Consider the following 55779-nt stretch of genomic DNA (forward strand, 5'->3'; position numbering starts at 1 on the left):
GGCGCCTGCCGCGACGGCCGCGACCGCGCGCACCATGAACGGCAGCGTGAACACGACGTGGCCGACGACGATGAACCACAGGCTCATCCGGAACGCGGTGAAGCCGCCGTACACGACCAGCAGCGCGAGCGCCGACGCGAGGCCCGGCAGCGCGACCGGCAGCACGAGCGCCTCCTCGATCGCACGCGCGACGCGGCTCTTGCTGCGCGCGAGCGCATAGCCGGCCGGCACGCCGACCGCGAGCACGATCGCGAGCGTCGCGAACGCGACGTATAGAGACAGCGCGACCGAGCCGTGATACTGCTGCCACACCTGTTCGAGCCAGCGCAGCGTGAGGCCGCTCGACAGTCCGCGGAAATAGTTGACGGTCAGCCCCGCGAGCACCGACATCACGACGGGCACGATCAGGAACGCGCACAGCAGCAGCGTGACACCCCATTGCAGCGCGGCGATCGCACGCGCGCCCGTGACGCGCGGCGCGCGCCGCGCAACACCGTTCGCCTGCGCGGAAGCGGAAGCGGGCGTCGGCGCCGGCGACGGCGCGGAAGAGCCGGAAAGCGATTGCATGCAGGAATCCTCAGGCCGCGGCGGCGGCGGTATGGCCGGTGAAGCGGCGCGCGAGCGCGAGCACGGCCCAGGTGACGATGCCGAGCACGATCGACAGGCCGGCCGCCGTCGCGATGTTCGCGTTCAGCGTGAACTCGGTATAGATCGTCATCGGCAGCACGTTCAGGTCGGTGGCCAGCGTGAACGCGGTACCGAATGCGCCCATCGCGGTCGCGAAGCAGATCGCGCCGGCCGCGATCAGGCCCGGCGCGAGCGCGGGCAGCACGATGTCGACGAAGATGCGCCACGGCGATGCGCCGAGCGAGCGCGCGGCTTCCTCGAGCGATGCATCGAGCTTCGACGCGGCCGCGATCACGGTGACGATCACGCGCGGAATCGAGAAGTACAGGTAGCCGACGAACAGGCCCGCGACCGAATACGCAAACACCCACTTGTCGCCCGTGAGCTTCGCGGACAGCATGCCGATCAGCCCCTGGCGCCCGGCGAGCATGATCACCATGAAGCCGACGACGACGCCCGGGAACGCGAGCGGGAACGTGAGCAGCGCGAGCAGCACGCGCTTGCCGGCGAATTCGCGGCGCGCGAGCAGCAGGCCGGAGATCGTCGACAGCGCGAGCGTCGCGAGCGTGACGCCCGCGGACAGCGCGACGGTCTCGCCGAGGCTCTTCATGTAGCGTGCATTGCCGAGCAGCGCCGCGTACTGCGAGAAAAACGCGCCGTCGGCGGACACCTGCACGAGCGCCGCCATCGGCAGCAGCCAGAACGCGGCGAACATCGCGAGTGCCGGCGCGACGAGCGCGACGCGCCAGCGCAGCGGGAAAGTCAGATCGAGCATCGGTTGCGTCCTGCTGCTTACTGCATCACCTGCAGGTACTGCTGGCCGAACGCCTGCTGACCGGCCGCCATCTTGCCGAAGTCGACCGGTTTCGCACGTGCGTACTCGCTCGCCGGCAGGAACTTCGCGGCGACATCGGCGCCGAGCGCCTGCGCGCGCACCGGGCGCAGGTACGCGTCGGCCCACAGCTTCTGGCCTTCGTCCGACAGCACGAAGTCGAGCACCTTCCTGCCGTTCGCGTCGTGCGGCGCGCCCTTCACGAGGCTCATCACATACGGCACCGCGATCGTGCCTTCCTTCGGAATCACGAACTCGACGTTCGCGTTGTCCTTGTATTTCGCGCGATACGCGTCGAAGTCGTAGTCGAGCAGGATCGGAATCTCGCCGGACAGCACGCGCGCATACGCGGTCTGCTTCGGCACGATCGGCGCGTTCGCCTTCAGCTTGCGGAACCAGTCGAGCGCCGGCTTGAAGTTGTCGACGCTGCCGCCGAGCGCCTGGTTGACGGCCACCGCACCCGCGTAGCCGACGAATGCGCTGGACGGATCGAGATAACCGACCATGCCCTTGTATTCGGGCTTCAGCAGATCGGCCCACGAGCGCGGCACCGGCTTGCCGTCGAGCGCGTCCTTGTTCACGAAGAAGCCGAGCGTGCCCGAGTGGATCGCGAACCAGTAGCCTTGCGGATCCTTCAGGTTCGCGGGAATGTCGTTCCAGTGTGCGGGCTTGTACGGCGCGATCACGCCTTTGTCCTTCGCCTGGAATGCCGACGACACGCCGAGGTAGACGACGTCGGCGACCGGGCTCTTCTGTTCGGCGATCAGCTGCGCGATCGACTGGCCCGAGTTCTTGTTGTCGAACGGCACGCGAATGCCGGTCTTCTGCTTGATCGCCGCGATCTGCGCGGCCCAGTCGGCCCATTCGGGCGGGCAGTTGTAGCAGATCGCCGTTTCGTCGGCGTGGGCGGCGGGTGCGCCGGCGAAAAGCGCGGCGCAGGCGAGCGGCGCGGCGAGCGCGCGCAGCAGCGAGGTCAGGCGAAAGGACACGGTGGGTCTCCGGGCGAGTGTGTGGCGCTGGGGTGGTGTGGTGGTCGGCGTGCGCGGTGGCACGCCGGTGCGTTCAGGCCTTGCGCAATTGCAGGTCGGTGGCAGGCGGCGCGACCGTCGCGCCGTCGCGTACCGCGTGCGGCAGGATCAGCGACGTGCGTTCGATCGTCGCGCCGCCGATGCATTCGACGAGACGCCGCCATGCGTGGCGGCCGATGTCGCGGTTCGGCGTCGCGACGCTCGCGAGCGGCGGCGCGAGCAGTTCGCCGATCGCGATCCCGTCGAAGCCGAGCACCGACAGATCGTCCGGGATCGAGAAGCCCGCGCGGCGCAGGCCGCGCATTACGACCATCGCGAGCAGGTCGTTGCTGCAGAAGAGGGCGGTCGGACGCGTGGCGCGCGAGGTCAGATGCGCGAGCACCGCGTCGGGCAGCTCGGGCGCGTTGAAGTCGACTTCGACCGGCGGCAGCGTGGCGACGCCGCTTTCCTCGAGTGCCTGCGCATAACCGAGATGGCGCTGGCGCGCGCGATCCGACGCGGCGAGCGAACCGGCCAGCATCAGCACGCGGCGGTGACCGCGCGCGGTCAGCAGCCGCACGCCGTCATAGGCGGCGCTGCGGTTGTCGACCGACACCGACGGGCGGCGCTGCGTGTCGTTGTGCATCAGCACGTAATGCGGGCCGTCGCGATCGAGCATGTCGAGCAGCGGGTGCGTGTCCGCGTCGGCGACGGTGAGGATCAGCCCTTCGACGCGCTGCTCGCGCAGCGTCTCGATTGCGTGACGCTCGCGCGCCGCGTCGTACTCGGTCGTCATCAGGATCAGCTTGAAGCCGGCCGCCGTCGCGAGCTCGTCGATGCCTTGCAGGCAATCGGCGAACACCGGGTTCGACAGCGTCGGCACGACGACGCCGACGAGCCGCGTGCGTTCGCCGCGCAGTTGCCGGCCGAGCGGGCTCGGGCGGAACTGCAGCGTGTCGATCGCGGTGCGGATTGTCTGCAGCGTGGCGGGGCTGACGGTATGCGGTGCGTTGATCGCGCGCGAGACGGTGGCGATCGAGAAGCCCGCGAGGGCAGCAACGTCCTTGATGGTCGAGGTCATGAAGTAGCGCGATGTAAACGTTTTCGGCAGGGGGATTATCGAAAACGTTTGTGACTTCGCGATGACGTACGCGACGCTTGTTTCGCAACAGGCGCGATACAAACGTCAGACAGTTTGTGACCGTCGGACAAGGCGGACTCGATTGTATCGGCGGATGTTGCGGCGCGGGACGAAATCGCGGGCAGTGTCGCATCGGCGCTGATTACACTGGACGAATGCGTGCGATGCGATGGTGCGTCGAGCGGCGATGGCGCGCGCACGTACGACGCGTCCCAACGCATGTCGCCCGAATAAGGGAACGTATGCGCAAGCAATGGTAGAATCGCGTCCGCCCTCTTGCCGGGGTGATGAAATTGGTAAACATAGCGGACTTAAACGATTGAGTGCCCGGCCGGAAACGGTCGGTGCAGAACCCTTCAAATTCGGCGAAACCCCTGATGCGCGCATCGAGGCAACGCCGAGCCAAGCCTCGCGGCACCCGCGAGGAAGGTGTAGAGACTAGACGGGGGGCGCCTAAGGCGCACGGGCAGCGGTTACGCCCGCACGCGACGGCGAAGGCATAGTCCAGCGCACGAACGGCATCGCGCTCGCGACGCCGGCTTCGAAAGAAGCAGTGTGACGAAAATCCGCCGCCTTAACAGGCTTGCCGGTTCAAGTCCGGTCCCCGGCACCACGATCGCTTCCACGCGATTCCATGAAGGCCCGAAAACCCGCGAGAGATCGAACGCTCGCGGGTTTTTTGTTTTTGCGGCATCGCGTCGGATGCGATGACCATGCAACTGACACAAGCGCGCGCGACCGCCAGCCGCGACGGGCATAACATTCCGCCGTCCCGCGCCTATCATGGCAAATATGCTCACCGCGATCGAGCGGGTTGGTCATCGACGGCCGGCGCGGCATTGCATAGATTTCCAAGGTTGGCGTGCTTACCCGCGCGCCAGCCCGCGCGCAGGCCGGCAACCGGCCGCGCGCGCCTATCAGCGTGAGACACAATCGAGCGTGGAGACGACACGATGAGCCTGTCAGAGCCATTGCGTCTGCATGTGCCGGAGCCCACCGGGCGCCCGGGCTGCAAGACGGATTTTTCCTATCTGCATCTATCGCCGGCCGGTGCGGTCCGCCGCCCGCCGATCGACGTTGCCCCGGCGGACACCGCCAATCTCGCCCGCAGCCTCGTGCGCGTGCTCGACGACCACGGCAACGCCCTCGGCCCGTGGGTGCCGGACCTCGACGATGCGCGCCTGATCGCCGGGCTGCGCGCGATGCTCAAGACCCGCATTTTCGACGCGCGCATGATGATCGCGCAGCGCCAGAAGAAAATCTCGTTCTACATGGTGAGCCTCGGCGAGGAGGCGATCGGCACCGCGCACGCGATGGCGCTGCGCGACGGCGACATGTGCTTTCCCACCTACCGGCAGCAGAGCATCCTGATCGCGCGCGACGTGCCGCTCGAGCGGATGATCTGCCAACTGATGTCGAACGAAGGCGACCCGCTGAAAGGGCGCCAGCTCCCCGTGATGTACTCGGATCGCGACGCGGGCTTTTTCTCGATTTCCGGCAATCTCGCGACGCAGTTCATCCAGGCGGTCGGCTGGGGGATGGCGTCGGCGATCAAGGGCGACACGAAGATCGCGTCCGCGTGGATCGGCGACGGCGCGACGGCCGAAGCCGACTTCCACACCGCGCTCACGTTCGCGCACGTGTACCGCGCGCCGGTCGTGCTGAACGTCGTCAACAACCAGTGGGCGATCTCGACGTTCCAGGCGATCGCGGGCGGCGAAGGCACGACGTTCGCGGGGCGCGGCGTCGGCTGCGGGATCGCGTCGCTGCGCGTCGACGGCAACGACTTCCTCGCGATCTACGCGGCGTCGAGCTGGGCGGCCGAACGCGCGCGCCGCAATCTCGGCCCGACGCTGATCGAGTGGGTGACCTACCGCGCTGGTGCGCATTCGACATCGGACGATCCGACCAAGTACCGGCCGAGCGACGACTGGTCCCATTTCCCGCTCGGCGATCCGATCGCCCGCTTCAAGCGCCACCTGATCGTCAAGGGCATCTGGTCGGACAGCGCGCACGACGCGCTGACGGCCGAGCTCGAGGCCGAGGTGATCGCCGCGCAGAAGGAAGCGGAGCAATACGGGTCGCTGGCCGACGACCGGATTCCGTCGCCGGCCTCGATGTTCGACGACGTATACAAGGAGCTGCCCGCGCATCTGCGCCGTCAGCGCCAGGAACTGGGAGCATGACCATGGCGCAACTCGAGACAGGCACGGCGACGCAGCCGATGACGATGATCCAGGCGCTGCGCTCCGCGATGGACGTGATGCTCGGGCGCGACGGCGACGTGGTCGTGTTCGGGCAGGACGTCGGTTATTTCGGCGGCGTGTTCCGCTGTACCGAAGGACTGCAGAACAAATACGGCAAGTCGCGCGTGTTCGATGCGCCGATCTCGGAAGGCGGGATCGTCGGCGTGGCGGTGGGGATGGGCGCATACGGGCTGCGCCCGGTGTGCGAGATCCAGTTCGCCGACTATTTCTACCCGGCATCCGACCAGATCGTGTCGGAAGGCGCGCGGCTGCGCTATCGCTCGGCCGGCCAGTTCACCGCGCCGATGACGATCCGGATGCCGTGCGGCGGCGGCATCTACGGCGGCCAGACGCACAGCCAGAGCCCGGAGGCGATGTTCACGCAGGTGTGCGGGCTGCGCACAGTGATGCCGTCGAATCCGTACGACGCGAAAGGGCTGCTGATCGCGTCGATCGAGAACGACGACCCGGTGATCTTCCTCGAGCCGAAACGGCTGTACAACGGGCCGTTCGACGGCCATCACGAACGGCCCGTCACGTCGTGGCTCAAGCATCCGGCGAGCGCCGTGCCCGAGGGCTACTACACGGTGCCGCTCGATACGGCCGCCGTGGTGCGGCCCGGCAACGACGTGACGGTGCTGACGTACGGCACGACGGTGCACGTGTCGCTCGCCGCGGCCGAGGAGACGGGCATCGACGCGGAGGTGATCGACCTGCGCACGCTGTGGCCGCTCGACCTCGACACGGTCGTCGCGTCGGTGCGCAAGACCGGGCGCTGCGTCGTGGTGCACGAGGCGACGCGCACCTGCGGCTACGGCGCGGAACTGGTGTCGCTGGTTCAGGAACATTGCTTCTACCACCTCGAGGCGCCGGTCGAGCGCACGACGGGCTGGGACACGCCGTATCCGCATGCGCAGGAATGGGCGTACTTTCCGGGCCCGGCCCGGGTCGGCGAAGCGTTGCGACGCGTGATGGAGGCGTGAAATGGGGATTCATGTCATCAAGATGCCGGACATCGGCGAAGGGATCGCCGAGGTCGAGCTGGTGGCCTGGCATGTGGAAGTCGGACAGACGATCGCGGAAGACCAGCCGCTCGCCGACGTGATGACCGACAAGGCGGCGGTCGAGATTCCGTCGCCGGTGTCGGGCAAGGTGCTGGAACTCGGCGGCCGGATCGGCGAGATGATGGCGGTCGGCAGCGAGCTGATTCGCCTCGAGGTCGAAGGCGACGGCAACCTGAAGCAGGGTGCGCCGGTGCGGGATGCGAAGGCGAAGGCGGAAGCGGCGCCGGTTCAAACGACAGCGGCAGCGGCGGCAAGGTCGGTGCCCGTGGCCGACGTGCCGGTGGCCGACGTGCCGGCGGCAGCGCCTGCGGCCACTGCGGTGCCGGGTCGTGCGGCGAATCGCGCCCCCGCGGAGCCGCGTCGTGCGGAACGTGCCGAACCTGCTGCGCAGCCGCGCGCGGCGCTCGCGCCGGGCGAACGGCCGCTCGCGTCGCCGGCCGTGCGTCAGCGCGCATGGGACATGGGCATCGAGTTGCGCTATGTGCGCGGCACGGGTGAAGCAGGGCGGATCCTGCACACGGACCTCGATGCGTATGCGAAGACTGGCAGCGGCACGGCGCGCGCGTCGCAAGCGCACGGCTACGAAGAACGCAACGACGAAACCGAAGTGCCGGTGATCGGCCTGCGGCGTGCGATCGCGCGCAAGATGCAGGAAGCGAAGCGCCGCATTCCGCACTTCAGCTACGTCGAGGAAATCGACGTCACCGAGCTCGAATCGTTGCGCGCGGACCTGAACCGCCGCTACGGCGATACGCGCGGCCGGCTCACGCCGCTGCCGCTGCTGATCCGCGCGATGGTGATCGCGCTGCGCGACTTCCCGCAGATCAACGCGCGCTTCGACGACGAAGCGGGCGTCGTCACGCGCTACGGCGCGGTGCACATGGGTGTCGCGACGCAGACGGATGCGGGCCTCACGGTGCCCGTGCTGCGTCATGCGGAAGCGCGTGACGTGTGGTCGATCTCCGCCGAAATCGCGCGGCTCGCCGATGCGGTGCGCGCGAACCGCGCGCAGCGCGACGAGTTGAGCGGCTCGACGATCACGATCTCGAGCCTCGGCGCGCTCGGCGGCATCGTGTCGACGCCGGTCATCAATCATCCCGAAGTCGGCATCGTCGGCGTGAACCGGATCGTCGAGCGGCCGATGATCCGCGACGGCGCGGTCGTCGCGCGCAAGATGATGAACCTGTCGTCGTCGTTCGACCATCGCGTCGTCGACGGCGCGGACGCGGCCGAATTCATCCAGGCCGTGCGCGGGGTGCTCGAACGCCCGGCACTGCTGTTCGTGGAGTGAGGCCGATGAAAAACGAACACACCACGCTGCTCGTGATCGGCGGCGGCCCGGGGGGCTACGTCGCCGCGATCCGCGCCGGCCAGCTCGGCATTCCGACCGTGCTGGTCGAGCGCGACCGGCTCGGCGGCACCTGCCTGAACATCGGCTGCATTCCGTCGAAGGCGCTGATCCACGTGGCCGACGCATTCGAACAGGCCTGCGGCCAGGCCGGCGAAGGGGCGCTCGGGATCCGCGTGCGCACGCCCGAGATCGATATCGCGCAAAGCGTCGCGTGGAAGGACGGCATCGTCGACCGGCTGACGCGCGGCGTCGACGCGCTGCTCAAGAAGAACGGCGTGCGCGTGCTGCACGGCGACGCGCACGTGATCGACGGCAAGACTGTCGACGTCGTCGCCGGCGGCCACACGGCGCGGATCGGTTGCGAGCACCTGTTGCTCGCGACCGGTTCCGAACCGGTCGAACTGCCGTCGATGCCGTTCGGCGGGCATGTCGTGTCGTCCACCGAGGCGCTGTCGCCCACGACGTTGCCGAAGCGGCTGGTCGTCGTCGGGGCCGGGTATATCGGGCTCGAACTCGGGATCGTCTATCGCAAGCTCGGGGTCGACGTGAGCGTCGTCGAAGCGGCGGAGCGCGTATTGCCTGCGTACGATGCCGAACTCGCGAGGCCGGTTGCCGATTCGCTCGCGCGGCTCGGTGTCGGGCTGTGGCTCGGCCACAAGGTGCTCGGGCTCGCGGAGCACGGCGCGGTGCGCGTGCAGGCGGCCGACGGCGCCGAACGGACGCTGCCGGCCGATCGCGTGCTGGTCGCGGTCGGCCGCCGGCCGCGCGTCGACGGCTTCGGGCTCGAGGCGCTGCCGCTCGATCGTAACGGCCGGGCGCTGTGGATCGACGACGAATGCCGGACGTCAATGCGCAACGTGTGGGCGATCGGCGACGTCGCCGGCGAGCCGATGCTCGCGCATCGCGCGATGGCGCAGGGTGAGGTGGTCGCCGAGCTGATCGCCGGCCGGCGCCGCAAGTTCATGCCGGCATCGATCCCGGCCGTGTGCTTCACCGATCCCGAGATCGTGACGGCCGGCTGGTCGCCGGACGACGCCCGCGCGACCGGCGTCGATTGTCTGAGCGCGTCGTTTCCGTTCGCGGCGAACGGGCGCGCGATGACGCTGCAGGCAACCGAAGGTTTCGTTCGCGTCGTCGCGCGGCGCGACAACCACCTGATCGTCGGCTGGCAGGCCGTCGGGCGCGGGGTGTCGGAGCTGGCTGCGGCGTTCTCGCAGTCGCTGGAGATGGGCGCGCGGCTGGAAGACATCGGCGGCACGATCCATGCGCATCCAACGCTGGGCGAAGCGCTGCAGGAGGCGGCATTGCGTGCGCTGGGGCATGCGTTGCATGTTTGACGCGTCGTTCTGAAACGGAGGCGCCGGTGCGCAATGTGCGCATCGGCGGCTTTCAGGTTACTGCGCCGGTGTCTGCACCGAAGCCGATCCGAAACGGCTGCGCCCGCGCGGGGTTCGACGCGTCGCGCCTTCACTTCACGATAAAACGCGAAGACTTGATGCATGGAGTGGCCCGAAGCCGGCAGCATGACGCGGCCGATTCGAGATATGCAGCGAGCGCGGTCTGTAATTTCTAGAGATGCGGGAAGGTTGCCGGCGCAGGGTTGACCGACCATCATGTCGATAGCCGGAAACCGGGCCGCTCCCGGCCCGCCAACGCAGGCTCCACACGGAAGAACCGGACATGAAACTGCTGCTCGTCGGCGCGACCGGGCTCGTCGGGCGCCACGTCCTCGAAGTCGCGCTTGCCGATGCGCGGGTCGATCAGGTGGTCGTCCTCGCGCGCCGGCCGTTGTCGCCGCATCCGAAGATGCGCGCGCTGGAGGTCGATTTCGATCATCTGCCCGACGAGGCCGACTGGTGGCAGGCCGATGCCGTGATCTGCACGCTCGGCACCACGATGCGGGCCGCCGGCTCGCAGGCCGCATTCCGGCGCGTCGATCACGACTATCCGCTCGCGGTCGCGCGGCTCGCGCACCGGCACGGCACGCCGGCCTACGTGCTGAACTCGGCACTTGGCGCGGATTCCGCGTCGCGCATCTTCTACAACCGCGTCAAGGGCGAGGTCGAACACGCGCTGGCCGGCGTCGGGTTCGCGTCGCTCACTTATGTGCGGCCGGGCCTGATCGGCGGCAGCCGCGACGAGTTCAGGCTCGGCGAGCGGCTGCTGGCGTTCGCGTTGAACGTCGCCCGCCCCGTGTTGCCTGCGAAGTGGCGCGTGAATCCCGCGTCGCGGATTGCGCGCGCGCTGGTCGACGCCGCGATCGATGCGCGGCCGGGTGTGCAGGTCGTCGCATCGGATCGGCTCGTCTGAACCCGAACGGGCGGTGAGCCGCGGGCACCGCCGCGCGGCACGCGTCGGCTATTTGCCCGCGAAACCGTCGAGCCCGCCGAACTGTTCGGCGAGCGCTGCGGTGAATGCATCCAGCGCTTCGCTGCCGTCGCGGTTCCTCGGTGTCGCGAGCTGGAATTCGACCGGCAAGCTCGATGACGCCGGCGACGAAATCCTGACGCTTCAGACCGGGTAGGGCGTGCGCGAGCCGAATGCGTGATGTGCGCATCGGCCGACGCCCGACACATCGCGCGTTCTCAAAACTGCTTCGCCATGCAAACAGGCCTCGCGCGCAAGCGCGAAGCCTTTCATTCTTCAAACTCAAAACTTACGAAAAACCGGTCGGACACGTCCCGATCGTTCGAACAATTTCGAAAATAGACGGATATCGGGTAATCACCGATATCTCGCAAGTTGTATATACAAGATCATCCGCTGGCAATGTCGGCACACGTCGTGCCGCTTGCGCGCCAGCGTGCAAACCGTGCGTGCGTGGCGCATGCCGGCGATCCACGGCGCCCCGCACCCGAAGAGCCGAAAGGGCGGCTCGCAGATTCCTGTCTTTTCAAACCATTTGCGGTCCTGAGTATTGTGGAGATTTCCCCGTGTCAACGAATCCCAGTGGAAAAGCCGGCGGCCTGATCGAGGTTCGCTCGATCGACTTCATTCCCGACACCGAGCGCCACGGCGGGCTGCTGAGCCAGTTCACGCTGTGGCTGTCGGCCAACATGCAGATCACGGCCATCGTCACGGGTGCGCTCGCCGTCGTGCTCGGCGGCGACGTGTTCTGGTCGCTGGTCGCGCTGCTGCTCGGCCAGCTCGTCGGCGGCGCCGTGATGGCGCTGCACGGCGCGCAAGGGCCGCAGCTCGGGCTGCCGCAGATGATCTCGAGCCGCGTGCAGTTCGGCGTGTACGGCGCGATGATCCCGATCGTGCTCGTATGCCTGATGTATATCGGCTTTTCCGCCAGCGGCTCGGTGCTGGCCGGGCAGGCCGTCGCGCAGCTGCTGCATGTCGACGACGCGGCCGGCATCCTGCTGTTCGCGGCCGTGATCGTCGTGCTGACCGTGTTCGGTTATCGCGCGATCCACTTCGTCGGACGGATCGCGAGCGTGGTCGGCATCGTCGCGTTCGTCTACATGTTCTCGCAGCTGTTCGCGAACCACGACGTCGGCGCGCTGCTCGCGAACAGGCATTTCTCGCTCGCGAGCTTCCTGCTGTCGATGTCGCTGTCGGCGTCGTGGCAGATCGCGTTCGGCCCGTACGTCGCCGACTATTCGCGCTACCTGCCGCGCTCGACGTCGTCGGTCGCGACGTTTCTCGCGGTCGGCCTGGGCTCGGTGATCGGCGCGCAGGCGGCGATGGTGTTCGGCGTGTTCGCGGCCGCGCTGGCCGGCAGCCAGTTCGCGCACCATGAAGTGGCGTATATCGTCGGCCTCGGCTCGACGGGCGCCGTGGCCGCACTGCTGTACTTCAGCATCGCGTTCGGCAAGGTGACGGTGACGGCGCTCAACGCGTACGGCAGCTTCATGTCGATGGCGACGATCGTCAGCGGCTTTCGCGGCAAGGGTGCCGTGTCGTCGAAGAGCCGCCTCGTGTACATCTTCGGGATGATCTGCGTGTCGACGCTGATCGCGCTCGCGGGCCGCCATTCGTTCCTGAAGGAATTCACCGCGTTCATCCTGTTCCTGCTCGCGTTCTTCACGCCGTGGAGCGCGATCAACCTGGTCGACTACTACTGCTTCACGCGCTCGCGCTACGACGTGCCGGCGCTGTCCGATCCGGATGGCCGCTACGGCCGCTGGAACGCGATGGCGATCACGATCTACGTGGTCGGCATCCTCGTGCAGTTGCCGTTCATGTCGACGCACATCTACACGGGGCCGCTCGTCGACGCGCTCGGCGGCACCGACATCTCGTGGATCCTCGGCCTGATCGTGCCGGCCGTGCTGTATTACATCGGCGCGCGCGCGTCGCAACGCAGCATCCCCGAACGCCTGATCCTGCCGCTCGAACGCGGCGAAGTTCACCACTGACGACACGTCTCGCGCATCGGGCCGGCCGGCAACTGGCCTGAGCGTCGCGTCGAGCCGGGCGCTCCCTGCGCCGGGCTCTCCTGCACATTCCCTTTCCGGCGATGCCGGTGCGGCGCTACCGCCGCGCCCGGCATCGTTTCATTCTCGTTCAATAAAATAGTATGACTAAGCAAATGAAATGCCGCGGGAACGCTTCCCCGGTACGGCCGCCGCATGCCGTTCTTCGGATGACGGTCGCAGCCGTGTGTCTTGGCGGCTCGGGAACCGCGTTCGCGCAGGACGGCGTCACGCTGTACGGCGTGATCGACGAATTCGCGCAGTACGTGAATACCGGCAACGGCTATACGGCGGCGATCGGCTCCGGCGGCCAGTGGGGCAGCCGGTTCGGGCTGAAGGGCGGTGAGGATATCGGCGGCGGGCAGAAAATCGAGTTCGCGCTGGAAAACGGCTTCAACCCGAACGACGGCTCGCTGGCGAGTTCGGGCAGCATGTTCAACCGTCAGGCGTGGGTCGGCATCGCGGGGCAGTGGGGCAAGGTGCGCGCGGGCCGGCAGAATTCGCCGCTGTTCAACGACCAGGGCGGGCAGGATGCGTTCGGCGGCGTCACGCAGGCATCGGGCATGGACAACCTGACCGTGTTCGCGTTCCGCACGAGCAATACGCTGTCGTACCAGAGCCCGGAGATCGCCGGCTTCCAGGGCGGGCTGTATTTCGGGTTCGGCGATGCGGGCGGCGCGCGCTCGGCAGGCTCCAGCCAGCAGTTCGACCTGACCTACGAACACGGGCCGTTCGCGGCGTTCGTCGCGGGCCAGTGGCTGAAGAACGCGACGGCGACCACGACCGATCGCACGATCATGGCCGGCGCGTCGTATGCGATCGGCAAGGCGACGGTCTACGGTGGTTTCTCCGCGGTGAAGTGGGCCGACCTCGGAATCGATTCGCGCGTGTACGGGCTGTCGGTCAAGTACCAGTTCAACCCGGCCAACTATGTCGCGCTCGGTTACGCGTATCTGCACGACCAGTCGTCGCAGGGCAACGACGCGGACCAGCTCGGGCTGATGTACGAGTACGACCTGTCGAAGCGCACGAGCTTCTACGGCGCACTGTCATACCTGCGCAACCGGAACCAGGCTGGCTACACGCTCGCGGGCGCGGCGAACCCCGGCCTGCCGCTCGCGTATCCGGGCGCGAACGCGCGAGGCGTGCAGCTCGGCATCGTGCATCGCTTCTGACGTTGTCGATGCGCCGGGCCGTGTACGCCCGGCGCTTTCCCCGGGCGCGTTCGCGCCGCTACTTCCCCAGCCGCTCCGCGAGCGAATAGCGCTGCATGCAGCGCTCCATCGCGTCGAGAAACGCGTGCTCGGCCGCGTTCATCTTGCGGTCGCGATGCCACAGCAGGAACACGTCGACATCGACGAGCCCGTCGTCGGGCGGCAGCCGCCACAGCCGCTGCTGCGCGATATCGTCGCGCACGATGTGCTCGGGCAGGCAGCCGATCCCGTAGCCCGCGAAGATCAGCCGCCGCACTTCCTCGAGGCTCGGCGACGACGCGACGATGCGCCCCGTGAAACCCTTCTGGTCGCGAAACACGGTGAGCGGCGACAGGCTGTCGCCGATCTGGTCGCTCGTGAACGACACGAAATTCTCCGCGAGCAGATCGTCCATCCGCAGTTGCGTCTGCCCGAACAGCCGGTGATGGCGGCCGCAATAGATCGCATAACGCTGGCGCAGGAAGCAGCGCATCTCCAGCTTGTCGTGCGGCGTGCGGCACAGGCCGAGCCCGGCCGTGGCCGTCTTCTGCAGCAGCGACGAAAGAATGTCCGACGAGCGCATCACTTCGATCTGCAGGTCGATGCGCGGATACGCGCGATGGAAGTCCGCGAGGAATTCGTCGTAGACGGGCGATTCGATGCGGCTCACCGTCAGCAGCCGGATCGAACCGGTCAGGTCGGCCGTGCTGTCGTCGATTTCCGTTTCGAGGCGCGAGATGCCGCCGTAAATGTCGCTCGCGATCCGGTACACGGCTTCGCCGGCCGGCGTCGGCGCGAAGTGCGCGCCGCGCCGCTCGATCAGCCGGCGCTCGAGCGTGTCCTCGAGCCGCCGCAATGCCTGGCTCACGGCCGGCTGCGTCACATGCAGGCGCGCGGCCGCGCGGCTCACGCTGCGCTCCTGCATGATCACCAGGTAGGTGCGCAGCAGGTTCCAGTCGAGACGGTCGTTCAGGAACGGGGCGAGGTCGGGGCGCATCGGGTCTCCGGGCGAGGCGTCGGGGTGAACATTAGTTAAATTTATACGGCGAATAATAACTCGAAATTTGACTAATGATTTGCGGTCGCCGATAAAGGAGGGGTGCCGCAGCGTGCGGCGCGAGGCCGCGACAGACGGCCGTCACCACGATATTGCGTGTCGCCCGCAACGCGGCGCGCATCAGGAGCCCGCATGACCCAGTCCCTTCCTTCCGCCCGCCAGCCGGGACGCGCCGCGACGGCCGCGTTCATCGGCACGATGATCGAGTGGTACGACTTCTACATCTACGCGACCGCCGCCGCGCTCGTGTTCGGCGAACTCTATTTCCCGTCGCACGACCCGTTCGTCAGCACGATGGCGTCGTTCGCGACGTTCGCGGTCGGCTTCTTCGCGCGGCCGCTCGGCGGTGTCATCTTCGGCCATCTCGGCGACCGTATCGGCCGCAAGAAGGCGCTGATGACGACGCTGATGATGATGGGCGTGGCGACCGTCTGCGTCGGCTTGCTGCCCGACTATTCGAAGGTCGGCATGCTCGCGCCGGTGCTGCTCGTCGTGCTGCGCGTCGTGCAGGGGATCGCGGTCGGCGGCGAATGGGGCGGCGCGGTGCTGATGGCGGGCGAGCATGCGCCGCAGGGGCGCCGCACGTTCTTCGCGTCGTTCGCGCAGCTCGGCAGCCCGGCCGGGCTGATCCTGTCGCTGATCGCGTTCCGCGCGGTCACGTCGATGGACAAGGCCGACTTCCTCGCATGGGGCTGGCGCCTGCCGTTTCTCGCGAGCGCGGTGCTGCTCGTGGTCGGCATCCTGATCCGGCTCGGCGTGAACGAGTCGCCGGAATTCGCACGCGTGAAGGAAGCGAACCGCACGGTGAAGCTGCCGGTCGCCGAAGTGTTCCGTTCCGCGTCGGGGCTCGTGGCCCTGTGCATCGGCGCGAACACGATCGGGATCGCGGGCGTCTATTTCACGAACACGTTCATGATCGCGTACACGACGCAGTACGTCGGCGTATCGCGCTCGCTGATCCTCGACAGCCTGTTCGCGGTCGCGATCATCCAGTTCGTCGCGCAGCCGATCGCCGCATGGATCGCCGAGCGGATCGGCGGCGCGCGCTTTCTGAAGCTCGCGGCGCTGCTCGCGATGCTGTCGCCGTATCCGATGTTCATGCTCGTGCAGGGCGGCACGTCCGCGTCGCTCGTCGCGGGCATCGCGCTCGCGGTCGTATGCATGGCCGGTTTCTATTCGGTGATCGCGGGCTTCGTGAGCGACGTGTTTCCCGCGCATGTGCGCTATTCGGCGATCTCGCTCGCTTATCAAATCTGCGGCGCGATCGCGGGCGGCCTGACGCCGCTCGTCGGCACATGGCTCGCGCATCGCTTCACGGGTCAGTGGTGGCCGCTCGCGGTGTTCTACTCATGTCTCGCCGGCATCTCGCTGCTCTGCATCGTCGCGCTCGATGCGCGCCGGGCCGCGCAGCCGGCCGCCGCCGAAGCGCTCGGCTCGCATTGAACCTGCAAGAACGAATTCATCCGGAGTGCAAATGAAAGACCTGTTGGAAATCGACGGCGCACGTCTGTGGCAGAGCCTGGCCGACATGGCGTGCGTCGGCGCGACGCCGCGCGGCGGCGTGCGGCGCCTCGCGCTCACCGACGACGACCGCCGCGGGCGCGACCTGTTCGCGCAATGGTGCCGCGACGCGGGGATGACGGTGAGCGTCGACGCAGCCGGCAACCTGTTTGCACGGCGCGACGGCACCGATGCGCAGGCCGCGCCGGTGCTGATCGGCAGCCATCTCGATACGCAGCCCGAAGGCGGCCGATTCGACGGCGTGTACGGCGTGCTTGCCGCGCTCGAACTCGCGCGCACGCTGAACGATGCCGGCATCGCGACCGACAAGCCGCTGGAAATCGTGTCGTGGACCAACGAGGAAGGCGCGCGCTTCGCGCCGGCGATGCTCGGGTCGGCCGTGTTCACGGGCGCGTTGCCGCTCGCCGACGCACTGGCGAAGCAGGACGCCGACGGCGTCACGCTCGGCGCGGCACTCGACGCATGCGGCTATCGCGGTACGCGCGCGACGGGTGGCGCCGTCGATGCGTATTTCGAAGCGCATATCGAGCAGGGGCCCGTGCTCGAGGCGAACGGCACGACGATCGGCATCGTCACGGGCGGGCAGGCGATCCGCTGGCTCGACGTGACGGTAACGGGCATCGCCGCGCACGCGGGCACGACGCCGATGCCGTATCGCAAGGACGCATATTTCGCGAGCGCGCAGATCGCGCTCGAACTCGAACGGATCGTCGCCGGCTACGCGCCGCGCGGGCTCGCGACGATCGGGCAGGTCGGCATCCGCAACGCGTCGCGCAACACCATTGCCGGCGACGTGACGTTCACGGTCGACCTGCGCCATCACGACGATGCCGAAGTCGATGCGATGGAGCGCGACCTGCGCGATGCGTGCGCGCGCGTCGCCGCCGCGCGCGGCGTGCAGGTCGCGATCGATACCTGCTGGCGCAGCCCGGCGACGCCGTTCGATCGCGACTGCGTCGAGCTGGTCGCGCAGGCGGCGGCCGCGTTCGGCTACACGAACGAGCGGATCGTCAGCGGCGCCGGCCACGACGCGATCCTGCTCGCGCGCCGCTTCCCGACCGCGATGGTGTTCATCCCGTGCGTCGACGGCCTGTCGCACAACGAAGCCGAGGATGCATTGCCCGACGACGTGACGCGCGGCACAAACGTGCTGCTCCATGCGGTGCTGGCGCGCGCCGGCGTCGCGGCGCGCGTCGAAGCGGCGACCACCACGCACGATGCATGACGCGGCGAACCGACGAGGACGAACGATGAAAACCTATTTCCATCCCGAACAACTGCTGCACCATCCGCGCAGCTACCTGTCGCGCGGGCAGATGCGCGAACCGCAGGAAGTGCCCGAGCGCGCGGCGCGGCTCGTCACGGCCGTGCGGTCGCTTGACTTCGACGTGCGCGAGCCGGCCGACCGCGGCACCGCGCCGATCGCGGCCGTGCACGACATGAACTACCTGCGCTTTCTCGAGGACGCGCACCGCGACTGGAAGCAGATGCCCGACGACTGGGGCGACGAAGTGATGTCGAACGTGTTCGTGCGCGATCCGAACCCGCTGCGCGGCATACTCGCGAAAGCCGCGCGCTACCTCGCCGACGGCAGCTGCCCGGTCGGCGCGAACACGTGGCGCGCCGCGTACTGGTCCGCACAGGGGGCGCTCGCAGCCGCGGCCGACGTCAACGACGGCGTGCGCGAGGCCTACGCGCTGTGCCGGCCGCCCGGCCATCATGCGCGTCGCGACGCGGCCGGCGGCTTCTGCTACCTGAACAATGCGGCGATTGCCGCACAATCGCTGCTCGGCCGCCATCGCCGGGTCGCGATCCTCGACACCGACATGCATCACGGGCAGGGCGTGCAGGAGATCTTCTACGGCCGCGACGACGTGCTGTACGTATCGATTCATGGCGATCCGACCAACTTCTATCCGGTCGTCGCCGGCTACGAGGAAGAGACGGGCGCGGGGGCGGGCGACGGCTTCAACCTCAACCTGCCGATGCCGCACGGCGCGCCGGAGTCGGTGTTCTTCGAGCGGCTCGACGATGCGCTGCGCGCGCTCGCGCGGTTCCAGCCCGATGCGCTCGTGCTCGCGCTCGGCTTCGACATCTACAAGGACGATCCGCAATCGCAGGTCGCCGTCACGACCGACGGTTTCGGGCGGCTCGGCGGCACGATCGGCGCGCTCGGCCTGCCGACGGTGATCGTGCAGGAGGGCGGTTATCACCTCGACAGCCTCGACGCGAACGCGCGTGCGTTCTTCGGCGGGTTCGCCGGCGCGCGCTGACGCAGCCGCGCCGGATTGCGTGCGCCGCCGGCGCGAGTCGGGTCGCGATTACGAATTCGCGGTGGCCGGTGCGTGGCGACGCTGCGCCATCTGCAGCATGACGAGCGCGAGTCCGGCCGCAGCGATCAGCCCGCCGACGAGCGGCACGGCCGCATAGCCGAAGCCGGCCGAGATTGCCGCGCCGCCGGCTGCCGCGCCGACCGCGTTGCCGAGGTTGAACGCGCCGATGTTGACGGCCGACGCGAGGCCAGGTGCCTCGTGAGCCGCACGCATCACGCGCATCTGCAGCGGCGGCACGACCGCGAACGTCGCGATACCCCACACGAGCAGCGTGACGGCGGCGCCGGCATGCGTGCTCGCGAGCAGCGGGAACGCGGCCATCGTCGCGATCAGCAGCAGCAGGAAACCGACCAGCGTGCCGTCGAGCGAGCGGTCGGCCAGGCGGCCGCCCGCGATGTTGCCGATCGAGAAGCCGACGCCGATCAGCACGAGCATCGCGGTCACGAAGCCGGGCGTCGCGCCGGTCAGGTGTTCGAGCGTCGGCGCGACATACGTGTAGAGCGTGAACATCGCACCGGCGCCGAGCACCGTCGTCCCGAGCGCACCGAGCACGACCGGGCGCGTCAGCACCGACAGTTCGGCGCGCAGGTCGGGCATCTTGCCGGCTTCGCCCTTCGGCAGCGCGGCGAACAGGCCGGCGATCGCGATCAGGCCGAGGCCCGCGGTCGCCGCGAACGACATGCGCCAGCCGATGATCTGGCCGAGCCAGGTCGCGGCCGGCACGCCGCCGACGTTCGCGATCGTGAGACCCATGAACATCGTCGCGACCGCGCTGGCCTGCTTGTCGCGCGGCACGAGGCTGGCCGCGACCACCGAGCCGAGCCCGAAGAACGCGCCGTGGTTGAGGCTCGTCACGAGGCGGGCGAGCAGCAGCGTCGTGTAGCCCGGCGCGACGGCCGACAGCAGGTTGCCGATCGTGAAGATCGACATCAGCGCGATCAGTGCCGAGCGGCGCGACCAGCGCGCGAGCAGCAGCGTCATCAGCGGGGCGCCGACCATCACGCCGATCGCATAGGCGCTGATCAGCATGCCGGCCTGCGGGATCGACACGTGCACGCCGTCCGCGATCACGGGCAGCAGGCCCATCGGCGAGAACTCGGTCGTGCCGATGCCGAACGCGCCGGCGGCGAGCGCCAGCAGCGGCAGCGCGGCGCTGCCGCCCGGGCGGGAAGGAGAGGAAGTCGTGGTGTTCACGCGGTGGGCTCCTGTAATCGAGGGACAACGGCACGGAGCCGTTGACGACAGCGCGAAGTGTGCCTGCATTACTTTTGCGGAAAAAGCCGCATGCGGACGAAATTATCTTGATTCCATGTCAACAATGCGGAGCGCGTCCCGCGTGTGCGCGAGGCCCGCGGGCGGCGATCCGGCGGGGCGTGCGAACGGAGGAGTCTGTTTTCGAAAGATTGTCGTAACGAGAAGGGCGCGGCATCCGGTTGGGGGATCGTGATCCGGCGGTGGTTCGCGGCGGATCGACGCTCGTTCCGCGCGGCGATCCGGGAGCCGGCCGGCGACTGCGCAGCAGCGTGTGCCCGGGGAGATCGAACGGGGCGTTCATGCGTTGGCTACAACCCGGCGCGGGCATCGCGTCGCGGCCCCAAAACCCTTTGCCGGCACGGCGCACAGGCAAAAAAGCCCCGGTCACAGGGGGCCGTGACCGGGGCGGAAACGCATCCTCTCTTTGGCACGAGGGGTGGATGCGCGCGAAGTATATTTCGGCACATGACAATTCGAAATGGCGTTAAACGGCCGTTTTTGGTGTCAATTTAAAAATACGGGCACAGGGATGTCCGTCGTCATCGCTTAAAAAGATTTTTCGCGGGCGCGATGCCGCTGTTTAGCGCGTTGCAACGGCTGAACGTCGATTTGACGGAGGGTGGAATCCGTTTGCTGGCCGGCGGCGCGAATCGCACCGCTCGAGCGCTTGCCGCGCCTGACCGGTATCCGGTACCGGGTCAATCCGGTGCGCCGGCCGCCTCGCGCACGGCCGCGAGAAACCGTGCGACGACGGGCGACGGTACCGCCGCCGCGCCGTCGAACACGAACTCGATATCGAAGCGGCTCGCTAGCTCGTCGAGCGCGACGAGCCGAACCGTGCGCGGGCAGGTCGGCGACGCGCTTTCCGGCACGAACGCACAGCCCATTCCGGCCGCGACGAGGCCGATCAGCGTCGGGATGTCGCTGCCGACCTGCGCGATGCGTGGCGTGAAGCCGGCCTGCCGGCACTGCGCCATCAGGAACCGGTGGTGCGCGGCGGAGCGCTGTGCGTCGAACCAGACGAACGGCTCGTTCGCGACGTCGGCCAGCGTGCGCGGCGCGTTGAAGCGTCCGCCGGGCGGCGCGGGCATCGCGAGCACGAAACGGTCGCTCAGCAGCCGCACGCCGGACAGGTGCGGCGCCTCGTCGCGACGCCACGCCATGATCCCGCCATCGAGCTGGCCGCGCACCAGCGCGCTCGCCTGTTCGGCCGACAGCATCGGCGCGATCGACAGCTTCACGTCCGGGCACGCGTCGCGAAACGCCTTGAGCACGTTCGCGACGACGGGCAGCGGCAGGCAGTTCGGCAGCGCGCCGAGCCGCAGTTCGCCGAGCTGGCCGGCCGCACTGCGCAGCGCGCGTTCGCGGCTGTCCTGCAGCGTCGCGAGCAGGCCGGTCGCATCCCGCAGGAAGCTCGCGCCGGCCGCGGTGAGCGTGACGCCGGTGGTGCGGCGGATCAGCAGCGGCGTGCCGATCGCGTCCTCGAGTTCGCGGATCTGCCGCGACAGCGCGGGCTGGACGATGCCGGCCGCGCGGGCGCCGGCCATCACGCTGCCGGCTTGCGCGACGGCCACGAAGTAACGCAGGTGACGCAGTTCGATCTGGCGCATGCGAAGCCCGTTCCGGTTCGTTGATATGCCTGTGAAGCATAGCAAATGCCATTCGATGGTATTGGAAAGCATGGCGCGCGTGCCGTACGATGACCGTCGTTGCCGCACTCGTTCGCGAGTCGCGTGCGTTCCCTCCGTTCCGATCGTGTCCCGCCCCATGCCGCTTCATATCCCGACCCCTTATATCCGCTCGCAAATCGCATCCCGCCGGCTCGGCAGGACCATCCGGCTGAAGCTCGATGCGCTGCAGCCGTCGGGCTCGTTCAAGCTGCGTGGCATCGGCGCCGTCTGCGAAGCGCGGCACGCGGCCGGCGCGCGGCGGTTCGTGTCGTCGTCGGGCGGCAACGCGGGTATCGCGGTCGCGTATTGCGGGCGCGAACTCGGCGTGCCGGTGCTGGTCGTCGTGCCGGAAAGCGCGTCGGCCCGCGCGCGCGAGCTGATTCGCGTCGAGGGGGCGGAGCTGGTCGTGCACGGTGCGAGCTGGGCCGAGGCGAACGCGTTCGCGCAGTCGGCGCTCGGCGAGCACGACGCGTTCGTGCATCCGTTCGACGACCGCGTGCTGTGGCAGGGCCACGCGACGATGATCGACGAGATGGCGGCCGTCGGCCCGAAGCCCGACGCGGTCGTGCTCGCGGTCGGCGGCGGCGGGCTGCTGTGCGGCGTGCTGGAAGGGCTGGCGCGTAACGGCTGGCACGACGTGCCGGTCGTCGCGGCCGAAACGGAAGGCGCCGACTGCTATGCGCGCTCGGTCGCGCAGGGGCGTCCGGTCGAATTGCCGGCGATCGCGAGCATTGCGACGACGCTCGGCGCGAAGCGGCCGTGCGACGCGGCGGTCGAATGGGCGACGCGGCACGAGATCCATCCCGTCGTCGTGTCCGATGTGGACGCGGTGGCCGCGTCGCTGCGGTTCCTGGACGAACACCGGATCGTCGTCGAGCCCGCGTGCGGTGCCGCGCTGGCCGCGCTCGAGCGGCCGGTGCCGGTGCTTGCGTCGGCATCGGACATCGCCGTGATCGTCTGCGGCGGCGTGACGGCGACCGTCGAGCATCTGCAGACGCTGCGCGCGACGTTGCGGTAAGCGGGGAAGCCGCCACGCGGGTTGGTCGGGCGACGGAAGGACGGTCGTCGATTTCGGCGACCGCGGGCATCGGCTATGCAGCGCTTGCCGCGACGCGTCGACGTCACGTTCCGGTTATCGCAACGGCGAAAACGCGGCCGGCAGGCAGCCGGGCGCGCGGAAATTCCTGGGGGATGACGGGGATGCGTATCGTCGCGCTGCGCCGGATGCGGCCGGGCGCGACGATACGGAGGGCCGGTCAGGACGGCCGGTCAGTGCGCGGCCGGTGCGCTCGCGCCGGACGGCGCGGATGACGCGACGGGGTTCGCAGTGGCGGGGGCGGGCGTTTTGTTCGCCGGCGCAGTCGAGACGCTCGACGGCGTGGATACCGATGCGGGTGTGGACGTGGCGGACGCAGGCGCCGGCACGACGGCCGATGCCTGCGTTGCGGCGGCCGGTGCCGAAACGGCGGGCGTCGATGCCGCACCGGCAGGCGGCGACGCCGTGCCGGAAGCCGGTGCAGGCGCGGAAACCGGTGCGGGAGCCGAAGCCGGAGCAGGCGCCGATACTGCCGCCGAACCGGACGCCGCCACTGGCGCGGCCGCGCGCATCGCCGCCGGCGCGACAACGGCCGACGCCGCGGCCGGCACGGCGTTCGCGCCCGACCCCGGCGCGACACCCGGCACCGAAAGCGGCACCGGCGCCGCGGGCGGCGTCGGCACGACCGGCGTCGTCATCTTCAGCGGTTCGCCCTGCGGCGTCGGCGCGGGTTCGGGCAGCGGCGTGACGGCTTCCTTCTCGGCGGCCTTCACGGTGGCGCGGTCGCGGCGGGCCGGGTCGATCTTCAGGAAATGGTCGACGAGATTGAAGAAGCGCTCGTAGAACACGCCGGCGGGAATCGTCTCGCTCGCGGTCTTGACGAGCGCATCGTCGCTCGACCCGATCGGCAGCGACAGCGAGCCGAACACGCTGAGGCCGACGCTGGCCGACGTATTCGACTTCTTCAGCGTGTAGCGGTCCTGCACTGCGTTCACGTACGCAATGCTCGACGAGCCGTCCGCGGTCGCGTCCGCGCACACCACGTGAAACTCGATCACGACGTGCATGTCGTTGTTCGGCTGGAAATTCTTGCTGCCGTCGACCGCGTCGTTGCGCGACGACGACACCACATAACCCTGGCTCAACAGCGCGCGCCGCGCGGCCTCGCAGGCCGCGTCGGATTTCGAGTGGAACGTATGCGCATACGGGCTGGTCGCCGCGTCGAACTGTTCCTGCTGGTAGATCGGCTTGGGCGGCGACGAGCACGCCGCCAGCACGGTCGCGGCCGCGAGCGCGCACGAAACGGAAAACAGGCGAAATCGGTTGTGCATGGCGTCTTTCAGAAGGCTCGGCGAGATGCCGCGCGGGGTTGCGCGCGTCGCGCGGCAACCGGATGGCGGCCGTCGCGCAAGGGCGGGGCCGGCAATGGGCGCGTGGCAATCTCGGATGGCCGGGGCGTCATTATAGTTTCGTTTGATGTCGCGTTCGCTTCCGGAGCTGTTTCCGCCCATGACAGTTTCGGCGAACCGTTACCGGCGAGAACGATCGCGAACCGGCGCTAGCCGGCCGGCGACGGCCGCGCGGAAGCCAGCAATCGCGACGTCAGCGGATGATGTTCGCCGCGCCGCGAGCGGATTGCGTGGATCTCCTCGGTCACGTCGCCCGCGCGCCCGAGCCGCCTGAGGCCGCGCAGCAGCGACGCGTCGTTCGCGCCGAGTTCGCTCAGCGGGAACACGCCGAGGCCGCGCGCCGCGAACACGGCCATCAGCGCGCTGTCCTCGAATTCCCCGGCCACGCGCGGCACGATCCGTTCGCCTTCCAGCCACAGGTCGAGGCGCGCACGCAGCGCCGAATGCGCGGTCGGCAGCAGCACGGGCAGGTCGGCCAGGCATTGCGGAAAGCGTTGCCGCGCGGCCGGCGTGACGAGTGCCGCGGGGCCATACCAGTCGACCGGCGACGCGACGAGCCGCTCGCTCGTCACGCGCAGGTTCGAACCGGACGGCGCGCCCTGGCCGGCCAGCACGAGATCGAGATGATGCAGCGCGAGTTCCGCGAGCAGCGCATCGTGCTCGCCCTCGTGACACAGCAGCCGCAGCGTGGGCGTGTCGAGCACGGGCGCGAGGATCGCATGCGCGGCGAGCTTGGAGATGCCGTCCGCGAGGCCGACCGCGAGCCGCACGGTCGGCTGGCTGGCCGCCGCGCGCACTTCGTCCGGAATCAGGCGCCCCATCTCGAAAATGACCTCCGCGCGCGCATACGCGGCCTGGCCCGCGTCGGTCATCGCGACGCCGCGCCCGGCTGGCCGCAGCAACTGGTGCCCGAGCGATTTCTCGAGTTCGCGCACCTGCGCGCTGATCGTCTGCACGGCCATGTCGAGCCGCCCGGCCGCGCGCGCGAAGCCGCCTTCCTTCACGACGACCCAGAAATAGTACAGATGTCGGAAATTGAGCATCGGATCGAAACTTCGTAAAAACCGAACTTAAAATCAGATTCTCTCTGATTTTTTCGAAGCCTGGGTCGGAATATCATCGGGCTTTCCACTTTCGTATCGGCCCATTTCATGGACTACCTGCTGACGCTTGCCGTCGATCCCGCCGTCTGGGCCGCGCTCCTGACGCTCGTCGTGATGGAAGTCGTGCTCGGCATCGACAACCTGATCTTCATCTCGATCCTCAGCAACAAGCTGCCCGAAGCGCAGCGTGCCCGCACGCAGCGCCTCGGCATCGCGCTCGCGCTGGTGATGCGCCTCGCGCTGCTCGGCAGCGTCGCGTGGATCGCGAGCCTCACCGAACCCGTGTTCACGCTCTTCGACCACGCGTTCTCGTGGCGCGACATGATCCTGCTGTCGGGCGGCCTGTTCCTCGTGTGGAAGGCGACCACCGAGATCCATCACCACGTGTCGCACGACGTTGACGGCGACGGCGGTTCCGGCGGCGCGGCCGGCCTGACGATGTGGGCCGCGATCGGCCAGATCGTGATGCTCGACATCGTGTTCTCGATCGACAGCATCGTGACCGCGATCGGCATGACCGAGCACGTCCCGATCATGTTCGTCGCGGTGATCGTCGCCGTGTCCGTGATGCTGTTCGCTGCGCAGCCGCTCGCACGCTTCATCGACCGTAACCCGACCATCGTGATGCTGGCGCTGTCGTTCCTGGTCGTGATCGGCATGACGCTGATCGCCGAAGGCTTCGGTTCGCACGTGCCGAAGGGTTACATCTACGCGGCGATGGCGTTCTCGGCTTTCGTCGAAGGCATGAACATGCTGGCGCGGCGCGCGAAGGCGAAGCGCGCGGCACGGGTGGAAGGCCGCTGAGCCGGCGCGCGGGATGCAGGCTGCCGCAACGGCCGGCTCGCGCGCCTTGATACGGAATTCGTCTGGAATTCGCAAGGAAAGGAGAAACGCGATGAAATGTCCTGTCTGCAAGACGCCCGACCTGCTGATGGCCGAGCGCCAGTCGATCGAGATCGACTACTGTCCGACGTGCCGCGGCGTGTGGCTCGATCGCGGCGAACTCGACAAGCTGATCGCACGCGAGGGCGGCGATGCGCCGGCGCGGCGCGACGAGCCGCCTGCTTCGCGCGACGCCCACGCCCACACCCACGCGTCGCGCGATCGCGATGGCTGGGGGCGCGACGGCCGCTCGCACGACGATCGTCACCGGCACGACGGCCAGCGCCGCCGCAAATCGATGTTCGACCTGTTCGATTTCGATTGAATCCGCATACGGCGCGCGCACGCGCGTCGCCGGTTGCAAAAAGGCCCCGCCGGGTATCGCGCCCGGCGGGGCCTTTTCATGCGTGTCGCAACATGTCGCGCGTCGGCGCGCCGACGCTTACGCGTTGCCTGCCGTCACGTCGATGCGGCGCGGGCGCGTTTCTTCGCGGCGCGGAATCGTCAGCGTCAGCACGCCGTCGCGCAGGTTCGCGTCGATCCTCGACGTGTCGAGATCGGGGCTCAGCACGAACGTACGCGCATAGCGCCGCGCGCGGACTTCGGCATGCCGCACGCGCAGGTCGGCCGGCGTGTCGATGTGCGTGTCGGCTTCGATCGTCAGCGTGTTGTCGTGCACCTTCACGTCGAGGTTCTCGCGCGGCACGCCGGGCAGGTCGGCCCGCAGCGTGACGCCGAGATTGTTCTCGACGATGTCGACGGCCGGCGTGATTGCGGGCCGTCGCGCGGCTTCCGCGGCAGCCGGGTGGGCAGTGGCGGTGTGGCGTTCGGCCAGGGTCGGGTTCGTGTTCATGTCGGTATCCTGAAGATTACTGAACGGTGATCGCACGCGGCTTCGATGCTTCGCGCCGGCCGACGCGAATCAGCAGGCAGCCGTTTTCGTAACGCGCGCTGACGTTGTCGGCGTCCGCATTCTGCGGCAGCTCGACGACGCGGCGGAACGTACCGTGAAAGCGCTCCTGCGCATATGTGCGCACGTCGTCGCTTTCGCCGCGCGGCGCCGGTTTGCGCTCGCCGCTGATCGTCAGCAGGTCCTTGTCGATCGACACGTCGAAATCGGCCGCGGCCATGCCGGGCGCGAACGCGACGATCTCGATCGCATCGTCGGTGGCGCCGACGTTGAGCGCGGGAAATGCGCCCGGCCGCACCGCACGGATGCCGGACGGGAGCTCGCCGAACAGGTTCGCCACCTGCCGCTGCACGCGGGCGAATTCGTCGAACAGGTCCTGGCCGTTATGGATACCGCTCATGATGGTCCTCCGGAACAGTGAACGCGGGAGACGCGACGGCGCGACGCCTGCGGCGGGCGCGACGGGTGGCTCCACTGGGTCGAAACGGGGGCAGTGCGTTTGCGTGGAGCACCGCCCGGCAACGCGTAATTAGTGGCCGCTGCAGCGCATTTCAAGAGGGAATCTGCAACTTGCGTCAACGCGTGCCCGTGCGATTCGATGCGACAATCGCCGCGATATCAGCAGACCAACGAGACGGGACAACCATGGACATTCGACGCATCGCGATCGTCGGCGCCGGCGTGATCGGCGCGAGCTGGGCCGCTTTCTATCTGACGCAGGGCTTCGACGTCGTCGCGACCGATCCGGCGCCGCAAGCCGACGCGCGGCTGCGCGACGCGTTGGCCGCGTTTCTCGGCGACCGGGCCGCCGAACTTTGCGCGCGGCTGTCGTTCGATGCCGATCTCGTGCGCGCGCTCGACGGCGTCGACTTCGTGCAGGAGAACGGCCCGGAACGGCTCGACCTGAAGCGTGCGCTGTACCGGCAGATGGACGACGTGCTGCCCGCGCACGTGCCGATCGCGTCGAGTTCGTCGGGCCTGAAGATGTCGGACATCCAGACCGCGTGCGAAAAGCATCCGGAACGCTGCCTGATCGCGCATCCGTTCAACCCGCCGCACCTGATTCCGCTCGTCGAGCTGGTCGGCGGCGACGCGACCGGCCAGGACGTGATCGCGCGCGTGAAGGATTTCTACGATGCGCTCGGCAAACAGACGATCGTCCTCAACAAGGAGATGACCGGCCACGTCGCGAACCGGCTCGCGGCCGCGCTGTTCCGCGAGGTGTATCACCTCGTCGGCGAAGGCGTCGTGAGCGTGGCCGATGCGGACAAGGCGGTCGCATGGGGCCCTGGCTTGCGCTGGGGGCTGATGGGGCAGTGCCTGACCTATCACCTCGGCGGCGGCGCGAGCGGGATCGCGCACTTCCTCGAACACCTGTCGGGGCCGATCACGAGCTGGTGGGACGACCTCGGCACGCCTTCGTTCGATCCGGACGTCGACCGCAAGCTGACCGACGAATTGCGCGCGATCCAGGGCGAGCATTCGATGCAGGAACTGGCGGCAGAGCGCGACCGGCTGCTCGTCGAGCTGATCGACGCGCGGCGCCGCAGCTTTCTGCCCTGACCGCGTCGCAGCGCCGGGTATCGGTCGGGCGCGCTCGGCTACTGCTGCGCTGCCGTTTGCCGTGCCTGCGGCGTCTGGGCAAGCCACGAGGGGCTCGCGGCCTGCACGAGTTCGCGGTTGCGCGCGCGCGTCGCGGCGCTCGGCGGATAGTTGCCGTCGTTCGTCGGCAGTTCGCCGTCGAGATAGGCTTGCTTCAACTGGGCGATGACTTCCGCGCGTGTCAGGCCCTGTCCGGGCGCGGCGGCATCGGTCTGGGCGAAGGCGGGGGAAAGCAGGGCGGCGGCTGTGGTCGCGACGGCGAATCGCAAGACGTTCATGGTGCGCTCCGGTCAAGGGGACGGGACACCGGATGCGCGCGGCGGCTTGCCGTGCGTTCCGATGCGTCCCATTGTCGCGAGCGGGTGCTGCGCGGACGATGACGTGTTCCGGGCAAAGCTGTCAGTTGCGGGCACGGCCGCGCATGCGTGTCGCCCGCCGTCGCTGCTGTTGCCGCTACAACTCCGCCGCTGCCGCGATCAGCGTGGCTTCGAGCGCGAGCGTCGAGCGCGACGCGGCCGCCGGCCGGTCGATCACGTATTCGAGTTCGCCGAGTTCGGGCAGGCCCGCGTCGAGCCGCGCGAGCCCGGCCGGGATCACGTAGCCGGCGAACGCGCTGACGCCGAGCCCCGCGCTTGCGGCCGCGCGCAGTACCGCGATGCTGCTGCTCACCACCGCGATCCGGTAAGGCCGGCCGATCGCGTCGAGCGTTTCGAGCACGCGGCGCCGCGACACGCTCGGCTCCGGATGCAATGCGAGCGGCAGCACGGCCTCGTGGCCGGTGATCCGCGAATCGGGGCCGGTGCACCAGTACAGCGGCTCGCTGCGGATTACGCGGCCGCGTCGGCTGCCCGCGATGCGCTTCGCGAACACGAGATCGTGCCTGCCTTCGTCGAGTGCGTCGAACAGATCGCCCGACAGCCCGGTCGAGATCGCGAGCTCGACTTCCGGATTGCGCTGCACGAAGCTCGCGAGCGCGGACGTCAGGTGCGTCGATGCGAAATCCTCCGACATCGCAAGCCGCACCTTGCCCGACAGCGGCGGCCCGCACACCGACGTGACGGCTTCGTCCATCAGTTCGAGGATGCGCACCGCGTAGCGGAACAGCGCGTCGCCGTGCTGCGACAGGTGAACGTTGCGCGTGTCGCGCTCGAACAGCGGCCGGTCGAGCAGCTCCTCGAGGCGGCGGATGTGCTGGCTGACGGTCGACTGCGACAGGTTCACGCGCTCGGACGCGGCGGTGAAGCTGCCGGACTGGGCGACGGCGACGAAGCTGCGCAGCAGCTCGGGCGGTAACGGACGCATTGCTAAATCCACTGAATCGGTTTCGACAACTTCATAAATGGCCGGATATTGCGGCGCTAGTATCGGATCACGCCCCGGTGCGGCCCGTGTAACGGGACGAACCGGACGCGTGGCCCGCGTCGTGCCGGCGGCTGCATCGGTCAGTCTACGGCATCCGGCGTCCGGCCCGAAACCGCATCATCCCATCGACCGCCCGAGAACGCGCCCGCACGACGGGCCGCCGGGCCGCGGCGCACCGCCGCAGGAGACAGTCCGCGCACGGGATCGGCGTGCGGGCCCGCCTCCCGCACGCGTCAGGCGCCCGTCACGAAGAGACTGGAGACGACTCATGATTATCTACGGAACCGCGCTGCTGGCGTTCTGCCACCTGGCCGGACTGTTCCTCGGCGACCTGCTGGGCACGGCCATCGGCGTGAAGACCAACGTCGGCGGGGTCGGCATCGCGATGCTGCTGCTGATCTGCCTGCGCCTGTGGCTGCACCGGCGCGGCTGGCTGCCGAAGGAGACCGAGGCCGGCGTCGGCTTCTGGGGCGCGATGTACATCCCGGTCGTCGTCGCGATGGCCGCGAACCAGAACGTCGTCGCTGCGCTGAAGGGCGGCCCGGTCGCGCTGCTGGCCGCCGTCGGCGCGGTCGCGATCTGCGCATGCTGCATCGCGGTACTCGTGCGCATGGGGCGCGACGACACGGCCTTCGCGGGCGTGCCGCAATTCGAAGAACAGTAACGGAGGCCGCCATGCTGCAGATGCTCGAAAAAGTCGTCGCCCACAACGGGCTCGTCGCGTCGTTCGCGCTGGTCGGCCTGATCATGTGGCTGTCGTCGATCGCGTCGCGCAAGCTCACGTTCGGCCGCGTGCACGGCTCCGCGATCGCGATCGTGATCGGTCTCGCGCTCGCGTATGTCGGCGGCGCGTTCACCGGCGGCGCGAAGGGACTCGCCGACGTGCCGCTGTTCGCGGGCGTCGGCCTGATGGGCGGCGCGATGCTGCGCGATTTCGCGATCGTCGCGACCGCGTTCGAAGTGCAGCCGACCGAGGCGCGCAAGGCCGGGCTCGTCGGCGTCGTGTCGCTGCTGCTCGGCACCGTGCTGCCGTTCATCGTCGGCGCGTGCATCGCGCGCGCGTTCGGCTATACCGACGCGGTCAGCATGACGACGATCGGCGCGGGCGCCGTCACGTACATCGTCGGGCCCGTCACGGGCGCGGCGATCGGTGCGAGCTCCGACGTGATCGCGCTCAGCATCGCGACGGGGCTCGTGAAGGCGATCATCGTGATGGTCGGCACGCCGGTCGCTGCCAACTTCATGGGCCTGAAGACGCCGCGTTCCGCGATGATCTTCGGCGGCCTCGCGGGCACCGTCAGCGGCGTGAGCGCGGGGCTCGCCGCGACCGACCGCCGGCTCGTCCCGTACGGCGCGCTGGTCGCGACGTTCCATACGGGCGTCGGCTGCCTGCTCGGCCCGTCGGTGCTGTTCTTCACGACGCGCGCGCTGGTCGGCGGCTAGGCCGATGGATGCTGCCCGCACGCGGGCCGCATCCATCGCGGCGTCCTCTGAGTCGCATTCGTCAACATCATCAATCGGCGGCGGCGCCAGGCTTAGAATGCCGCTGAACCATCGAAGCGGGAGAACTGTTCATGACGGGATGGAATCACGCGCGGCAGGCGCGCGATGCACGCCTCGCGGCCGGCGCGGTTTACGCGCAAGGCAAGCGGGTCGATGCGCGCGACACCGTGGCGTTGCTCGAAGCGGTGCTGCGGCCGGGTGACCGCGTGTGCCTCGAAGGCGACAACCAGAAGCAGGCCGACCTGCTCGCGACGGCGCTCGCCGACGTCGACAGCGCGAAGGTGCACGACCTGCACATGGTGCAGTCGGGCGTCGTGCTGCCCGAGCATCTCGACGTGTTCGAGCGCGGCATCGCGAAGCGTCTCGACTTCGCGTATTCGGGCCCGCAGTCGCAGCGGATCGCGAAGCTGCTGTTCGGCGGCAAGATCGCGCTCGGCGCGGTGCACACCTATCTCGAGCTGTTCGCGCGCTACTTCATCGACCTCACGCCGCACGTCGCGCTGATCGCCGCGGTCAGCGCCGACCGCGACGGCAACCTGTATACGGGCCCGAACACCGAGGACACGCCGACCGTCGTCGAGGCCACCGCGTTCAAGGACGGCATCGTGATCGCGCAGGTCGACCGCATCGTCGACAAGGTGCCGCGCGTCGACATCCCCGGCGACCGCGTGCATTTCATCGTCGAGGCCGGCCGGCCGTTCTACGTCGAGCCGCTGTTCACGCGCGATCCGGCCGCGATCACCGAAACGCAGATCCTCACCGCGATGCTCGCGATCAAGGGCATCTACGAGCCGTACGGCATCAAGCGCCTGAACCACGGGATCGGCTTCAACACCGCCGCGATCGAGCTGCTGCTGCCGACCTACGGCGAGAAGCTCGGGCTGAAGGGCAAGGTCTGCACGCACTGGGCGCTCAATCCGCACCCGACGCTGATTCCGGCGATCGAATCGGGCTGGGTCGAGCAGGTCCACTGCTTCGGCTCCGAGGTCGGGATGGACGACTACATTCGCGCGCGTTCCGACGTGTGGTTCACGGGCCCGGACGGGTCGCTGCGCTCGAACCGCGCGTTCTGCCAGACGGCCGGCCTCTATGCGTGCGACATGTTCATCGGCTCGACGCTGCAGATCGATTTGTCCGGCCATTCGTCGACGGTCACGGCCGAGCGGATCGCCGGCTTCGGCGGCGCGCCGAACATGGGCAGCGACGCGCGCGGGCGGCGCCATCCGAGCGAGCCGTGGCTGAAGGCCGGCGCGCAAGCCGATCCCGACACGCCGGCGGCGCTGCGGCGCGGCCGCAAGCTCGTCGTGCAGATCGGCGAGACGTTCGGCGACAAGAACGTGCCGATGTTCGTCGAGAAGCTCGATGCGCTGAAGCTCGCCGACAAGCTGCAGCTCGATCTCGCGCCGATCATGGTCTATGGCGACGACGTCACGCACATCGTCACCGAGGAAGGGATCGCGAACCTGCTGATGTGCCGCGACAAGGACGAGCGCGAGCACGCGATCCGCGGCGTCGCCGGCTATACCGAGGTCGGCCGCGGCCGCGACCGGAAGATGGTCGAGCGGCTGCGCGAGCGCGGCGTGATCCGCCGCCCGGAGGATCTCGGCATCGATCCGCTCGACGCCGACCGCCGCTGGCTCGCCGCGCGCTCGATCAAGGATCTCGTGCACTGGTCGGGCGGGCTCTATGCGCCGCCGGCCCGGTTCCGCAACTGGTGAGGAAGAGGGCATGGAACAGTTGAACTATCGCTTCACCGCGCGCGAGCGCGCGAAGGGCGAGCTGGCCGCGGCGCTCGTCGGCGTGGTCGCGTCCGGCAATCTCGAAGTGCTCGTCGAGCGCGTGCTGCCGGGCAACGAATGCGAGATCGACATCCGCACCGCGGCGGTTGGCTTCGGCGAGGTGTGGCAGGCCGTCGTATCGGATTTCGTCGAGCGGCGCACGCCGGGCGGCCTGAAGCTGTCGATCAACGACGGCGGCGCGCGGCCCGACATGGTGTCGCTGCGGCTCGCGCAGGCCGTGCGCGCGATCGAGGGAGACGCATGATGACCGACGTGATCCACGACGCGCCCGCGTTCGTCGCGAACGGCGCGAGCTGGTACGAAGCGTCGGCGCGGCAGCGCATCGACGGGCTGCTCGACGCGGGCAGTTTCAGCGAATTCCTCGGGCCGGCCGAACGCGTGACGAGCCCGCACCTGCCGCTGTTCGACCTGCCGCAGCAGTTCGACGATGGGATGGTGGTCGGTCACGGTCGGCTCGACGGCCGGCCGGTGTTCGTCGCCGCGCAGGAAGGCCGCTTCATGGGCGGCGCGTTCGGCGAAGTGCACGGCGCGAAGCTCACCGGCTTGCTGCGCGCCGCGCGCGAAGTCGGCAAGCCGGTGCTGATCCTGTTCGATACGGGCGGCGTGCGGCTGCAGGAAGCGAACGCGGGCGAGCTGGCGATCGCCGAGATCATGCGTGCGCTCGTCGATGCGCGCGCGGCCGGCGTGCCGGTGATCGGGCTGATCGGCGGGCGCGCGGGCTGCTACGGCGGCGGCGGGTTGCTCGCCGCGTGCTGTTCGGCGCTCGCGGTGTCGGAGCAGGGGCGTATCAGCGTATCGGGCCCCGAAGTGATCGAGACGAATCGCGGCGTCGACGAATTCGACGCGAAGGACCGCGCGCTGATCTGGCGCACGATGGGCGGCAAGCATCGGCGGCTGATCGGCGGCGTGGACCGCTATGTCGCCGATACGCCGGACGCGTTCCGCGCGGCGGCGCTCGACTTGATCGGCTGCGCGCCGAAGTTCGATGCGGCGATGCTGCATGAGGAACAGGCGCGCCTCGAAGCGCGTGTCGAACGGTTCGGTGCATGCAAGGATGCGCTCGACGTATGGCGTGCGCTCGGCGCAGACACGCCCGAAGCGATTCCCGGGATGCCCGACGGGGCGTTCGCGAAACTCGCCGACCAGTTACAGGAGCCGAAATGAAACGACCCCCACGCGCACTTCGTTCGCTGTCGACCGGAGCTGGCGCTTCAGCGCCTACTCCGGCCCCATGCACGGCTCCCTCCTTGGGGCTGCCCGGCGGGAGGCAGCATGACGCTCGATGAAGTCCTGATCTCGCTGTTTCCGAAAGGCCATTCGATCGTGCGCACCGGCGGCCTGCTGACGGGCCACGCAGAACTGGCCGGCACGCGCGTCGACGTGATCGGCGTCGCCGACCGTTTGCCGTTCGGCATCGACGAGGCGCTGACGCTCGCGTCGCGCGTGCTCGATACGATCGCGCGCGGCGGCGGCACGCCGATCCTCGTGCTCGTCGACAGCGACAGCCAGCGGATGAGCAAGCGCGACGAACTGCTCGGCCTGAACGAAGGGCTGTCGCATCTCGCGAAGTGCCTGATGCACGCGGATCTCGCCGGGCATCGGACGATCGGCGTGCTGTACGGCCACACGGCTGCGGGCGCATTCATCGCGACCGCGCTCGCGACGCGCACGCTGCTCGCGGTGCCGGGCGCCGAGCCGGAGGTGATGGACCTGCCGTCGATGTCGCGCGTGACCAAGCTGCCGATCGACGTGCTGAAGGAGATGGCGCGCTCGACGCCCGTGTTCGCGCCCGGGCTCGACAATCTCGTGAAGATGGGCGCCGTCGATGCCGTGCTCGATCCGTCCCGCGCGCTCGACGGGCAGGTCGGCGAATGGCTCGGCAAGCCGGCCGACCGCATCGACCGGCGCGCGGCGCGCGGCCGGCCGGTGGCGGCCGACGTCGCGCGGCGCGTCGAGGAACTCGCGCGTGCTGCACGTTGAGATGCCGCTGCGCCGCCACATGCTCGTCACGCTGACGGCGGCGGGGTGGGGCGCGGCATTCGCGCGCGATCCCGCGCTCGCGGCCGATCCGCTCGTGCGCGCGTGGGCCGAACGCGGCTGGCCGCTGATCGTGCGCCGCGCGTCGCCCGACGAGGCCGATGCCGGCCGCGTGCCGCTCGGCCTGCCGCTGCCGCCTGCCGCGGGCAAGCGGCGCATCGCGCTGAATGTCGCTGCCGACGCGCTCGCGACGGTCGGCCCGCTGCCCGCGCTGGCCGACGCGCTTTCCGCCGCGCCCGACGCATGGCACGCGCCGTTGCGCGCGCTCGATGCGCTCGGCGCGCGCTGCGGCGTGCAGGGCCGCGTGTTCGGCAGCCTCGCGTGGCAGGCGCTGACGGGCGAGCGATACCTGGGCGCGTCGTCCGATCTCGACATCGTGTTTCCGCTGCCGGATGCCGCGTTGCTCGCACCGCTGCTCGACAGTCTCGCGGCGATCGACGCGCACGCGCCGATGCGCATCGACGGCGAGCTGCTGCGCGACGACGGCGCGGGCGTCAACTGGCGCGAGCTGCACGCGCGGCTGCCTGAAGTCGCGGTCAAGACCGCGATCGCCGTCGAATTGATGCCCGCCGGCGCATTCACCGGAGACGCGCGATGAGCGCATGGGCTGCCTGCCGCGTACCGGCGCCGTCCGCTCCCGAGCGCATCGCCGAGCTGGCCGAGCGCAGCCTCGTGCTCGAGATCGACACCTATCCGAAGCCGGGGCTCGTCAGCCACGTCGACACCGGCAGTCATTCGGACATGGATGCCGCGACGTTCGCGCGCAGCGCCGCCGTGCTGCGGCCGTACTTCGCGGAACTCGCCGACGCGGGCGCGCGCGACGCGGACATGGCCATGCTGCGCAAGATCGGCCTGCGTGCCGAGCACGCGATGCTCGCGGCGACCGGCGGCGTCAATACGCATCGCGGCGCGATCTTCGGGCTCGGGCTGCTGTGCGCGGCCGCGGGCCGGCGTGCGATGCCGGGGGGAGTGCCGGGCGGAATGACGCTCGGTGCGCTCGTGTCCCGCCGCTGGGGCGCCGATATTCTCGGCGGCCCGCGCTTGCCGGACAGCCACGGCGAGCGCGCGAGCCGACGCTACGGCGTCGGCGGCGCGCGTCGCGAAGCGGCCGAAGGGTTCACGACCGTGTACGCGATCGGGCTGCCCGCGCTGCGCCGTGCGAAGCGCGACCTGCCCGACGATCCGGAAGCCGCGCGCGTCGCTGCGTGCTTCGCGCTGATCGCCGCGCTCGACGATACGAACCTGCTGCACCGGGGCGGGCATGCCGGCCTCGATTTCGCGCGGGCGACCGCACGTGCGTTCGTCGCACGCGGCGGCGTGCGCGCGCGCGACTGGCGGCTGCGCGCGGTGGCCGCGCATCGTGCGTTCGTTGCGCGCCGGCTGAGCCCGGGCGGCGCGGCCGACCTGCTCGCGATGAGCGTATTCGTCGATGCGCTCGAAGCCGACGGGGACGCGCGATGACGCTGGCGATCCTCTGTTCGGGACAAGGCGCGCAGCGCGCCGACATGTTCGACCTGACGGGCGCGGCGCCGCAGGCCGATGCGTTGTTCGCGCATGCCGGCCGGCTCCTCGGCGACGATCCGCGCGCGTGGGTCCGGCAGGCCGGACCGGACGCGCTGCGCGAGAACCGCGCCGCGCAGATCCTCTGCACCGTCCAGGCGCTTGCGGCGGCCGCGCTGCTCGACGCGGCGTGGCCGCGCCGGCGCTGCGTCGCGGGCTACAGCGTCGGCGAGGTCGCGTCGTGGAGCGTCGCGGGAATGATCGATCCGCACGATGCGCTCGACCTGGCCGACGCACGCGCGCGCGCGATGGATGCGGCGAGCGGCGGCGATGAGCGGATGGCGTTCGTGCGTGGCTTGACGCGCACGCAGCTTGCGCAGTTGTGCGCCGGTCGCGACGCGGCGATCGCGATCGTCAACCCCGGCGACGCATTCGTGGTCGCGGGGCGGCAGGCCGATGTCGATGCGGTGGCCGACGGCGCCGCGCGCGCCGGTGCGCTGCGCGTCGCGCCCGTGTGCGTGCGGATCGCGTCGCACACGCGCCGGCTCGCAGCGGCCGTGCCGGTATTTCGCGCGTCGCTTGCCGGTGTGCGCGTGCGCCGGCCGCTGCCCGGCATGCGATTGTTTTCGGGCATCGACGGCGCGTCGGTGCTCGATGTCGACGCGGGCCTCGACAAGCTCGCGCGGCAGATCGCGGAGCCGGTCGAGTGGGCGGCCTGTCTCGCCGCCTGCGTGGAGGCCGGTGCGACCGCGTTTTTCGAACTCGGCCCCGGGCGCGCGCTGGCCGAGATGGCAGGCGGCACGTATCCCGCGCTGCCGGCGCGCAGCCTCGCGGATTTCCGTTCCGTCGACGGCGTGACGAACTGGCTCGCGCGCGTCGCGGCTGGCTGACCGGCGGCCCGAAAACCGGCCTGCAACATCCCCGCCGCGCCCCGGTTCCATACGGTGTGTTGCGCCGGCGCAGCAGCGCCGCAGCCGGCGCTTGCCACGCGAATTGGCGTCGCTACAATGGCGCCCGCCATGAGACCAGCCGCCTTCTTTTTCGCCGCGCTTTGCTGTGCGGCGAGCGCCCACGCCAGCCGGATCCCGTCCGATGCCGCCTCGGTCGGCACGTACTTTTCGTATGACAACGCGGCGGCCGACGCGACCGTCGACCTGATCGAACAGGCGCAACGCCGCGTACTGCTGGCCGGCTACGCGCATGTGCCGCCCGCCGTCGCGAGCGCACTGCGCGCGGCCCGTGCGCGCGGGATCGAGGTGCGCGTCGTGCTCGTGCGCTCGCCGCGCGCGGGCAGGTACAGCGGCGCAGGCTATCTGAAATCCGCGGGCATCGACGTGGCGATCGATTTGCGGCACGGCGATCCTGCGCCGCGCTTCGTGATCGTCGACGACAGCGTCGCGCTGACGACGCTGTCCGACGGCGCGGCCGCGCACGCCGAGACGGTCAACGTGTTCCAGCGCGCGCCCGAGCTCGCGCAATCCTACGCGCAGTCGTTCTGGCGGCTATACCGGCAGGCCGGCGGCCTCTGACCCTTTCCTTCGGCGTCGTGCACGCCGGTGTGACCCCGCTTGCATCGGCGCTGCCGATGAACCATGCTCGTTGACAGGCGCCGGCGCGGGTTTCGCGCATCCGGCGCAACGGCAGGGAGCCGATCGTGACCGAGTGTTTTGCCGATCGCGCCGATGCGGGCCGCCAACTGGCCGGCGCGCTGAGCGACTATGCGGGGCGTAGCGACGTCGTCGTGCTCGCGTTGCCGCGCGGCGGCGTGCCCGTCGCGTATCCGGTCGCCTGCGCGCTGCGCGCGCCGCTCGACGTGCTGGTCGTGCGCAAGCTCGGCGTGCCGTGCGAGCCCGAACTCGCGATGGGCGCGATCGCAACGGGGGGCGCGATGCATCTGCAGCGCTCCGTGATCCGCTCGATGGGCGTGACCGACGCGCAGCTCGCCGACGTGATCGTGCGCGAGACGGCCGAGCTGCATCGCCGCGAAGCGCTGTATCGCGGCGCTGCGCCGCCGCTGCCGGTCGACGGGCGCATCGTGATCGTCGTCGACGACGGCGTCGCGACCGGCGCGTCGATGCGTGCCGCGCTGCAGGCGCTGCGCGAGCGCCACCCGGCGCGGATCGTGGCGGCCACGCCGGTCGCGCCGGCGGACGCGCAGCATGCGTTCGACGGTCTGGCCGACGCGTTCGTCGCGGTATCGCAGCCGCGCCCGTTCTTCGGGATCAGCCAGTTCTACGCGCACTTCGGGCAAACGAGCGACGACGAGGTGCGTACGTTGCTCGACGCGGCCCGCATGCAACGCGGCATCACGTCCGCCTGATCCGGCGCGAGCGCGGGCGAGGGCGGCCGGCCTCGGCCAGCGCGAACACGCGCTGCAGCATCGGATGGACATTGCCGCGCCAGCGCGCGCCGGTAAACAGCCCGTAGTGATCGCAATCGTCGACATCGACGCGATAGCGCTCGTCGGCCGCGAGGCCGCTGCACATGTCGAGTGCCGCATGCGTCTGGCCGGCGCCCGTGACCGCGTCGCATCGGCCTTCGACGGTCAGCAGCGCGACGCCGCGCAGCGCGCCCGGCTCGACACGCCGGCCGCCCACGTCCCACGTGCCGTTCGCGAGGCACATGCGCTGGAACACGATGTCGACCGTGTCGAGGAAATATTCGGCCGGCATGTCGAGCAGCGCCGTGTATTCGAGCAGCGCGCGCCGCGCGGCGGCGAGCGCGGCCATGTCGAAGCGCGACGCGGCCTGCGCGTACGCCTCGACCAGCGACATGAAACGCTGCGGGTACATCAGCGCGATCTCGCCCTGCTGGAGATAGGTCGGGAACACGTGGCGGCCGTGCCCCGCGAAGCCGGGCGGCACGATGTCGATCAGGTGGCGGCGGCACCAGCCGAGCGAGCGGGTGGCTGCCGCGGTGCCGAGCACGCTCGGATTCAGGCGTGCGTCGAGCGGGCCGCCGATCAGCGTGATGCTCGCGGGCGGCGCGAGGCCGCGCGCGGCGCGCAGCGCGAGCGCGCCGAGCGCCGGCACGGTCGCCTGGCACACGGCGACGACGTGCAGCGGCCGATCGTCGAGCGCGAGCCCGTCGACGAAACCGTCGAGCGTCGCGACATACTCGTCGAGCCCGAAGCGGCCCGACGCGAGCGGCACGTCGCGCGCATTGCGCCAGTCGGTCACGCAGACGTCGCCGTCGGCGAGCAGCGTCTCGACGGTTTCCCGCATCATCACGGCCGCGTGCCCGGCGAGCGGCGCGCACAGCAGCACCGTGCGCCGCGCATCGGCGCGCGTGAAGCGCCGCAGGTCGCAGAACGGCGTGTGCGCGGCGACCCGTTCGCCGACGGCGGATCGCCCGAGGTCGAAGCGCGGCGGCCCGGCCGGCTGCCCGAGCAGCGGCTCGAACAGGTCGTCATAACACGACGACGCGGCCTGCGGCAGCGTCGCCGCGGGCCACGCATCGAACGCGTGCCGCGTCGCCGCGCGCCAGGCGCGCATCCATTCCCGCTGCTGCTCGACGAGGGCATACCACATGGCGGACCTTGGGGCGGAAGGGGCGTGAATCTGCATTATGGTCACTGTGGCCGGGTAGCGGGGCGCTGATACGTATCAAGCGGACGCGCGTACGAGCACGCTAGGCGACGGCTCGCGACGCTGCTACAGTCGTCGGTCCCATTCCCTCAAGCGGAGCGTTTGCGATGAAGCTGATCGGCATGCTGGATTCCCCGTTCGTGCGCCGTGTCGCCATTTCGGCGAAGCTGCTCGACCTGCCGTTCGAACACGAGTCGATCTCGGTGTTCCGTCATTTCGAGCAGTTCAGGGCGATCAACCCGGTCGTCAAGGCGCCGACGCTCGTGACCGACGACGGCGCGACGCTGATCGATTCGTCGCTGATCGTCGACTATCTCGATCACCTGGTCGCGCCGGAGCGGCGCTTGCTGCCCGACGCCGCCGACGTGCGGCTGCGCGCGCTCGTGCCGGTCGGTTTCGCGCTGGCGGCGGCCGAGAAGACCGTGCAGGTCATCTACGAGCAGGCGCTGCGCCCGTCCGACAAGCAGCACGCGCCGTGGATCGAGCGCGTGCTGAGCCAGCTCGAGGGCGCGTACGGCGAGCTGGAGCCGCTCGTTGCGGCCGCGAACGGCTGGTTCGGCGGTGCGCGCCTGCTGCAGTCCGACGTGACGGTCGCGGTGGCGTGGCGCTTCACGCAGTTCGTGGCGGCCGATTACCCGGCGCTCGCGCGGATCGATCCTGCCCGCTATCCGGCGCTCGCCGCGCATTCTGCGCGTGCGGAAGCGTTGCCGGCGTTCGTCGAAACGCCGCTCGTGTAGGCCTGGCGGCCCTTGGCGGCGGGGCGCGAGGCCGCCCCGCGCCGTTGCCTGCCGGCCGCTCGGCCGCATCCGGCAAGCCGCCGCCGATTGTTCTCGGTGGCCGACAAGTGACTTCGCATTCGCGCCGTTTATCCGGAAGCGGCCGGTCCCTAGAATCCACTCCATCGAATCACGCATTGCCAGATGGAGCCGATGATGAAAGCCCTGCTCGAATCAAGCCTGTACCACCCGTCCGTCGTGTTGCCGCTTGCCGCGCTGACGCAGTTGATGGTCGAGCGCGATTTCAATCTCGGCCAGGTCGGGCTGATCGTCGCGGCACGCGGCGCGCAGGCGGCGGTATCTCGCTCGCGTGCGCTGATCTTCAGCCGTCACGGCGAAGCGCACGCATGATGGCGCTCACGGCTAACGGATGAAAAAAGCCCGGCCGGCGCAAGCCGGTCGGGCGGATCGGATTCGATCGGGCCCCGGCTTCGGCCGGGGCTTTTTCATGGGCGACGCTCAGGCGCGTGCGGGCGACACGACGCCGTACATCTCCGAGTCGTCGTCCTCGCGCAACTGGCGCGCGAGCTGGTGCGCCTCGCGGCGCGTCGCGACGGCCGGCGGCGAGCCCTTGAGCGGCTGGCGCGCGGTTTCCGCGAGCGCGACGACCGACACGATGCCGATCACGGCGGCGCCCATCATGTAGTACGCGGGCATCATCAGGTTGTGCGTCACGTCGACGAGCCATGCGGTCATCAGCGGCGTCGTGCCGCCGAACAGCGATACCGACACGTTGAAGCCGATCGCGAGCGCGCCGTAGCGGATCTCGGTCGGGAACAGCGCCGGCAGCGCCGACGGCATCACGCCGGTGAAGCAGGACAGCAGCACGCCGAGGACCAGCAGGCCGCCGAACACCGATGCCGTGGTGCCCGCGTGGATCAGCATCATCGACGGGATCGACAGCACGAGCAGCCCGACGCAGCCGGCGAGCATCACCGGCTTGCGGCCGATCCGGTCGGACAGGCGGCCGGCGAAGAGCGTCATCGGCATCATCAGCACCATCACGATCAGCACGAGCACGAGGCTGTGCGATTCGTCGAAGTGCAGCGTCGACGACATGAAGCTCGGCAGGTACGACAGCACCATGTAGTCGGTCACGTTGAAGATCAGCACGAGGCCGACGCACAGCAGCAGCGCGCGCCAGTTGCGCATCAGTGTTTCGCGGAAGCGCGCCTTCGGCACGGCCTTGTCCTGCGCTTCGCGCTCTTCGGCCTGGCGCTTGAACGCGGGCGTTTCCTCGAGCTTCATCCGGATGTAGAGACCGATCAGGCCGAGCGGGCCGGCGATCAGGAACGGCACGCGCCAGCCCCACGACAGCAGCGCTTCCTGCGACAGCGACGCGGTCAGCAGCGCGACGACGCCCGCACCCATCACATAGCCGATCAGCGTGCCGAATTCGAGGAAGCTGCCCATGAAGCCGCGGCGCTTGTCGGTCGAGAATTCGGCGATGAAGGTGGCCGCGCCGCCATATTCGCCGCCGGTCGAGAAGCCCTGCACGAGGCGGGCGACGAGCAGCAGCACGGGCGCCATGATGCCGATCGACGCGTAGCTGGGGATCAGGCCGATCGCGAAGGTGCCGACGGCCATCATGATCATCGTCGCGGCGAGCACGCGCTGGCGGCCGATGCGGTCGCCGAGCGGGCCGAACACCATGCCGCCGAGCGGGCGCACGAGGAACGCGGCCGCGAACGTGCCGAAGGTCGCGAGCAGCTGCGCGGACGGGCTGCTGGACGGGAAGAACACCTTGCCGAGCGTGACGGCGATATAGCTGTACACGCCGAAGTCGAACCATTCCATCGCATTGCCGATGGCCATCGCGCTGACGGCGCGCTTGAGCAGGCTCTGGTCGACGACGGTGATGTCGTCCGCGGCGAGCGGAGCGTCGCCGGACGAAGTGGAGGAAGAAGCAGCGGTCGGGCTGACGTGTGTTGCGGTCAAGGTCATGCACTCCTTTGACTGCGCCGGAACGGGCGGGCCGTCCGACACGGTTTGCCTGCAAGCGCGGTGTCGTGCGCGGCGCGTCGGGGCAGACCATTAAGCACTTACTGCGCAACGGGCAGCAAAGGGCCGTCAGGGGCTGCTTCGACGCGGGCCCGATGGGCCGTCGCGACAGTGCGCTCATGAAGAATGGGCCGCGTGATGCTGGCGGCAGATGCCGGTGCGGACGGAGGTCCGGCGTTCCGGCAAGCGCCCCGAAAGGGGCGACGAAACGAGAAAAGCGGGCCTGTCGGGCGGGCTTTCCTGTGGGTGCGATTTCGGTCGAAGCGCCGGCCCGTAATGCGCGGACGGACTTCTCTCGAAATCGAATAGACAGAGATTGAATGTTGAAACAGGCGACATGGTAGCACGATGACGGATGATCGTGCAAATTGCCGGGAGACGCCCGTCTGGCGGGGCGTCCGGCGCGGCCTGCTCGGGTATGATCGGCGGCGCGCGGCGGGGCCGTGCAGCTCCCCGGCGACGGGGCCGAATTCACGAGGAACCGGATGACCGAACTGATGAGGATCGCGGCGCTGTTCGCCGCCACCGCGCTGGCCGAAATCGTCGGCTGTTACCTGCCGTGGCTCGTGCTGAAGGGCAGCCGGCCGGCCTGGCTGCTGGTGCCGGCCGCGCTGTCGCTCGCGCTGTTCGCGTGGCTGCTGACGCTGCACCCGAGCGCGGCCGGGCGTACCTATGCCGCGTACGGCGGCGTGTATATCGCGGTAGCGCTGGTCTGGCTGCGGGTGGTCGACGGCATCGCGTTGACCCGCTGGGATGTGGCCGGCGCGGTGCTCGCGCTCGGCGGGATGGCGGTCATCGCGCTGCAGCCGCGCGCGTAAGCGCGGCCGCAGCGCGTGCCGCGTGCGTCAGGCCGTTTCGGCGGCGCCCGCGTCGGCGAACTTGCGCCACACGCATGCGCCCTTGACCGACTTGTCGAGCTCGTCGAGTTGCGCCTGGTGCGCGGCGAGCTCGTCGTCGCTCGCGGCCACCACGACCAGGTCGAGCGCGGCGAGCGACACGCGCTGGCCGTTCGCCGCGCCGCCGTCGGCGCCCGCGTCGTCGAGCATGTCGATCACGAGGCTGTCCTGGCCGCGCGTCATCGCGAGATACACCTCGGCGAGCAGCTCCGAGTCGAGCAGTGCGCCGTGCAGCGTACGGTGTGCGTTGCTGATGCCGAAGCGATCGCACAGCGCGTCGAGCGAGTTGCGCTTGCCGGGGAACATCTGCTTGGCCTGCACGAGCGTGTCGATCACGCCGCCGCAATGTTCGGTGAACGGCGGCAGGCCGAGCCGCGCGAATTCGGCGTCGAGGAAGCCAAGGTCGAACGGCGCGTTGTGGATGATCAGCTCGGCGTCCTTCACGAAGTCGAGGATCTGGCTGGCGACTTCCGCGAACTTCGGCTTGTCGCTGAGGAATTCGGTCGTGAGGCCGTGCACCGCCAGTGCGCCCGGATCGCTGTCGCGCTCGGGGTTCACGTAGAAGTGCAGGTTGTTGCCGGTGAGCCGCCGGTTCAGCAGCTCGACGCAGCCGATTTCGATGAGACGGTCGCCCGTGCGGGCGTTCAGGCCGGTGGTTTCGGTATCGAGAATGATCTGGCGCATGTCGGGAAAAACGAAGGAAACAGGGGGGTGGCCGGCGTTCAGGCCGTGAGCGATTCGACACCGCGATTCGCGAGCGCGTCCGCGCGCTCGTTTTCGGGATGGCCCGCGTGACCCTTGACCCAGCGCCACTCGACCTCGTGCTGCGCGACGAGCGCGTCGAGCCGCTTCCACAGGTCGGCGTTCTTCACGGGCGTCTTTGCCGCGGTGACCCAGCCTTTCTTCTTCCAGCCGTGGATCCACTCGCTGATGCCTTTCTGCACGTATTGCGAATCGGTGTGCACGATCACCTGGCACGGCCGCTTCAGCGCCTCGAGCGCGGCGATCACGCCCATCAGCTCCATGCGGTTGTTGGTCGTGTTGGGCTCGCCGCCGAACAGCTCCTTTTCGCGGTCGCCGTAGCGCATCAGTGCGCCCCAGCCGCCGGGGCCGGGGTTGCCCTTGCAGGCGCCGTCGGTATAGATGTCGATCGTATCGATTGTCATGAATGTTCTTGATGGGTGGTCGGGGAGGCCGCGGGCGTCAGGCCTGGCGCGAGCACGGTTTTTTTCATCTTGATCTGGCCGACGAGGCGCATGCCGCGCACGCGCTTGACGGCCGTCACCATGTAGACGGCGCCGAAGATCGGCCACCAGCGGTCGCCCGCGGCTTCCATGAAGCCGTAGCGGGCTAGCCACTTGTCGGTGACGAGCGGCGGCCGGTAGCAGCCGAAGCGGCCGCGTTCGAGGTCGAAACCGAGCAGCTTGATCCAGTCCTTGAGCCGGATGAACGCGATCTGGTCGCGTGTGGCCGGCACGAACGGGCGGTTCGCCATGCGCCCGAACGATTGCCGCATGCCCCACAGGCTGAGCGAATTGAAGCCGGTGATCACGAGCTGGCCTTCCGGCATCAGCACGCGCTCGGCCTCGCGCAGCAGGCGGTGCGGGTCGGACGTGAATTCGAGCGTGTGCGGCATCACGATCAGGTCGACGCTCTGCGACTCGAACGGCAGGTCGAGCAGGTCGCACCACGTCGTGCTGCGATCGGCGGGCGCGTGCTCCGGCGCGTGCGCTTCGCGCGCCCACGGATACTGGTATGGCGCGCTCGCGCCGCTCGCCGGATCGAGCACGAGGCCGCGATACGGCATGCGGTTCTCGCGCAGTGCGTCGAGCTGCGGCAGGCCGAGCTGCAGCGCGTGGAACCCGAAGACGTCGGACACGATCCGGTCGAGCTGCGCCTGCTCCCAGTCCAGCACATAGCGGCCAGGAGGCGAGTCGGTCCAGGCGGGCCAGTCTATAATTTGACGATCAGGCATAACGATGGTTGCGCGCCCATGAACGAGCTGGAATACGTGCCGGTTCCGGCATTCGAAGACAACTATATCTGGCTCGTCTCGGACGGCCGCGATGCGATCGCCGTCGATCCGGGTGAAGCCGCGCCGGTGCGCCGGGTTCTTGCCGAACGAGGCTGGCGGTTGACCGCTATTTTACTCACGCACCATCACGCCGACCATGTCGGCGGTGTCGAGGCGCTGCGCAATAGCCAACCGGCCGATGTGCCGCTCACCGTTTACGGCCCCGCGGCCGAGGCGATCGGCGTGGTCACGCGGCCGCTTTCGGGCGGCGATCGCGTGACGCTCGACGCGCCGGCCGTCGCGTTCGACGTGCTCGACGTGCCCGGTCATACGCGCGGCCACATCGCCTATTTCCAGGCGGCCGGGCAGGGCGCCGCGGTGCCGCACGTGTTCTGCGGCGACACGCTGTTCTCGTGCGGCTGTGGCCGCCTGTTCGAAGGCACGCCCGCGCAGATGCTCGCGTCGCTCGACGCGCTCGCGGCGCTGCCGGGAGACACGCGCGTGCATTGCGCACACGAATATACGCTGTCGAACATCCGCTTCGCGCTCGCGTGCGAGCCCGGCAATGCGGCGCTTGCCGCGTGGCGCGACGACGCGCAGGCGCTGCGCGCGCGCGGCGTGCCGACGCTGCCGACGACGATCGCGCACGAGCGCGCGGTGAACCCGTTCATGCGCGCGGACAGCGCCGCCATCCATGCGACGCTCGAGGCCGAGCTTCACGAAACGGTGCCGGATCGTCTGGCAGCGTTTACGCTGATGCGGGAGTGGAAAAACCGGTTCAGATGATCATTTCCGGAGGACTCCAAAGCTCAAGCGGTGTCTGTAAAAATTGCTCCAAATGTAGGATTTCGCTGAGTTTTCGGTGTTTTTATTGACGTGAAGCACGCACTTCCGTAGTATCGCCAGCAATTTCCAGCCGTCGGAAGCCGAGATTTTCATGCGACTTATATTGAGTGCGATGGTGGTCCTGCTACTCGCCGCTTGTGCGAGCCAGGCTCCTGTCGCCAACAACGCCGCCGATCCGCAGGCGGCGTCCAACTACCTCCGTAAATCAGCCACCGCCAAAGAAACTGTCGACGTCGACAAGCAATCCGTCGGCGACCTGACCAGTGCGGACTCCGATCTGTGGGGCCGCATCCGTCGCGGCTTCCAGATGCCCGACCTGCAGAGCGACCTCGTCGACATGCAGACGACCTGGTACACGCAGCGTCCCGATTACGTGCAGCGCATGACCGAGCGCTCGCAGAAGTACCTGTATCACATCGTCGAGGAACTCGAGGCGCGTCACATGCCGACCGAGCTCGCGCTGCTGCCGTTCATCGAATCCGCGTTCAACCCGCAGGCGCTGTCGGTCGCGAAGGCGGCCGGCATGTGGCAGTTCATGCCCGGCACGGGCCGCACGTACAACCTGAAGCGCAACATGTGGCAGGACGAACGGCGCGACGTGCTCGCGTCGACGAGCGCCGCGCTCGACTACCTGTCGCGCCTGCACGACATGTTCGGCGACTGGTATCTGGCGCTGGCCGCGTACAACTGGGGCGAGGGCAACGTGCAGCGCGCGATCGCGCGCAATCAGGCGGCCGGCCTGCCGACCGACTACCAGAGCCTGCGGATGCCGAACGAGACGCGCAACTACGTGCCGAAGCTGCAGGCGGTGAAGAACATCATCGCGAGCCCGAAGCAGTACGGTCTGACGCTGCCGGACATCCCGAACCACCCGTATTTCGTGACGGTCACGACGTCGCGCGACATCGACGTCGCGGTCGCCGCGAAGCTCGCGAACCTGTCGCTCGACGAATTCCGCTCGCTGAACCCGTCGTTCGCGAAGCCGGTGATCCTCGGCGCGACCGAACCGCAGATCCTGCTGCCGTTCGACAACGCGTCCGCGTTCGAGAAGAACCTGAAGTCATACAACGGCCAGCTTTCGACGTGGACCACCTATACGGTCAGCGAACGTGCACGGCCGGCCGCGATCGCCGAGAAGATCGGCGTGGACGCCGATACGCTGATGTCGGTCAACAAGATTCCGGCCGGCATGCGCCTGAAGCCGGGTTCGACGATCGTCGTGCCGCGCGGCGATGACGACGACGAGGACATCAGTGCCGACGTCGCCGAAAACGGCGCGCTCGCGATGGAGCCCGACGTACCCGACACGCGCAAGATGCTGATCCGCGTGCGCCGCAAGCAGTCGATGGCGGCGATCGCCGGCCGCTACGGCGTGTCGGTCGGCCAGCTCAAGGCGTGGAACCGCACGCACCGCGATCTCGCGATGCCGGGCCAGGCGCTCGTGCTGCACGTGCCGGTCGGCCGCTCGGTGCCGGCGGAACCCGGTCCGGAGCGGATCGCGACGTCGGTCGGCAGTGCGCGCATCGAGCGCGCGAGCCTGGCGGTGGGCGGCAAGTCGCACGGCGCGAAGCGCGGCGCGGCAAAGCCGGCGGCCAAATCGGCCAAATCTGCGAAAGCTGCACCCGCGAAGGCCGCGCCGGCCAAGGGCAAGAAGAAGTAACGCGGCTGCGAAGCGCGGCGGGCGGCCGGTCCGGGTCGCGCGATTGCGCTATCATCCGACGAATTGCAACGAAACGCCGTCACCGAGGTGACGGCGTTTTCGTTTGTGCGCGGTGCGAGGGCGCCGCGTCGCTTCGACAGTCTTCATATCACGAGGGGGAGCGATGTCGTCGGTGCAGGTGAGGGTGCTCGCGCTGTTTTCGATCGGGTATTTCGTGTCGTATGTGTTTCGTGGCGTCAATCTGGGCTTCGCGCCGTTCGTCACGCATGAGCTCGGGTTGTCGGCCGCCGATCTCGGCCTGCTCACCAGTCTCTATTTTCTTGGCTTCGCGGGCGCGCAGATTCCGGCCGGCGTGATGCTCGACCACTTCGGCGCGCGCCGCGTGACGGCCGGCATGCTGCTGTTCGCCGCGGCCGGCGCCGCCGTGTTCGGCGCCGCGCACGGCATCGGCACGATGATGATCGGCCGGCTGCTGATCGGTGTCGGCGTTTCGGTGTGTCTCGGCGCGGCATTCAAGGCGCTCGCGCAGCATTTCCCGGTCGGCCGGCTGCCGCTCGTCAACGGCCTCGTGATGGCGGTTGGCGGCCTCGGCGGCGTCGTGGTAGGTTCGCCGCTGACCTGGCTGCTCGGCTGGACGAACTGGCGCGCGATCTGTTTCGGCCTCGCGGTGCTGACGGTGGTCGTCGCGGCCTCGATCGGCTTCGGCGCGCCCGAAGCGAAGCAGGTGCGCCACCAGGGCGGGCTCGTCAGTCAGTTCAAGGGCACGTGGCACATCCTGAGCAGCCGCGCGTTCTGGAAGATCTCGTCGTTCTCGGTCGTCACGCAGGGCGTGTTTTACGCGATGCAGTCGCTGTGGGTCGGGCCGTACCTGCGCGACGTCGCGGGGTTCGATGCGCCGCATGCCGCGCGCCTCGTGTCGGTGCTCGGCTTCGCGATGATGGCCGGCTGCGTCGGCTTCGGCGCCGCGGCGCGCGTGCTCGAGCGGCGCGGCGTGTCCGTCTATGCGTTCTGCGGGGTCGGGATGGCGCTGTTCGTCGCGACGCAGGTCGCGATCGTCGCGCGCATGCCGTTGCCGCCGGCCGTGCTGTGGGCTGCATACGGGATGTTCGGCGGCGTCGGCATCCTGACCTACGCGGTGATGGCCGGGCACTTTCCCGCCCACCTGATCGGCCGCGCGAACACGACGCTCACGCTGGTGATCTTCCTGCTGATCTTTGCGTTCCAGATCGGTGTCGGCGCGGTGCTGTCGCGCTGGCCCGCGGTCGACGGCCGTTATCCGGCCGCCGCGCACCTCGCCGCATGGGGCGTGCTGCTTGCGCTGCAGCTCGCGAGCGCGGTCTGGTACGTGTGGCCCGCGCGCGGCGCTGGCCAAGCCCACTGATCCGGCGGTACGCTGGTGGGTGGGGCGGCTGCGGAAACGGGGCCGCAGCACGTCGAGCGTGCGCCGTACCGCGCTGCCGGTGGCGGCGCGCGCATGATCGGACGGCCATATCGATTGAAGATAGGGCCATTTTCGGGCTATAATTTGAAAGTTTGTGCTGATCAACCTCGCACCCTAGCGCCTACCTCATTCATCCCGTTCATCCGCCGCACGCCGCCTGCCGGGCGATGCCGCGAAGCCTCGTGCGCCACGCGCCGGGTTCGCGTCTCGACAACGCAGGCCGCGTCCAGCTAGCGACTACGCGCGCCCACGCAGCGCGGCGCTCGCGCGGCAGGGTAAACAGGTCGGCAGCAGGGTGTTCCCCAAGGAGCCTCCCGTGTTGCCGTCTTTTTCTCCCGCCTTGCTTGCACTCGCCGACGGCACGGTCTTTCGTGGTTATTCGATCGGGGCCGAAGGCCATACGATCGGCGAAGTCGTGTTCAATACCGCGATCACCGGCTATCAGGAAATCCTGACTGATCCGAGCTACGCGCGCCAGATCGTCACGCTCACCTACCCGCATATCGGCAACGTCGGCGTCAACGCCGAAGACGTCGAAGCCACGAAAGTCCATGCCGCCGGCCTGATCATCCGTGATCTGCCCACGCTCGCATCGAACTTCCGCATGGACCGCACGCTCGGCGATTACCTGCGCGACGAAGGCGTCGTCGCGATCGCCGGCATCGACACCCGCAAGCTGACCCGCATCCTGCGCGACAAGGGCGCGCAGAACGGCTGCATCCTGGCCGGCTCGGACGACGAGGCGAAGGCGATCGAGCTCGCGCGCTCGTTCCCGGGCCTCGCCGGCATGGATCTCGCGAAGGTCGTGTCGACCACCAAGCCGTTCGAGTGGAAGCAGACGGAATGGCGCCTCGGCAGCGGCTACGGCATGCAGGAAGCGCCGAAGTACCGCGTCGTCGCGTACGATTTCGGCGTCAAGTACAACATCCTGCGCATGCTCGCGGAACGCGGTTGCCAGGTCACGGTGCTGCCCGCACAGGCGAGCGCGTCCGATGCGCTCGCGCTGAATCCGGACGGCATCTTCCTGTCGAACGGCCCCGGCGATCCGGAGCCGTGCGATTACGCGATCGCGGCCACGAAGGAATTCATCGAGCGCGGCGTGCCGACCTTCGGCATCTGCCTCGGCCACCAGATCATGGGCCTCGCGGTCGGCGCGAAGACGCTGAAAATGAAGACGGGCCACCACGGCGCGAACCACCCGGTGAAGGATCTCGGCGACGGTCGAGTCGTGATCACGTCGCAGAACCATGGCTTCGCGGTCGATGCGGATTCGCTGCCGGCCAACGCGCGCGTGACGCACGTGTCGCTGTTCGACGGCACGCTGCAGGGCTTCGAGCTGACCGACAAGCCGGCGTTCTGCTTCCAGGGCCACCCGGAAGCGTCGCCGGGCCCGCACGACATCGGCTATCTGTTCGACCGTTTCACCGCGCTGATGGACGCGGCGAAGCAGCGCAACGCCTAACGCAACCGAAGGACGGGAGATTCGCATCATGTTCGGCCACGCACTCGGCATCACGGATATCTGGACCTACGTGTTCGGCGTGATCTTCATCATCCTGCTGCCGGGGCCGAACTCGATGTACGTGCTGTCGCTCGCGGCGCAGCGCGGCGTGAAGGCCGGCTATCGCGCGGCCTGCGGCGTGTTCGTCGGCGACACGGTGCTGATGGTGCTGTCCGCCGCGGGCGTCGCGTCGCTGCTGAAGGCGAATCCGCTGCTGTTCTCCGTCGTCAAGTACGGCGGCGCCGCGTATCTGCTCTACATCGGCACCGGCATGCTGCGCAGCGCGTGGCGCAAGCTGCGCGCGCCGGCGGGCGAGCCCGCCGAGGCGCCGCAGGCGGTCGACGGCGAGCGGCCGTTTCGCAAGGCGCTGATCGTGAGCCTGCTGAATCCCAAGGCGATCCTGTTCTTCATCTCGTTCTTCATCCAGTTCGTCGACCCGGCATTCCCGCATCCCGCGCTGTCGTTCGTCGTGCTCGGGGCGATCGCGCAATGCGCGAGCTTCCTGTACCTGAGCACGCTGATCTTCGCGGGTGCGCGGCTCGCCGAGCACTTCCGCCGCCGCCGCAAGCTCGCGGCAGGCGCGGCGAGCAGCGTGGGCGGCCTGTTCATCGGTTTCTCGGTGAAGCTCGCGCTCGCGACCATGAGCTGAGCGCTGCCGGCCGACCCACGACAACGATTACTTATTGAATTCACAAGCCATGCCAAAACGCACAGACATCAAAAGCATCCTCATCATCGGCGCCGGCCCGATCATCATCGGCCAGGCGTGCGAGTTCGACTATTCGGGCGCGCAGGCTTGCAAGGCGTTGCGTGAGGAGGGCTACAAGGTCGTTCTCGTCAACAGCAACCCGGCGACGATCATGACCGACCCGAACACGGCCGACGTGACCTACATCGAGCCGATCACGTGGGAAGTCGTCGCGCGCATCATCGAGAAGGAGCGCCCGGACGCGATCCTGCCGACGATGGGCGGCCAGACCGCGCTGAACTGCGCGCTCGACCTGCATCACCACGGCGTGCTCGAGAAGTTCGGCGTCGAACTGATCGGCGCGTCGCCGGAGGCGATCGACAAGGCGGAAGACCGCCAGAAGTTCAAGGAAGCGATGACCAAGATCGGTCTCGGCTCCGCGAAGTCGGGCATCGCGCACTCGATGGAAGAAGCGACCAAGGTGCACGCCGAGATCATGGCGGGCACCGGCGGCAGCGGCTATCCGGTCGTGATCCGTCCGTCGTTCACGCTCGGCGGCTCGGGCGGCGGCATCGCGTACAACCGCGAAGAGTTCGAGGAAATCTGCAAGCGCGGTCTCGACCTGTCGCCCACGCGCGAGCTGCTGATCGAGGAATCGCTGCTCGGCTGGAAGGAATACGAGATGGAAGTCGTGCGCGACCGCGCCGACAATTGCATCATCGTCTGCTCGATCGAAAACCTCGACCCGATGGGCGTGCACACCGGCGACTCGATCACGGTCGCGCCGGCGCAGACGCTCACCGACAAGGAATACCAGATCCTGCGTAACGCATCGCTCGCGGTGCTGCGCGAGATCGGCGTCGACACGGGCGGCTCGAACGTGCAGTTCTCGATCAACCCGAAGGACGGCCGCATGGTCGTCATCGAAATGAACCCGCGCGTGTCGCGTTCGTCGGCGCTTGCATCGAAGGCGACCGGCTTCCCGATCGCGAAGGTCGCCGCGAAGCTGGCGGTCGGCTACACGCTCGACGAGCTGAAGAACGAAATCACCGGCGGCCAGACGCCGGCGTCGTTCGAGCCGACGATCGACTACGTCGTCACGAAGATCCCGCGTTTCGCGTTCGAGAAGTTCCGTGAAGCCGATTCGCGCCTGACGACGCAGATGAAGTCGGTCGGCGAAGTGATGGCGATCGGCCGCACGTTCCAGGAATCGTTCCAGAAGGCGCTGCGCGGCCTCGAGGTCGGCGTCGACGGTCTCGACGAGAAGTCGACCGACCGCGACGAGATCGCGATCGAGATCCACGAGCCGGGCCCGGACCGCATCTGGTATGTCGGCGACGCGTTCCGCATCGGCATGACGGCCGAGGAAATCTTCGCGGAAACCGCGATCGACCCGTGGTTCCTCCATCAGATCGAGCAGATCATCCTGAAGGAAAAGGCGCTCGCGGGCCGCACGCTCGCGTCGCTGACGTTCGACGAGCTGCGTTACCTGAAGCAGAGCGGCTTCTCCGACCGCCGCCTCGCGAAGCTGCTCGGCGCGACGCCGGAAGACGTCCGCCGCCGCCGCGTCGAGCTGAACGTGCGCCCGGTCTACAAGCGCGTCGACACCTGCGCGGCCGAGTTCGCGACGAAAACCGCGTACATGTACTCGACCTACGAGGAAGAGTGCGAGGCGCAGCCGACCACGAACAAGAAGATCATGGTGCTGGGCGGTGGCCCGAACCGGATCGGCCAGGGCATCGAGTTCGACTACTGCTGCGTGCACGCGGCGCTCGCGATGCGCGAGGACGGCTACGAAACGATCATGGTCAACTGCAACCCGGAAACGGTGTCGACCGACTATGACACGTCCGACCGCCTGTACTTCGAGCCGCTGACGCTCGAAGACGTGCTCGAGATCGTCGACAAGGAAAAGCCGGTCGGCGTGATCGTCCAGTACGGCGGCCAGACGCCGCTGAAGCTCGCGCTCGACCTCGAGGCGCACGGCGTGCCGATCGTCGGCACGTCGCCGGACATGATCGACGCGGCCGAAGACCGCGAACGCTTCCAGAAGCTGCTGCAGGATCTCGGCCTGCGCCAGCCGCCGAACCGCACCGCGCGCGCGGAAGACGAGGCGCTCAAGCTTGCCGAGGAAATCGGCTACCCGCTCGTCGTGCGCCCGTCGTACGTGCTGGGCGGCCGCGCGATGGAAATCGTCCACGAGCCGCGCGATCTCGAGCGCTACATGCGCGAGGCCGTGAAGGTGTCGAACGATTCGCCGGTGCTGCTCGACCGCTTCCTGAACGACGCGATCGAGTGCGACGTCGACTGCATCTGCGACGGCGAAGCCGTGTTCATCGGCGGCGTGATGGAGCACATCGAGCAGGCGGGCGTCCACTCGGGCGACTCGGCATGCTCGCTGCCGCCGTACTCGCTGTCGAAGGAAACCGTGGCCGAGCTGAAGCGCCAGACGGGCGCGATGGCGAAGGCGCTGAACGTGGTCGGCCTGATGAACGTGCAGTTCGCGATCCAGCAGGTGCCGCAGGCGGACGGTTCGAAGCAGGACATCATCTACGTGCTCGAAGTGAACCCGCGCGCGTCGCGCACGGTGCCGTACGTGTCGAAGGCGACCAGCCTGCCGCTCGCGAAGATCGCGGCGCGCGCGATGGTCGGCCAGAAGCTCGCGCAGCAGGGCGTGACGAAGGAAGTCGAGCCGCCGTACTTCAGCGTGAAGGAAGCGGTGTTCCCGTTCGTCAAGTTCCCGACCGTCGATCCGGTCCTCGGGCCTGAAATGCGTTCGACCGGCGAAGTGATGGGCGTCGGCCAGACGTTCGGCGAAGCGCTGTTCAAGTCGCAGCTCGCGGCCGGTTCGCGCCTGCCGGAGTCGGGCACGGTGCTGCTGACCGTGATGGACGCGGACAAGCCGAAGGCCGTTGAAGTCGCGCGCATGCTGCACGACCTCGGCTACCCGATCGTCGCGACCAAGGGCACGGCTGCCGCGATCGAAGCGGCCGGCGTGCCGGTGAAGGTCGTGAACAAGGTGAAGGACGGCCGTCCGCACATCGTCGACATGATCAAGAACGGCGAGATCGCCCTCGTGTTCACGACGGTCGACGAGACGCGCCAGGCGATCGCCGATTCGCGTTCGATCCGCATGAGCGCGCAGGCGCACAAGGTCACGTACTACACGACGATGTCGGGCGCGCGCGCGGCCGTTGAAGGCTTGCGCTACCTGAAGGATCTGGAAGTCTATGATTTACAAGGTCTTCACGCTCGCCTAAACTAAGCAGTCAGTTACCTGTCGAAGCAATACGTGCCGCGGTTAAGCGGTGTTTCCGGTTCATCGGAAACGCGCTTAATCGCGGTGATTTTTTTTAAAGCCGTTTTTAGCGATTGAGCCGTTTATGAGCACCATTCCGTTGACAAAGCGTGGCGCAGAGCAACTGCGCGATGAATTGCAGCGCCTCAAATCCGTCGAGCGGCCGGCCGTGATCAACGCGATCGCGGAGGCCCGCGCACAGGGCGATCTG

General features: G+C 68.6%; 53 protein-coding genes (2 of these 53 only partly in view). 35 read left to right on the plus strand and 18 right to left on the minus strand.

Annotated elements, in window-relative coordinates; genetic code table 11:
* The 4 genes from AC3WLY_RS10035 to AC3WLY_RS10050 form a co-directional block, all read right to left on the minus strand.
* A protein-coding gene (locus AC3WLY_RS10035; RefSeq protein WP_492308576.1) for an ABC transporter permease crosses the window boundary here: on the minus strand, positions 1 to 567 show its 5' portion. Its footprint begins 342 nt before the window's first position; 567 of the gene's 909 nt are visible here — the first part of the coding sequence; the start codon lies at positions 565 to 567; its stop codon lies beyond the left edge, outside the window.
* 10 nt (positions 568 to 577) lie between these two features.
* Positions 578 to 1402, minus strand: coding sequence for an ABC transporter permease (locus tag AC3WLY_RS10040; protein WP_072435915.1), 825 nt, complete (start codon positions 1400 to 1402; stop codon positions 578 to 580).
* Positions 1403 to 1419: 17 nt separating this feature from the next.
* Complete coding sequence (locus AC3WLY_RS10045; RefSeq protein WP_492308575.1) at positions 1420 to 2448, minus strand: ABC transporter substrate-binding protein; 1029 nt, start codon at positions 2446 to 2448, stop codon at positions 1420 to 1422.
* A 73-nt stretch (positions 2449 to 2521) separates the two neighbouring features.
* Positions 2522 to 3547, minus strand: coding sequence for a LacI family DNA-binding transcriptional regulator (locus tag AC3WLY_RS10050; protein WP_072435913.1), 1026 nt, complete (start codon positions 3545 to 3547; stop codon positions 2522 to 2524).
* Positions 3548 to 4560: 1013 nt separating this feature from the next.
* On the opposite strand from AC3WLY_RS10050, the gene AC3WLY_RS10055 reads away from it, so the two are divergent.
* The 7 genes from AC3WLY_RS10055 (at position 4561) to AC3WLY_RS10085 (ending at position 13864) form a co-directional block, all read left to right on the plus strand.
* The gene (locus AC3WLY_RS10055) at positions 4561 to 5793 is read left to right on the plus strand and encodes a 3-methyl-2-oxobutanoate dehydrogenase (2-methylpropanoyl-transferring) subunit alpha (protein WP_492308574.1); all 1233 of its coding nucleotides are present in this window, start codon (positions 4561 to 4563) and stop codon (positions 5791 to 5793) included.
* Positions 5790 to 6836 carry an alpha-ketoacid dehydrogenase subunit beta gene (locus AC3WLY_RS10060; RefSeq protein WP_371286988.1) on the plus strand — a complete coding sequence of 349 codons (1047 nt, stop codon included), beginning with the start codon at positions 5790 to 5792 and terminating at the stop codon, positions 6834 to 6836. Before AC3WLY_RS10055 ends, AC3WLY_RS10060 begins: the two co-directional genes overlap by 4 nt.
* Position 6837: 1 nt before the next feature.
* Positions 6838 to 8208, plus strand: coding sequence for a dihydrolipoamide acetyltransferase family protein (locus tag AC3WLY_RS10065; RefSeq protein ID WP_425132248.1), 1371 nt, complete (start codon positions 6838 to 6840; stop codon positions 8206 to 8208).
* 5 nt (positions 8209 to 8213) lie between these two features.
* The gene (gene lpdA / locus AC3WLY_RS10070) at positions 8214 to 9605 is read left to right on the plus strand and encodes a dihydrolipoyl dehydrogenase (RefSeq protein WP_310135031.1); all 1392 of its coding nucleotides are present in this window, start codon (positions 8214 to 8216) and stop codon (positions 9603 to 9605) included.
* Positions 9606 to 9948: 343 nt separating this feature from the next.
* Positions 9949 to 10578: an NAD(P)H-binding protein gene (locus AC3WLY_RS10075; protein ID WP_492308573.1), complete on the plus strand. Its 630-nt coding sequence runs from the start codon at positions 9949 to 9951 to the stop codon at positions 10576 to 10578.
* Between the two features lie 623 nt (positions 10579 to 11201).
* The gene (locus AC3WLY_RS10080; protein WP_175962394.1) at positions 11202 to 12632 is read left to right on the plus strand and encodes a purine-cytosine permease family protein; all 1431 of its coding nucleotides are present in this window, start codon (positions 11202 to 11204) and stop codon (positions 12630 to 12632) included.
* Between the two features lie 227 nt (positions 12633 to 12859).
* Entirely contained in the window at positions 12860 to 13864 is a 1005-nt protein-coding gene (locus AC3WLY_RS10085) for a porin (RefSeq protein ID WP_492308572.1), read from the plus strand.
* A gap of 58 nt (positions 13865 to 13922) precedes the next feature.
* Here the strand turns inward: AC3WLY_RS10085 and AC3WLY_RS10090 are convergent, their stop codons facing one another.
* Positions 13923 to 14879, minus strand: a complete 957-nt coding sequence (locus tag AC3WLY_RS10090) for a LysR family transcriptional regulator (protein ID WP_114176621.1) — start codon at positions 14877 to 14879, stop codon at positions 13923 to 13925.
* A 192-nt stretch (positions 14880 to 15071) separates the two neighbouring features.
* On the opposite strand from AC3WLY_RS10090, the gene AC3WLY_RS10095 reads away from it, so the two are divergent.
* Genes AC3WLY_RS10095 through AC3WLY_RS10105 form a run of 3 tightly spaced genes read left to right on the plus strand, consistent with a single transcriptional unit; the run spans position 15072 to position 18733 of the window.
* Positions 15072 to 16382, plus strand: a complete 1311-nt coding sequence (locus AC3WLY_RS10095; RefSeq protein ID WP_072435904.1) for an MFS transporter — start codon at positions 15072 to 15074, stop codon at positions 16380 to 16382.
* Between the two features lie 31 nt (positions 16383 to 16413).
* Entirely contained in the window at positions 16414 to 17685 is a 1272-nt protein-coding gene (locus AC3WLY_RS10100) for a Zn-dependent hydrolase (protein ID WP_175962397.1), read from the plus strand.
* Positions 17686 to 17710: 25 nt separating this feature from the next.
* Entirely contained in the window at positions 17711 to 18733 is a 1023-nt protein-coding gene (locus AC3WLY_RS10105) for a histone deacetylase family protein (RefSeq protein ID WP_175962398.1), read from the plus strand.
* A gap of 48 nt (positions 18734 to 18781) precedes the next feature.
* Here AC3WLY_RS10105 and AC3WLY_RS10110 read toward each other — a convergent pair whose 3' ends face one another.
* On the minus strand, positions 18782 to 19987 hold the full coding sequence (locus tag AC3WLY_RS10110; protein ID WP_492308571.1) for an MFS transporter: 1206 nt from the start codon (positions 19985 to 19987) through the stop codon (positions 18782 to 18784).
* A gap of 758 nt (positions 19988 to 20745) precedes the next feature.
* Complete coding sequence (locus AC3WLY_RS10115; RefSeq protein ID WP_492308570.1) at positions 20746 to 21657, minus strand: LysR family transcriptional regulator; 912 nt, start codon at positions 21655 to 21657, stop codon at positions 20746 to 20748.
* A 157-nt stretch (positions 21658 to 21814) separates the two neighbouring features.
* Between AC3WLY_RS10115 and AC3WLY_RS10120 the strand changes: the two genes are divergently transcribed.
* On the plus strand, positions 21815 to 22735 hold the full coding sequence (locus tag AC3WLY_RS10120; protein WP_492308569.1) for a pyridoxal-phosphate dependent enzyme: 921 nt from the start codon (positions 21815 to 21817) through the stop codon (positions 22733 to 22735).
* A 251-nt stretch (positions 22736 to 22986) separates the two neighbouring features.
* Here AC3WLY_RS10120 and AC3WLY_RS10125 read toward each other — a convergent pair whose 3' ends face one another.
* Both AC3WLY_RS10125 and AC3WLY_RS10130 read right to left on the minus strand, forming a co-directional pair.
* Entirely contained in the window at positions 22987 to 24084 is a 1098-nt protein-coding gene (locus AC3WLY_RS10125; protein ID WP_492308568.1) for a DUF2242 domain-containing protein, read from the minus strand.
* Between the two features lie 227 nt (positions 24085 to 24311).
* Positions 24312 to 25205 carry a LysR family transcriptional regulator gene (locus AC3WLY_RS10130; protein WP_072435897.1) on the minus strand — a complete coding sequence of 298 codons (894 nt, stop codon included), beginning with the start codon at positions 25203 to 25205 and terminating at the stop codon, positions 24312 to 24314.
* A 108-nt stretch (positions 25206 to 25313) separates the two neighbouring features.
* On the opposite strand from AC3WLY_RS10130, the gene AC3WLY_RS10135 reads away from it, so the two are divergent.
* Together AC3WLY_RS10135 and AC3WLY_RS10140 are read left to right on the plus strand one after the other, a co-directional pair.
* Complete coding sequence (locus AC3WLY_RS10135) at positions 25314 to 26069, plus strand: TerC family protein (protein WP_492308567.1); 756 nt, start codon at positions 25314 to 25316, stop codon at positions 26067 to 26069.
* 91 nt (positions 26070 to 26160) lie between these two features.
* Positions 26161 to 26472, plus strand: a complete 312-nt coding sequence (locus tag AC3WLY_RS10140; RefSeq protein ID WP_310134993.1) for a zf-TFIIB domain-containing protein — start codon at positions 26161 to 26163, stop codon at positions 26470 to 26472.
* Positions 26473 to 26589: 117 nt separating this feature from the next.
* Here AC3WLY_RS10140 and AC3WLY_RS10145 read toward each other — a convergent pair whose 3' ends face one another.
* Positions 26590 to 27000, minus strand: a complete 411-nt coding sequence (locus AC3WLY_RS10145) for an Hsp20 family protein (RefSeq protein ID WP_310134990.1) — start codon at positions 26998 to 27000, stop codon at positions 26590 to 26592.
* Positions 27001 to 27016: 16 nt separating this feature from the next.
* Positions 27017 to 27457: an Hsp20/alpha crystallin family protein gene (locus AC3WLY_RS10150; protein ID WP_175962406.1), complete on the minus strand. Its 441-nt coding sequence runs from the start codon at positions 27455 to 27457 to the stop codon at positions 27017 to 27019.
* 245 nt (positions 27458 to 27702) lie between these two features.
* Here AC3WLY_RS10150 and AC3WLY_RS10155 point away from each other — a divergent pair, with 245 nt between their 5' ends.
* Positions 27703 to 28620: a 3-hydroxyacyl-CoA dehydrogenase NAD-binding domain-containing protein gene (locus AC3WLY_RS10155; RefSeq protein ID WP_492308566.1), complete on the plus strand. Its 918-nt coding sequence runs from the start codon at positions 27703 to 27705 to the stop codon at positions 28618 to 28620.
* Positions 28621 to 28658: 38 nt separating this feature from the next.
* On the opposite strand, the gene AC3WLY_RS10160 is transcribed toward AC3WLY_RS10155, so the two are convergent.
* The gene (locus tag AC3WLY_RS10160) at positions 28659 to 28937 is read right to left on the minus strand and encodes a DUF4148 domain-containing protein (RefSeq protein WP_492308565.1); all 279 of its coding nucleotides are present in this window, start codon (positions 28935 to 28937) and stop codon (positions 28659 to 28661) included.
* 175 nt (positions 28938 to 29112) lie between these two features.
* Positions 29113 to 29961, minus strand: coding sequence for a LysR substrate-binding domain-containing protein (locus tag AC3WLY_RS10165; protein WP_072435890.1), 849 nt, complete (start codon positions 29959 to 29961; stop codon positions 29113 to 29115).
* Positions 29962 to 30289: 328 nt separating this feature from the next.
* Between AC3WLY_RS10165 and madL the strand changes: the two genes are divergently transcribed.
* The 11 genes from madL (at position 30290) to AC3WLY_RS10220 (ending at position 39180) form a co-directional block, all read left to right on the plus strand.
* Positions 30290 to 30685 (plus strand): malonate transporter subunit MadL, encoded by a 396-nt coding sequence (gene madL, locus AC3WLY_RS10170; protein ID WP_034183253.1) that lies wholly within the window; start codon positions 30290 to 30292, stop codon positions 30683 to 30685.
* A gap of 11 nt (positions 30686 to 30696) precedes the next feature.
* Positions 30697 to 31464 (plus strand): malonate transporter subunit MadM, encoded by a 768-nt coding sequence (gene madM, locus AC3WLY_RS10175; protein WP_175962409.1) that lies wholly within the window; start codon positions 30697 to 30699, stop codon positions 31462 to 31464.
* Between the two features lie 131 nt (positions 31465 to 31595).
* Positions 31596 to 33242 carry a malonate decarboxylase subunit alpha gene (mdcA, locus tag AC3WLY_RS10180; protein WP_492308564.1) on the plus strand — a complete coding sequence of 549 codons (1647 nt, stop codon included), beginning with the start codon at positions 31596 to 31598 and terminating at the stop codon, positions 33240 to 33242.
* A gap of 10 nt (positions 33243 to 33252) precedes the next feature.
* Positions 33253 to 33567 (plus strand): malonate decarboxylase acyl carrier protein, encoded by a 315-nt coding sequence (gene mdcC, locus AC3WLY_RS10185; protein WP_492308563.1) that lies wholly within the window; start codon positions 33253 to 33255, stop codon positions 33565 to 33567.
* Entirely contained in the window at positions 33564 to 34487 is a 924-nt protein-coding gene (locus AC3WLY_RS10190) for a biotin-independent malonate decarboxylase subunit beta (RefSeq protein WP_492308562.1), read from the plus strand. The genes mdcC and AC3WLY_RS10190 overlap by 4 nt, the downstream gene beginning before the upstream one ends.
* Positions 34488 to 34595: 108 nt before the next feature.
* The gene (mdcE, locus tag AC3WLY_RS10195) at positions 34596 to 35303 is read left to right on the plus strand and encodes a biotin-independent malonate decarboxylase subunit gamma (protein ID WP_310134968.1); all 708 of its coding nucleotides are present in this window, start codon (positions 34596 to 34598) and stop codon (positions 35301 to 35303) included.
* Entirely contained in the window at positions 35290 to 35958 is a 669-nt protein-coding gene (gene mdcG, locus AC3WLY_RS10200; RefSeq protein ID WP_492308561.1) for a malonate decarboxylase holo-[acyl-carrier-protein] synthase, read from the plus strand. The genes mdcE and mdcG overlap by 14 nt, the downstream gene beginning before the upstream one ends.
* Positions 35955 to 36821 carry a triphosphoribosyl-dephospho-CoA synthase MdcB gene (gene mdcB / locus AC3WLY_RS10205; RefSeq protein WP_492308560.1) on the plus strand — a complete coding sequence of 289 codons (867 nt, stop codon included), beginning with the start codon at positions 35955 to 35957 and terminating at the stop codon, positions 36819 to 36821. Before mdcG ends, mdcB begins: the two co-directional genes overlap by 4 nt.
* Positions 36818 to 37750 (plus strand): malonate decarboxylase subunit epsilon, encoded by a 933-nt coding sequence (gene mdcH, locus AC3WLY_RS10210; RefSeq protein ID WP_492308559.1) that lies wholly within the window; start codon positions 36818 to 36820, stop codon positions 37748 to 37750. The genes mdcB and mdcH overlap by 4 nt, the downstream gene beginning before the upstream one ends.
* A gap of 117 nt (positions 37751 to 37867) precedes the next feature.
* Positions 37868 to 38389 (plus strand): phospholipase D-like domain-containing protein, encoded by a 522-nt coding sequence (locus tag AC3WLY_RS10215; RefSeq protein ID WP_492308558.1) that lies wholly within the window; start codon positions 37868 to 37870, stop codon positions 38387 to 38389.
* Positions 38390 to 38514: 125 nt separating this feature from the next.
* Entirely contained in the window at positions 38515 to 39180 is a 666-nt protein-coding gene (locus tag AC3WLY_RS10220) for a phosphoribosyltransferase family protein (RefSeq protein ID WP_310134956.1), read from the plus strand.
* Here the strand turns inward: AC3WLY_RS10220 and phaZ are convergent.
* The gene (phaZ, locus tag AC3WLY_RS10225) at positions 39167 to 40390 is read right to left on the minus strand and encodes a polyhydroxyalkanoate depolymerase (RefSeq protein WP_310134953.1); all 1224 of its coding nucleotides are present in this window, start codon (positions 40388 to 40390) and stop codon (positions 39167 to 39169) included. The genes AC3WLY_RS10220 and phaZ overlap by 14 nt on opposite strands.
* 164 nt (positions 40391 to 40554) lie before the next feature.
* Between phaZ and AC3WLY_RS10230 the strand changes: the two genes are divergently transcribed.
* Positions 40555 to 41184 (plus strand): glutathione S-transferase family protein, encoded by a 630-nt coding sequence (locus tag AC3WLY_RS10230; RefSeq protein ID WP_175962418.1) that lies wholly within the window; start codon positions 40555 to 40557, stop codon positions 41182 to 41184.
* A 195-nt stretch (positions 41185 to 41379) separates the two neighbouring features.
* Positions 41380 to 41574 carry a hypothetical protein gene (locus AC3WLY_RS10235; RefSeq protein WP_072436412.1) on the plus strand — a complete coding sequence of 65 codons (195 nt, stop codon included), beginning with the start codon at positions 41380 to 41382 and terminating at the stop codon, positions 41572 to 41574.
* Between the two features lie 108 nt (positions 41575 to 41682).
* Here the strand turns inward: AC3WLY_RS10235 and proP are convergent, their stop codons facing one another.
* Positions 41683 to 43167: a glycine betaine/L-proline transporter ProP gene (gene proP / locus AC3WLY_RS10240; protein ID WP_310134945.1), complete on the minus strand. Its 1485-nt coding sequence runs from the start codon at positions 43165 to 43167 to the stop codon at positions 41683 to 41685.
* A 542-nt stretch (positions 43168 to 43709) separates the two neighbouring features.
* On the opposite strand from proP, the gene AC3WLY_RS10245 reads away from it, so the two are divergent.
* A complete protein-coding gene (locus AC3WLY_RS10245) occupies positions 43710 to 44042 on the plus strand; it encodes a YnfA family protein (protein ID WP_034183266.1) in 333 nt (110 codons plus the stop codon).
* 27 nt (positions 44043 to 44069) lie between these two features.
* Here AC3WLY_RS10245 and dnaQ read toward each other — a convergent pair whose 3' ends face one another.
* The 3 genes from dnaQ to AC3WLY_RS10260 are packed head-to-tail and all read right to left on the minus strand — an operon-like array spanning position 44070 to position 46095.
* Positions 44070 to 44804, minus strand: coding sequence for a DNA polymerase III subunit epsilon (dnaQ, locus tag AC3WLY_RS10250; protein WP_175962420.1), 735 nt, complete (start codon positions 44802 to 44804; stop codon positions 44070 to 44072).
* Positions 44805 to 44842: 38 nt separating this feature from the next.
* Positions 44843 to 45286 carry a ribonuclease HI gene (gene rnhA / locus AC3WLY_RS10255; protein ID WP_072435875.1) on the minus strand — a complete coding sequence of 148 codons (444 nt, stop codon included), beginning with the start codon at positions 45284 to 45286 and terminating at the stop codon, positions 44843 to 44845.
* Complete coding sequence (locus tag AC3WLY_RS10260; RefSeq protein ID WP_492308556.1) at positions 45283 to 46095, minus strand: class I SAM-dependent methyltransferase; 813 nt, start codon at positions 46093 to 46095, stop codon at positions 45283 to 45285. Before AC3WLY_RS10260 ends, rnhA begins: the two co-directional genes overlap by 4 nt.
* A gap of 18 nt (positions 46096 to 46113) precedes the next feature.
* Here AC3WLY_RS10260 and gloB point away from each other — a divergent pair, with 18 nt between their 5' ends.
* The 7 genes from gloB to greA form a co-directional block, all read left to right on the plus strand.
* On the plus strand, positions 46114 to 46920 hold the full coding sequence (gene gloB / locus AC3WLY_RS10265; protein WP_105392996.1) for a hydroxyacylglutathione hydrolase: 807 nt from the start codon (positions 46114 to 46116) through the stop codon (positions 46918 to 46920).
* Positions 46921 to 47071: 151 nt separating this feature from the next.
* Positions 47072 to 48640: a transglycosylase SLT domain-containing protein gene (locus AC3WLY_RS10270; RefSeq protein ID WP_175962422.1), complete on the plus strand. Its 1569-nt coding sequence runs from the start codon at positions 47072 to 47074 to the stop codon at positions 48638 to 48640.
* Positions 48641 to 48803: 163 nt separating this feature from the next.
* The gene (locus AC3WLY_RS10275) at positions 48804 to 50021 is read left to right on the plus strand and encodes an MFS transporter (RefSeq protein WP_492308555.1); all 1218 of its coding nucleotides are present in this window, start codon (positions 48804 to 48806) and stop codon (positions 50019 to 50021) included.
* Between the two features lie 376 nt (positions 50022 to 50397).
* Positions 50398 to 51543 carry a glutamine-hydrolyzing carbamoyl-phosphate synthase small subunit gene (carA, locus tag AC3WLY_RS10280; RefSeq protein ID WP_492308554.1) on the plus strand — a complete coding sequence of 382 codons (1146 nt, stop codon included), beginning with the start codon at positions 50398 to 50400 and terminating at the stop codon, positions 51541 to 51543.
* Positions 51544 to 51571: 28 nt separating this feature from the next.
* A complete protein-coding gene (gene leuE, locus AC3WLY_RS10285; protein ID WP_072435870.1) occupies positions 51572 to 52231 on the plus strand; it encodes a leucine efflux protein LeuE in 660 nt (219 codons plus the stop codon).
* Between the two features lie 49 nt (positions 52232 to 52280).
* Positions 52281 to 55535, plus strand: coding sequence for a carbamoyl-phosphate synthase large subunit (carB, locus tag AC3WLY_RS10290; protein WP_072435869.1), 3255 nt, complete (start codon positions 52281 to 52283; stop codon positions 55533 to 55535).
* Between the two features lie 118 nt (positions 55536 to 55653).
* On the plus strand, positions 55654 to 55779 hold the 5' portion of the coding sequence (greA, locus tag AC3WLY_RS10295) for a transcription elongation factor GreA (RefSeq protein WP_021163362.1). Its footprint extends 351 nt past the window's final position; only the first 126 of its 477 coding nucleotides appear in the window; the start codon lies at positions 55654 to 55656; the stop codon falls past the right edge of the window.

This window comes from Burkholderia sp. FW306-1C-G01B, assembly GCF_058781685.1.

Excerpts from the sequence above, each read along its gene's own strand:
- AC3WLY_RS10095 (WP_072435904.1), top strand. The coding sequence starts at position 15,072 with ATGACCCAGTCCCTTCCTTCCGCCCGCCAGCCGGGACGCGCCGCGACG.
- AC3WLY_RS10085 (WP_492308572.1), top strand. The coding sequence starts at position 12,860 with ATGACGGTCGCAGCCGTGTGTCTTGGCGGCTCGGGAACCGCGTTCGCG.
- AC3WLY_RS10150 (WP_175962406.1), bottom strand. The coding sequence starts at position 27,457 with ATGAGCGGTATCCATAACGGCCAGGACCTGTTCGACGAATTCGCCCGC.
- lpdA (WP_310135031.1), top strand. The coding sequence starts at position 8,214 with ATGAAAAACGAACACACCACGCTGCTCGTGATCGGCGGCGGCCCGGGG.
- madL (WP_034183253.1), top strand. The coding sequence starts at position 30,290 with ATGATTATCTACGGAACCGCGCTGCTGGCGTTCTGCCACCTGGCCGGA.
- AC3WLY_RS10065 (WP_425132248.1), top strand. The coding sequence starts at position 6,838 with ATGGGGATTCATGTCATCAAGATGCCGGACATCGGCGAAGGGATCGCC.
- AC3WLY_RS10215 (WP_492308558.1), top strand. The coding sequence starts at position 37,868 with ATGGCGCCCGCCATGAGACCAGCCGCCTTCTTTTTCGCCGCGCTTTGC.
- AC3WLY_RS10125 (WP_492308568.1), bottom strand. The coding sequence starts at position 24,084 with ATGCACAACCGATTTCGCCTGTTTTCCGTTTCGTGCGCGCTCGCGGCC.
- AC3WLY_RS10135 (WP_492308567.1), top strand. The coding sequence starts at position 25,314 with ATGGACTACCTGCTGACGCTTGCCGTCGATCCCGCCGTCTGGGCCGCG.
- AC3WLY_RS10130 (WP_072435897.1), bottom strand. The coding sequence starts at position 25,205 with ATGCTCAATTTCCGACATCTGTACTATTTCTGGGTCGTCGTGAAGGAA.
- AC3WLY_RS10235 (WP_072436412.1), top strand. The coding sequence starts at position 41,380 with ATGAAAGCCCTGCTCGAATCAAGCCTGTACCACCCGTCCGTCGTGTTG.
- AC3WLY_RS10060 (WP_371286988.1), top strand. The coding sequence starts at position 5,790 with ATGACCATGGCGCAACTCGAGACAGGCACGGCGACGCAGCCGATGACG.
- AC3WLY_RS10260 (WP_492308556.1), bottom strand. The coding sequence starts at position 46,095 with ATGCCTGATCGTCAAATTATAGACTGGCCCGCCTGGACCGACTCGCCT.
- AC3WLY_RS10105 (WP_175962398.1), top strand. The coding sequence starts at position 17,711 with ATGAAAACCTATTTCCATCCCGAACAACTGCTGCACCATCCGCGCAGC.
- mdcE (WP_310134968.1), top strand. The coding sequence starts at position 34,596 with ATGACGCTCGATGAAGTCCTGATCTCGCTGTTTCCGAAAGGCCATTCG.
- madM (WP_175962409.1), top strand. The coding sequence starts at position 30,697 with ATGCTGCAGATGCTCGAAAAAGTCGTCGCCCACAACGGGCTCGTCGCG.
- AC3WLY_RS10230 (WP_175962418.1), top strand. The coding sequence starts at position 40,555 with ATGAAGCTGATCGGCATGCTGGATTCCCCGTTCGTGCGCCGTGTCGCC.
- AC3WLY_RS10160 (WP_492308565.1), bottom strand. The coding sequence starts at position 28,937 with ATGAACGTCTTGCGATTCGCCGTCGCGACCACAGCCGCCGCCCTGCTT.
- proP (WP_310134945.1), bottom strand. The coding sequence starts at position 43,167 with ATGACCTTGACCGCAACACACGTCAGCCCGACCGCTGCTTCTTCCTCC.
- AC3WLY_RS10050 (WP_072435913.1), bottom strand. The coding sequence starts at position 3,547 with ATGACCTCGACCATCAAGGACGTTGCTGCCCTCGCGGGCTTCTCGATC.
- AC3WLY_RS10100 (WP_175962397.1), top strand. The coding sequence starts at position 16,414 with ATGAAAGACCTGTTGGAAATCGACGGCGCACGTCTGTGGCAGAGCCTG.
- AC3WLY_RS10145 (WP_310134990.1), bottom strand. The coding sequence starts at position 27,000 with ATGAACACGAACCCGACCCTGGCCGAACGCCACACCGCCACTGCCCAC.
- AC3WLY_RS10270 (WP_175962422.1), top strand. The coding sequence starts at position 47,072 with ATGCGACTTATATTGAGTGCGATGGTGGTCCTGCTACTCGCCGCTTGT.
- AC3WLY_RS10140 (WP_310134993.1), top strand. The coding sequence starts at position 26,161 with ATGAAATGTCCTGTCTGCAAGACGCCCGACCTGCTGATGGCCGAGCGC.
- phaZ (WP_310134953.1), bottom strand. The coding sequence starts at position 40,390 with ATGTGGTATGCCCTCGTCGAGCAGCAGCGGGAATGGATGCGCGCCTGG.
- gloB (WP_105392996.1), top strand. The coding sequence starts at position 46,114 with ATGAACGAGCTGGAATACGTGCCGGTTCCGGCATTCGAAGACAACTAT.
- mdcA (WP_492308564.1), top strand. The coding sequence starts at position 31,596 with ATGACGGGATGGAATCACGCGCGGCAGGCGCGCGATGCACGCCTCGCG.
- leuE (WP_072435870.1), top strand. The coding sequence starts at position 51,572 with ATGTTCGGCCACGCACTCGGCATCACGGATATCTGGACCTACGTGTTC.
- AC3WLY_RS10245 (WP_034183266.1), top strand. The coding sequence starts at position 43,710 with ATGACCGAACTGATGAGGATCGCGGCGCTGTTCGCCGCCACCGCGCTG.
- mdcB (WP_492308560.1), top strand. The coding sequence starts at position 35,955 with ATGAGCGCATGGGCTGCCTGCCGCGTACCGGCGCCGTCCGCTCCCGAG.
- rnhA (WP_072435875.1), bottom strand. The coding sequence starts at position 45,286 with ATGACAATCGATACGATCGACATCTATACCGACGGCGCCTGCAAGGGC.
- AC3WLY_RS10155 (WP_492308566.1), top strand. The coding sequence starts at position 27,703 with ATGGACATTCGACGCATCGCGATCGTCGGCGCCGGCGTGATCGGCGCG.
- dnaQ (WP_175962420.1), bottom strand. The coding sequence starts at position 44,804 with ATGCGCCAGATCATTCTCGATACCGAAACCACCGGCCTGAACGCCCGC.
- AC3WLY_RS10165 (WP_072435890.1), bottom strand. The coding sequence starts at position 29,961 with ATGCGTCCGTTACCGCCCGAGCTGCTGCGCAGCTTCGTCGCCGTCGCC.
- mdcC (WP_492308563.1), top strand. The coding sequence starts at position 33,253 with ATGGAACAGTTGAACTATCGCTTCACCGCGCGCGAGCGCGCGAAGGGC.
- AC3WLY_RS10275 (WP_492308555.1), top strand. The coding sequence starts at position 48,804 with ATGTCGTCGGTGCAGGTGAGGGTGCTCGCGCTGTTTTCGATCGGGTAT.
- AC3WLY_RS10115 (WP_492308570.1), bottom strand. The coding sequence starts at position 21,657 with ATGCGCCAGATCGAACTGCGTCACCTGCGTTACTTCGTGGCCGTCGCG.
- AC3WLY_RS10190 (WP_492308562.1), top strand. The coding sequence starts at position 33,564 with ATGATGACCGACGTGATCCACGACGCGCCCGCGTTCGTCGCGAACGGC.
- AC3WLY_RS10075 (WP_492308573.1), top strand. The coding sequence starts at position 9,949 with ATGAAACTGCTGCTCGTCGGCGCGACCGGGCTCGTCGGGCGCCACGTC.
- AC3WLY_RS10055 (WP_492308574.1), top strand. The coding sequence starts at position 4,561 with ATGAGCCTGTCAGAGCCATTGCGTCTGCATGTGCCGGAGCCCACCGGG.
- AC3WLY_RS10120 (WP_492308569.1), top strand. The coding sequence starts at position 21,815 with ATGCCGCTTCATATCCCGACCCCTTATATCCGCTCGCAAATCGCATCC.
- AC3WLY_RS10090 (WP_114176621.1), bottom strand. The coding sequence starts at position 14,879 with ATGCGCCCCGACCTCGCCCCGTTCCTGAACGACCGTCTCGACTGGAAC.
- mdcH (WP_492308559.1), top strand. The coding sequence starts at position 36,818 with ATGACGCTGGCGATCCTCTGTTCGGGACAAGGCGCGCAGCGCGCCGAC.
- carB (WP_072435869.1), top strand. The coding sequence starts at position 52,281 with ATGCCAAAACGCACAGACATCAAAAGCATCCTCATCATCGGCGCCGGC.
- AC3WLY_RS10040 (WP_072435915.1), bottom strand. The coding sequence starts at position 1,402 with ATGCTCGATCTGACTTTCCCGCTGCGCTGGCGCGTCGCGCTCGTCGCG.